A 54,945-nucleotide genomic window follows, 5' to 3' on the forward strand; every position below is an offset into this window, starting at 1 on the left:
TTGGCGTCATCATTGCACCATTGCAGGAAATAGCCGCCTAACACGGCGCAGCGCAGGTTCTGGCTGCCCTGCGCCAGCAACGCTTCGGTGCGGGAAATCGGCCGATCGCTCTGGAACGGATCCTCGGCGTCGATGCCCTGCATCGCATCATACACCGTCGCGAGATCGTGCACCCGGCGGGCGAACGGGCCGATGTGATCCAGGCTGTCGACAAACGGCTGGCTGCCGCTGCGCGAAAGACGGCCGAAGGTCGGTTTCAGACCATAAATGCCGCACAGCGAGGCGGGCACGCGTATTGAGCCATTGGTGTCGCTGCCGAGCGAAAAGGTCACCAGGCCGGCCGCCACCGCTGCGGCCGAGCCGCCCGAAGAGCCGCCGGCGATGCGCCCGAGGTCATGCGGGTTTCGGGTGGCGCCGTAATGGCTGTTCTCGGTGGTGAAACCGTAGGCGTAGGCGTCCATGTTCAACATGCCGCAAAGCAACGCGCCTTGATCCGCCAGCCGGGAGACGCCCCAGGCGTCGCGGCCGGCCGGTGGCCGATCGCTGAACAGGCGGGCGCCGGCCAGCGTGGTTTCACCGGCGACGTCGAACAGATTTTTTACCGCATAGGGAATGCCGGCCAAAGCGGGCAGCGTTTGCCCAAGCGCGCGCGAACGGTCAAGGCGATCGGCTTCTTTTTGCATGCGTTCCCGGGTGATGTGCGTAAAGGCGTTCAGCGCGGGATTCTGACGGTCGATGTGATCGAGCGTATGCCGGACGATCTCGCGCGCCGAGAGCGCGCCGCGTTCAAGGGCCGTACGGATCTCGGCGAGCGACAGGGCGCTTAAGGGATTCATGGGCGATATACCCCCGCGATTTCCTGGCGCGGATCCAGCGGGAAGGCCATCAGCGGTTCGGCCAGCGCGGCGATGCGTTCGATCTGTTTCAACAGTTCCCGGCGGCGGACATCGTCCAGTTCCACGGCCAGCACGGTTTCCATCTGGTGGATATAGGCCGCCCAATCGGCGGCGTGTTGATTGTTCATAAACGATCCCGATAAATAAGAGAGTCAGAAGCCGGCGGCGCTGCCGTTGCTTCGCGGATCGAAAGCGCCTTCGAACATGCCGTTGGTGTGGCGTACGACGGCGCCGGCATGGCCGACCGTTTCGCTGAACGCCGGCAGCAGTTCAACGGCGTGGCCGCGCTGTCGCAGATAGTCGAGGGTCCCCGCGTTAAAGCGCCCCTCAAGCTTCAACGAGTCCGAACTTTCGCCCCAGGTTCGCCCCAGCAGCCAGCGCGGCGCGCTGATCGCCTGCTGCAGCGGCAACCCTTGCACCACATGCCGCACGAATAACGCCGCTTGAGTCTGCGGCTGGCCGTCACCGCCCATCGAGCCGTAGATCAGCGTGCGTCCGTCATACAGCCGGGCGGCGGCCGGGTTCAGCGTATGGAACGGCTGCTTGCCCGGCGCCAGCGCCAGCAGATGATCGGCGTCCAGGCTGAAAGAGGCGCCGCGGTTTTGCCACAGGACGCCGCTGTTCGGCAGAACCACGCCGCTGCCGAATTCGTGGTAGATGCTCTGAATGAAGGAGACCGCCAGCCCGCTGCTGTCCATCACCCCCATCCAGACCGTATCGCCGGGTCCTTTGCCCTGGCCCCAGTCGGCCGCTTTTTGGCCGTCGATGCGCCCGGCCAGCCTATCCAAATGGTCGGCCGCCAGCAGCGCCTGCGGATCCTGCGTCATGTGGCGCGGATCGGTGATGAAACGGTCGCGCAGATCGAACGCCAGCTTGGTGGCCTCGACCACGGCGTGCACCACGGCGCCTTCGCTCTGTCCGACCAGCGGCAGACGGTCGGTCAGCCCGAGGATGGCAAGCGACACCAGCCCTTGGGTCGGGGGAGCCAGATTGAATATTTCACCTTTTTGGTGTTCCAGGCGCAGCGGAGGACGGCGGCATGGCCGATAACTCGCCAGATCCTGAGCGGTAAGCGGCATGCCCAACATCGCCATGTCCGCCGCCATGCTTTCAGCCAGCGGGCCGCGATAAAAACTGTCGAGCCCGTCCTCACTCAGTGCGATCAGCGTATCGGCCAGCTGCGGTTGGCAGAATCGTTGGCCGGCAAGTGGGATCTTTCCCTGCGGCAGGTAAATGCGGGCGAAGGGGGCGAACTCCTCCAGCTCGTGGCGTTTGCTGCGCGTCGCCGCCTCTTGGGAGGCGGTGACCGGAATGCCGTCGGCGGCGTAGCGTATGGCGTCGGCGAGCAACCGCGACAGCGGCAGCGGCGTTTCGCCCAGTTCGGCCGAATAGGCCAACGCCTCCTGCCAACCGCCGACGGTGCCGGCCACGGTCAACGCTGCTTTTGGGCCGCGCTGCGGGATGCGGCTTTCTCCGGCGTACAGCGCCGGCGTCGCCAGCGAGCCGGCGGCGCCGCTGGCGTCGATGGTCAGCGGCTCGCCCTGCGGCGGCACGATCAGCCAGAAACCGTCACCGCCGATGCCGTTCATGTGCGGATAGACCACGGCGATGGTCGCGGCGGCGGCCACCATCGCCTCAATGGCGTTGCCGCCTTCGCGCAGCACCGCCAGCGCGCTTTCGCTGGCGAGATGGTGTGGCGTGACCGCCATGCCCTGTGGCGCGGTATTGCTGTTAATCATATTTCTGCCCTTGTCTGAGGTGAGCGTTTGGGTAACAGAAGCAAGAGGCGTTCCACTTTTAATCAGGACGATTAATTGCTTGTCAGAGAGGGGACGGGGCGTGCTATGTTCCGGTGAAACAAAAGTTACAGCGAGAGTGATGATGCAGCCCTTCGATGAACGCCTGCGCAACGAATATCCGCAATTGGCGCCGCAGGAACAGCGCGTCGCCGACTTTATCCTCGATCATTTCGATGACCTGATCAGTTACAACAGCGCCGAGCTGGCGCGCTTGAGCGGGGTTTCTAAAGCCACGGTCAGCAGGCTGTTCAAGCGGTTGGGGTATCGCAGCTACAAGGACATGCGCGCTGAGCTGCGCACCCTGCGCCAGAGCGGCATGCCGGTGACCGACGAGAGGCATGCGGTGCAGGGCAATACGCTGCTGGCGCGGCATTACAAGCAGGAAATGGCTAACCTCTCGCACTGGGTGAGCCATCTCGATGTGGAGCAATTCGGCGCGGTGATCGCCGCACTGGCGCGGGCGCGGCGGGTCGCGCTGCTGGGATTTCGCAACAGCTATCCGATAGCCATGCATCTGCGTCAGCAGCTGATGCAGGTGCGGGAGCGGGTGATGCTGATGCCGCAGCCCGGCCAGACGCTGGCGGAGGAGCTGGTCGATCTCGCGCCGCAGGATATGGCGGTGGTGGTGGCGTTTCGGCGCCGGCCGCGTCAGCTCAAGGCGATACTGACGCAGCTGCAAACTCGCCGGGTGCCGACGCTGTTGATCTGCGAACCGCAGGCGCAGTCGCTGATCCCGCTGGCGGACTGGCATTTGGCCGCTTCGCTGGACAGCGTCTCCGCCTTCGACAGCTATTCAGCCGCCATGAGCTTATGTAACCTGCTCAGTAACGCCCTGCTGCATGAGATGTTGGAGCAGGGGCGATCGCGTATTCATCACATTGCCGGTCTGTATCAGGATTTGGACGAACTGGAACCGCGCTAACCGGCGCTTTTTTGGTGCTGATGCACATTTTTGGTGCGTATTTGGCCTGCCTGCTTTCCCTTTCTCCGTCGCCGGCCCGCTGAGGCCGGTAGGTTTTTTCTCGTTAATCAGCGCCAGTTAAGGCATGGGTTCGACGTATTTTCGATTGGCACATTAGTTGCAGAGTCTGTGGTGTAAGAATCTTTTGTTTCATCTTTTCACCATCGGGGATACGCTATGAACATCAAAAAAACGCTGTGGACGGTTTTCACTGGGATCGCCTTGCTGGCGCAGGCCGCGCCGACCATGGCGGATCAATTGCAAGAGATCCGGCAGCGCGGCGTCCTGCGCGTGGCGGTGCCGCAGGATTTCCCGCCATTCGGCTCGGTGGGCACCGATCTGCAGCCTCAGGGTTATGACATCGATATGGCGCGTTATCTGGCCGATAAGATGAAACTTAAGTTGCAGTTGGTGCCGGTCACCAGCGCCAACCGGGTGCCTTATCTGCAGACCAATAAAGTGGATCTGGTGATCTCCAGCCTGGGCAAAAATCCGGAGCGTGAAAAGACCATCGCCTTCAGCCGCGCCTATGCGCCTTTCTTCCTGGGGGTCTTTGGTCCTAAAGACGGCGCGTTGGCGGACATGGCGCAGCTCGATGGCAAGACCGTCGGCGTCACGCGCGGTGCGGTGGAGGATATGGTGCTGAGCGACGGCGCGCCTAAAGGGGCGCAGATCAAGCGTTATGAGGATAACAACACGACGCTGTCGGCCTATCTCTCCGGGCAGGTGCAGTACATCGCCACCGGTAACATGGTGGTGAGCGCCCTGGCGCGCCAGAATCCGGACAAGGCGCCGGCCGCCAAGTTTATGTTGAAAGATTCGCCGTGCTTCGTGGGGTTGCGCCAGGGAGAACCGGCCCTGAAAGCGGCGGTGGATGCGCTGATTGGACAGGCGCTGGCGGACAAGACGCTGAATGGCCTGTCGGAGAAATGGTTGAAAGCACCGCTGCCCGATGGTTTTGGCGCATAACGGGAGCGGCGGATGACCTATCAGCTGAATTTCTCCGCGCTCTGGCCCTACATGCCTGAGCTGTTGGCGGGGTTACTGACGACGATGGCGCTGACGGCGCTGGCGACGTTGATGGGGGTTGCGCTGGGCATTTGCGGCGCGGCGATCCGCAGCGGCCGGGCCGGCGCGCTGAGCCGCCTTTGGGGCATTTACGTCGAAGTGGTGCGCAACACGCCGTTCGTCGTGCAGTTGTTCTTCATCGTGTTCGGCCTGCCGAGCCTGGGCTGGAAACTGACGGCCGGGCAGGCGGCGCTTCTGGCGATGGTGATCAACCTTGGCGCCTACAGCACCGAAATTATTCGCGCCGGCATTCAGGTCACGCCGAAGGGGCAGTGGGAAGCGGGGCGCGTGTTGGGGCTCAGCCGCAGCCAGACCTTTTTACGCATCGTACTGCCGCCGTCGCTGCAGCGTATTTATCCGGCGTTGGTGAGCCAGTGCATCATCGTGATGCTGGGTTCCTCGGTGGTGTCGCAGATCTCGTTCGAAGAGCTGACCTTCGCCGCCAACCTGATCCAGTCGCGCACCTTCCTCAGCTTTGAAGTCTATCTGGTGACGGCGCTGCTTTATCTGTTGTTGTCGTTGTTGATTCGTCAACTGTTGCTGGCCGCCGGGCGGCGTTTTTTAGGGAGCAGGAACTGATGCTGACGTTTACCGATTGGGACATCGTGCGCAATCTGCTGTTGGCGGCTCGCTGGACGCTGCTGCTGTCGTTGACGGCATTTTTCGGCGGCACGCTGGTGGCGCTGCCGCTGGTGTTGATGCGCCTGAGCAAGCGCCGCTGGGCAATGCGTTTTGTCCGCGTTTACGCTGAACTGTTTCAGGGCACGCCGCTGCTGATGCAGCTGTTTTTGGCGTTTTTCGGTCTGGCGCTGTTCGGCGTCGACGTCAGCCCATGGACCGCGGCCGCACTGGCGCTGACGCTATTCACCAGCGCTTTTCTGGTGGATATCTGGTCCGGCAGCATCGCCGCCTTGCCGAAAGGTCAGTGGGAGGCAGCCCGTTGTCTCGGGCTGAGTTTCACGCAGACGCTGATGCGCGTCATCACGCCGCAGGCGGTGCGTATCGCCATTGCGCCGACCGTTGGTTTCTCGGTTCAGGTGATCAAGGGCACCGCCTTGGCGTCGATCATTGGCTTCGTCGAGCTGACCAAGGCCGGCACCATGCTGAACAATGTGACTTATCAGCCCTTCAAAGTGTTTGGTCTGGTCGCGTTGGGCTATTTCCTGATGTGCTATCCCTTGTCGCGTTACAGCCATTATCTGGAGAAGAAATGCCATGCCGATCATCACCATTAATCAGGTTCAAAAATATTACGGTCAGAATCATGTGTTGAAGGGCGTGGATCTGGATATCGACATGGGGCAGGTGGTCTCGATCATCGGCCGCAGCGGGTCTGGTAAAAGCACGCTATTGCGCTGCATCAACGGGCTGGAAGGGTATCAGGAAGGGAGCATCAAACTGGGCGGCATGACCATCACCGATCGCGATTCGCAGGCGCGTGAAATCAGCCGCTCGATTGGCATGGTGTTTCAGAACTTCAACCTGTTCCCGCATATGACGGCGCTGGAAAACGTGATGCTGGCGCCGCGCCGGGTGCTGAAAAAAAGCGCTGCCGAGTGCCGCGAGTTGGCCGAACAGATGCTGAACAAGGTGGGGTTGGGTGAGCGCATGCATTACGCGCCGGCCAACCTTTCCGGCGGGCAACAGCAGCGGGTGGCGATCGCCCGGGCGCTGGCGATGAAACCGAAGGTGTTGCTGTGCGATGAGATCACCTCGGCGCTGGATCCCGAGCTGGTGGGTGAAGTCCTGAAGGTGCTGGAACAGTTGGCGCGAGAGGGCATGACGCTGATTCTGGTCACTCATGAAATGAGCTTCGCCCGCGAGGTGGGCGACCGGGTGGTATTTATGCACCAGGGCAAGGTGTGGGAGCAGGGAAATAGCCGCACGCTGTTCGCCAATCCGCAAACCCAGGAATTGAAACAGTTTATCGCTTCTGTGCGCGGGTTGTCAGAAGCCTGATTTCGGCAAATAAAATGACAAGTTATTAAGCTGGTAAGGAAATAACATGCTAACTACTCCGCAGTTCGAACAGATTAACCCGCCGGCGCGCCTGCTGATGGGGCCGGGGCCGATCAACGCCGATCCGCGCGTGCTGCGCGCCATGTCGAGCCAACTGATCGGCCAGTACGATCCGGCAATGACCGGTTACATGAATCAGGTCATGGCGCTGTATCGCGCGCTGTTCCGCACCGAAAACCGCTGGACGATGCTGGTGGACGGCACCTCGCGCGCCGGCATCGAGGCGCTGCTGGTTTCCGCCATTCGTCCGGGCGATAAGGTGCTGGTGCCGGTATTCGGCCGCTTCGGACATCTGCTGTGCGAAATTGCCCGCCGTTGTCGCGCCGAGGTACACACGATCGACGCGCCGTGGGGCGAGGTGTTCAGCGCCGATCGCATCGAAGACGCGATTAAGCGGGTGCGCCCGCGCCTGCTGCTGACGGTGCAGGGCGACACGTCCACCACCATGCTGCAGCCGCTGCATGAGCTGGGCGATATCTGCCGCCGCCACGGCGTGCTGTTCTATACCGATGCGACGGCGTCCTTTGGCGGCAACCCGCTGGAGACCGACGCCTGGGGGCTGGATGCGGTCTCCGCCGGGCTGCAGAAGTGCCTGGGCGGCCCTTCCGGCAGTTCGCCGGTCACCCTCAGCCCGCAGTTTGAAGAGATCGTGCGCCGTCGCAAATGCGTGGAGGAGGGGATCCGCACCGCCGAACATGCCGACGGCGACGACGAGATGATCTACTCCAACTATTTCGACCTCGGCATGATCATGGATTATTGGGGGCCGGAACGCCTGAATCACCATACCGAAGCCACCAGCATGTTGTTCGCGGCGCGAGAATGCGCGCGGGTGATCCTCGAGGAAGGGCTGGATCAGGCCATTGCCCGCCACCGGCTGCACGGCGCGGCGATGCTGGCGGGCATCCAAGGCATGGGGCTGGCGGTGTTCGGCGATCTCGAGCACCGCATGAATAACGTGCTCGGCGTGATGATCCCGCCGCAGGTGCACGGCGAGCAGGTGCGGCAGATGATGCTGAACGATTTCGCTATCGAAATCGGCACCTCGTTCGGCCCGCTGCAGGGCAAGATCTGGCGCATCGGCACCATGGGCTACAACGCGCGCAAAGATTGCGTGCTGCAAACGCTGGCGGCGCTGGAGGCGGTGTTGAACCGGTTGGGCTTCGCCACGCAACAGGGGGAGGCCCTCCAGGCGGCCTGGAACCTGTACGATGCAGGACGGCCAGAATGACGCCGCAGGAGGCGCAGCAGGCCGCCGCGCGGGTGATGGCGCGCTGTGACGAGCTGGCGGCGATCAGCGCGGAGCCCGGTAAACTGACGCGTCTTTATCTGTCTGCGGAACATCGGCGCGCCAACGTTCTGGTGGGCGAATGGATGCGCGAGAGCGGCATGCGGGTGTGGCAAGACAGCGTCGGCAATATCTGTGGCCGTTATGAAGGGCTAACGCCCGGCGCCCCCGCGCTGCTGCTCGGTTCGCATCTGGACACGGTGCGCAACGCCGGGCGCTATGACGGCATGCTCGGCGTGCTCACGGCGCTGGAAACGGTGGCGCAATACCATCGCCAGGGGCGCCGTTTGCCGCTGGCGCTGGAGGTGATCGGCTTTGCCGACGAAGAGGGCGCTCGCTTTGGCGTGACGTTGCTGGGCAGCCGCGGCTTGACCGGCCAATGGCCGCAGGAATGGCTGGCGCAGACTGACGCGGACGGGGTGAGCATCGCGCAGGCCATGCGCGACTTCGGACTGGAGCCGACGGCGATCGCGCAGGCGCGCCGCGCGCCGCAGGAAATCCGCGCTTATCTGGAATTGCATATCGAACAGGGCCCATGTCTGGAGGCGGCCGACCTGGCGCTGGGGGTGGTGACGGCGATCAACGGCGCGCGTCGGCTTAACTGCGTCTTTAGCGGAGAAGCGGGCCATGCTGGTACGGTGCCGATGGGGCAGCGCAAAGACGCGCTGGCGGCCGCGGCGGAATGGATAACGGCGGTTGAAACGTTGACCCGCGCCGCCGATCCGCATCTGGTGGCCACCGTCGGCTGCATCGAGAGCCTGCCGGGCGCGGCCAACGTGATCCCGGGCGAAGTGCGATTGACGCTCGACGTGCGCGGCCCGCAGGATGCGCCACTGGCGGCGCTGTTGGCGACGTTGCTGGCGCAGGCGCAGACGATCTGCGCACGCCGTGGAGCGCGCTTCGCCAGCGAGGAGTTTTACCGCATTGACGCCACCGCCTGCGATAGCGATCTGCAGCGCCGCTGGCAGGCAGCCGTCGAGCAGGTACAGGGGCAGAGTCTGGCGCTGCCGAGCGGCGCCGGTCATGACGCCATCGCCGTGGCGGCGCAATGGCCGGTCGGCATGCTGTTCGTGCGTTGCGCCGGCGGCGTCAGCCATCATCCGGCTGAAGCGGTGCGGCAGGCTGACGTAGCGCTGGCGATCCAGGCCTATTGCCTGACGATCGCCGGCTGGGAGCTAAGATGAGGGTATGAGACTTCCTAAGATGACGCGTTACGACGATAGAAGCTCAGGGCGATGGCCAATCCGGCCAGCAGTCCGGCGCAGGTGCGGTTTAGCCAGCGCAGAGTGCGGCCGGAAAATATACGCATAGCATGGTGGCCGCCAAGCGCGTAGAGACTCATCAGAGCGATATCGATCAGGGCGGTCACCAAAGCGAGAATCACGTATTGCAGCGCTACGTCGCCCGCTGGCTGGATGAACTGCGGCAGAAAGGCGGAAAAGAACAGCAGTCCTTTGGGATTGGAGAGTGCGACCAGCAGCGAGCGCATAAACGCGGCGCGGCCGTTGCGGGCGCCGGGCATCGCGTTCTGTGCTGCCTGCGGGGTGCCAAGCGGCGCGCGCCACAGTTGGCAGGCTAGATAGAACAAATAAGCGGCGCCGGCCCATTTGACCAGCGTGAAAAGCAGTTCGGAAGCTTGCAGTATTGCCCCTAAGCCGCAGCCGACGGCACCGATCAACAGCAGGTCGGACAGCGCCGCACCGGCAATGCCGCAGGCGGCGACGCGTTTGCCTTTGGTTGCGCCGTTATTGAGCGCCAACAGCATGGTTGGGCCCGGCGTAATGGTGACCGCCGCGACGGCCACGATATAGAGCAAGAGTGTCGTCATATCCATATCACTTCTCCTTGCGTTATCGGCTAAGGTGCCGGGAATTCAGTCAAGACGCAGAAAGCTGTCGGCATCGCGCCAGGCCGGGAAGGCGCTGCGGTAACTCTGCAGGGTTTCCAGCGACAGCTCGGCGTCCAGCCGCGCGGCTGCGCCGGGCTCGGCATCCGCCAGGATCTCGCCCTGCGGGCTGATGATCAGGCTGTCTCCGCTGTAGTTCAGGCCGTTCGGATCATCGCCCACCCGGTTGCAGCCCGCCACATACACCTGATTTTCAATCGCCCGCGCCGCCAGCAGCGTTTGCCAATGGCGGCTGCGCGGCGCCGGCCAGTTGGCGACGTACAGCGCCAGATCGTAATCCTGCTGATAGCGCGCCCAGACCGGGAAACGCAGGTCGTAGCAGATCTGCGGCAGAATGCGCCAGCCGCGCCACTCGACGATTTCGCGCCGGTTGCCGGCCTGATAGTGCAGGTGTTCGCCGGCCATGCGGAACAGATGGCGTTTATCATAGGCATGCACCTGGCCGCCCGGCTCCACCAGCAGGAAGCGATTGACCGCGCCTTCGGCGGTTTTCAGCGCCACGCTGCCGCCGATCAACGCGTGGCTTTTCACCGCCCAGCCGTGCAGCCAGTCGATCACCTGCTGTTCGGGCAGGGCGCTCTCGCCGGCATCCATGGCAAAACCGGTGGTGAACATTTCCGGCAAGACGATGAGATCGCGCCCGACGATCGGCGCCAGCAACGCGTCGAAGGCGGCCAGGTTAGCGAGGCCGTCGCGCCAGACCAGCGGTTGCTGCAACAGGGTAATTTTTAAAGTCGACATAACCGCTCCGCAGCTGCATCCAGCGTGGCGTCCTGTTTAGCGAAGCACAGCCGGATCAATTTATGGGGGAAAGGATCGGTACAGAAGACCGACAGCGGAATGGCCGCCACGCCCACGTGCTCGGTTAACCAATGGCAGAACGCCACATCGTCCAGATCGGAGATGGCGCTGTAGTCCGCCAGCAAGAAGTATGTACCGGCGCAGGGTAAAATTTCCAGTCGGCTGCTCGCCAGCGCTTGCACGAAGCGGTCGCGCTTGGCGCGGTAGAATGCCGGCAACTGTCGCCAGTGCTCCGGCTCGGCGCGCAGGCTATCCGCCAGCGCCAGCTGCGCCGGGGTGTTGACCGAGAAGGTCAGGTATTGATGCACCTTGCGCACCTCGGCGCTCAGCGCGGCGGGCGCCACGCAGTAACCCACTTTCCAGCCGGTCATGTGGAAGGTTTTACCGAAGGAGGACACTGCGATCGCCCGTTGGCGCAATTGTGGGTGGGCCAACACGCTGGCGTGCCCGCCTTTGGCGAAGCAGATGTGTTCGTAGACTTCGTCGCTGAGCACGTAGATCTCGCGCTCGGCGATGGCGTGCCACAGCTGCTGCATGTCTTCCGCCTGCCAGGCGGTGGCGGACGGGTTGTGCGGCGTATTGACGATCACCAGACGGGTGCGCGGCGACAGCGCGGCGGCGAACCGTTGCCAATCCACGGCAAATGCGGGCGGCTGCAGGGCGAGGCGTTTGAGTACGCCGCCGGCCAGCGTCACCGCCGGCGCGTAGCTGTCGTAGCTCGGATCGAAACAGACCACCTCATCGCCGGGGCGCACCAGCGCGGTGATGGCGGCGAACAGCGCTTCGGTGGCACCGGCGGTGACGGTCACTTCGCTGCCGGCATCCGGCTGCCAGCCATACAGCTCGGCGGTTTTGTCGGCGATGGCTTCGCGCAGCGCCGCCACGCCGGTCATTGGCGCATATTGGTTGGCGCCCTGGGCGACGTGCCAGGCCAGGCGTGCTTTCAGGTAGTCCGGCCCGTCAAAATCAGGGAAGCCCTGCGACAGGTTGATCGCCTGATGCTGCTGCGCCAGCGCGCTCATCTGGGTGAAGATGGTGGTGCCCAGGGCAGGCAGTTTACTGTCGGGAATCAATGCGGAAGTGCTCATAGCAGGTGAATACTCCAGGCGCTTATATTGCCGTCAATATAACACGATGCTAGTATTTGGCAATCAAGACGCTTAGATGGCTAAATGCGAAAAAGTGCTTAGCCTGTCGCGCAGCCGGCTAAGCCTCACCTGCTGACCGCTATACCGAACGGGAAACGATAACAATGACGGAGAATCCGCAACTTACCGCATTACTGGCGGCCTGCCACTGGATTGGCGACAAAGGCTGGTGTCCGGCGACCGGCGGCAACATGTCGCTGCGCCTCGACGAACGCCAGTGCCTGGTCACCGAGTCCGGCAAAGACAAAGGGAGTCTGAGCGCCGCCGATTTTCTGCGGGTGGATATCGCTGACAATCACGTGCCGAGCGGCCGTACGCCATCGGCGGAAACCGGGCTGCATACGCTGCTCTATCGCTTGTACCCGCACCTTGGCGCGGTGTTGCATACCCATTCCGTCAACGCCACCGTGTTGTCGCGGGTGGAACGCGGCGATGCGTTGGTGCTGCAGGGGTACGAAATGCAAAAGTCGCTCGCCGGTCAGCGCAGCCACCTGGACAGCGTGGCGATCCCTATTTTCGATAACGATCAGGACATTCCCCGGCTGGCGTCGCGCGTCGCGGCCTATGCCGAGGTCACGCCGCTGCAGTACGGTTTTCTGGTGCGCGGCCACGGTCTCTATTGCTGGGGAAGCCAGGTGGCGGAAGCCCGCCGCCATCTCGAAGGGCTGGAATTCCTGTTCCAGTGTGAACTGCAACGTCGCTTGCTGGAGGCGAAATGATCCGCGCTATCGTAACCGATATTGAAGGCACCACCAGCGATATTCGCTTCGTGCATCAGGTGCTGTTTCCCTATGCCCGCGAGCGGCTGGCGGAATTTGTACGCCGTCACGCCACGGAGAGCGAAGTCGCCGCGCCGTTGGCGGCGCTGCGCGCTGAAATAGACCAGCCGCAGGCGGATCTCGATGCGCTGATCGCCGCGCTGTATCGCTTTATGGATGAAGATCGCAAATCCACCGCGCTCAAGGCGCTGCAGGGCATCATCTGGCGCAGCGGCTATCGCGAGGGCGACTTCCGCGGACATCTTTATCCGGAGGTCGCCGGGCAGTTGGCTGCCTGGCAGCGCCAGGGGCTGAAGCTTTACGTTTATTCTTCCGGTTCGGTGGAGGCGCAAAAGCTGCTGTTCGGCCACAGCGACGCCGGCGATCTGCAGCCGCTGTTCAGCGGCTATTTCGACACCCGCGTCGGCGCCAAGCGTGAAACCGCGTCGTACCGCAACATCGCGCAGGCTATCGGCATCGCGCCCGACGAACTGCTGTTCCTGTCCGATATTCACCAGGAGCTGGACGCCGCGCAGGCCGCCGGCTGGCATACCTGCCAGCTGATCCGCGATGAGGCGGACGCACAGAGCCGGCATCCGCAGGTCAGCCGTTTTGATCACATCGATTTAGGGGAGTTTGTCTCATGAGTGGATTGACCATTTTCAGTGATACAGCACCGCAGCAGCCGCTGTGGCAGAGCCGCGACGCGCAGGAAATCCAGCGCCAGCTGGCGCAGATCGGCGTGCGCTTTGAGCGTTGGCAGGCGGATCGCGAGTTGGGCGACAACCCGCAGCCGGAGGCGGTGATCGCCGCCTACCAGCATGAGATCGACCGGCTGGTGGCGGAAAAGGGCTACCAGAGTTGGGACGTGATCAGCATGCGGCCGGACCACGAGCAGCGTCAGGCGCTGCGCGAAAAATTCCTGTCCGAACATACGCACGGCGAGGATGAAGTGCGCTTTTTCGTTGAAGGGGCGGGGCTGTTTTGCCTGCATCTGGACGGCAAGATCTTCCAGATCCTGTGCGAAAAGAACGATCTGATCTCGGTGCCGGCTAACACCCGTCACTGGTTCGATATGGGCTCGGCGCCGCACTTTACCGCGATCCGGGTATTTGACAACCCGGAAGGCTGGGTGGCGCATTTCACCGGCGACACGATCGCCGATGCCTATCCGCGTCTGGACTGATCGTCAACCGGCGGGCGTTAACCCAGCGCCCGCTGGAAAATCCCCGCTTCAACCTGCTGCGGCGTGATCACGCCGCTGTCGAACACCCACCCGCTGATAAGCTTGGCCGGCGTGACGTCGAACGCCGGATTGCAGACCGGCGCATCGGCCGGCGCCCACTGGCAGGCGCCGAAGCTGCCTGAAACGCCGGTGACTTCGGCCGCCGCGCGTTGCTCGATCGGGATGGCGGCGCCGTCCGGACAGTGCGGATCGTGGGTGGTATGCGGGGCAGCCACATAGAATGGAATGCCATGGTAGTGCGCCAGCACCGCCAGGCTGTAGGTGCCAATCTTGTTGGCGACGTCGCCGTTGGCGGCGATGCGATCCGCGCCGACCCACACCGCATCGACCTGGCCCTGCGCCATCAGGCTGGCGGCCATCGAATCGCAGATCAGACGATAGGGAATGCCCAGCTCGCCCAGTTCCCAGGCGGTCAGACGGCCGCCCTGCAGCAGCGGCCGGGTTTCATCAACCCATACCTGTTGCACTTTGCCCTGCTGGTGGGCGCGCAGCAGCACGCCGATGGCGGTGCCGACGCCGGCGGTGGCCAACCCGCCGGTATTGCAGTGGGTCAGCAGGCGGCTGCCGGGCTTGATCAGACCAGCGCCGTGATCGGCGATGCGATCGCACAGCCGGCGATCTTCCTCCACCAGCCGCAGCGCTTCGTTCACCATCGCCGGCGCCCAGTCCGGCTCCGCCAGCGCCAGCTTCATGCGATCCAGATTGTTCATCAGGTTAACCGCCGTCGGGCGGGCGGCGCGTAGCGTGTGCAGCGCCTGTTCCAGCTCGGCGCGCGGCACACCGCGTTCCGCCAGCAGCGCCAACAGCAGGCTGGCGGACAGCCCGATCAGCGGCGCGCCGCGCACCCGCAGGCTGTGAATGTGCCCGACCAACTCCTCCACGCTGTCGCAGGCGCGCCACCGCTTTTCCTGCGGCAGGGCTTGCTGATCGAGGATCCAAAGGCGGTTGTCCCGCAGGGTCAAACTGGTGGTGTTAAGCGCTTGCATCGGCGGTTAATTCCTTGTTGCGAGGTTATTGCATCTGAAACGCTATTCTGCCAACATGACTTCCAGATGTATAGACGTCCAAATGCTTTTACGTCTAAATAAACAGAATCGCTGGGGGCAGCGAGAGAGAACAGAGGGGTTGGGGAATGTCGCTTTATCGTACGTTTACGGCTGCCGATGCCGTTGAATACGCCCGCCAATACGGGCAGGTGGCCGATCCGCAAGCGCTGGTGAGCGCCGACGAGATCGGCGACGGCAACCTGAACCTGGTGTTCAAGATCCGCGATCGCGAAGGCGTGAGCCGGGTGATCGTCAAACAGGCGTTGCCGTACGTGCGCTGCGTGGGCGAATCCTGGCCGCTGACGCTGGATCGGGCGCGCATCGAAGCGGAAACGCTGTTGATCCACGGCGGTTTCTGCCCGCGACATACGGTAAAAATCCTGCACCACGATCCCGAGTTGGCGGTGATGGTGCAAGAAGATCTCTCCGATCATCGCATCTGGCGCAGCGAACTGGTGCAGGGGAACTATCATCCGCTGGCGGCCGGTCAGCTGGCGGAATACCTGGCGCAGACGCTGTTCCACACCTCCGATTTTTATCAGTCGGCGCAGCAGAAAAAAGCGGAAGTCAGCCGCTTCACCAACCCCGAGCTGTGCCAGATCACCGAAGATCTGTTCTTTACCGATCCCTATATCGACCATGAGCGCAATCAGTTCGAGGCGGCGCTGTTGCCGCAGGTGCAGGCGCTGCGTGAGGATGCGCCGCTGAAGCTGGCGGTCGCCGGCCTGAAACACCGCTTTCTCAGCAAGGCGGAGGCGTTGTTGCACGGGGATATCCACAGCGGTTCAATTTTCGTGGCGGAAGGGCGATTGAAAGCGATCGACGCTGAATTCGGTTTCTACGGCCCGATCGGTTTCGATGTCGGCACTGCGTTAGGCAATCTGCTGCTCAACTATTGCGGCCAGCCTGGGCTGTTCGGGCCGCGCGACGCCGCCGCCGGGCGCGAGCAGCGTCTGCAGGATGTGCGCGAGCTGTGGCTGATCTTTGCCGATCGTTTCCTGGCGCTGTGCCATCAGCAAAGCCGTGATGCGGCGCTGGCGACGCCGGGTTACGCCGAGCAGTTCCTGCAGCAGGTCTGGACTGATGCGGTAGGGTACTGCGGCACAGAGCTGATTCGGCGCACTATCGGCCTGGCGCACGTCGCCGATCTGGACAGCATCGCCGACGCCGACATGCGCCTCGACTGTCAGCGTCATGCGCTGGGTTTGGGGCGCACGCTGATCGTCAATGCGCCGCAGATCGAGCATATCGACGCGCTGTTGGCGCGCATTCGTCAGCAAGGCTGAAGAGCCCGACAGTAATGAGGCAAACCCGGCTGCGGTCCGGGTTTTTTTTTAATAACTTATTGGCATCAGTAACAGAATAGATTAAATTTTTTTTAACTAAAAAGGTATTTTCACTCGCTTCTTATTTGTAAATTTAATTATATTTTATGACCGTTGGTTACATGTCTTTAATATTAACGCCATCCATAAGGACAGTGCTTATTTATCTGGATTTCATGACGGTAATTAAAATAAAAAAACGCCATCCGTTCTTTTTTTGATCGTTTTATTGTGGGAGTGGGAAGATGAAAAAAGACTTTTTATCGATAAAAACTATCACGTCGCCGTTACTTTTTTAGGAAATGGGATAGCTCATGCTTGGGTTTGAATAAAGCAGCGGGTTGATTATCTCAATATTACCCCCTAGATTATTCGAGTGTCGGGCAATCGTAAATAAATAACGCAAGGTTATTAACTATAAGTAACCTTTGGCCTCACTTTGTCTGATTATTTCTATCGAGATCGGAGTGCTCCATGCAATTAACGCCAAGAGAAATCGAAAAACTGATGGTCTATACCCTGGCTGACGTCGCATTAAAACGAAAATCCAGAGGGATAAAGCTTAATTATCCCGAGGCGGTGGCCATTATTACCACCGCGGCGCTGGAGGGCGCCCGCGAGGGAAAAACGCTGGAAGAAGTCATGAACGACACGCGGCAGGTTTTGAGCCGCGATGACGTCATGGACGGCGTGGCGGACTTGATCCCGCATGTGCAGGTCGAGGCGATATTCAGCGACGGCAGCCGCCTGGTGACGGTGCACGATCCTATTCAATAAACGCCGATGGCCTTCCTGAATCCCATGGACGAATCTTATCAGCACAGGTATTCCGATGAAAAAGCATGACAAAGAAAAGCACGTGCCGCCAGGCGGCTATATCCTGTCCGAAAGTCCCATCACCTTCAATGAAGATCGCGAGACGGTTATTTTAACGGTGCGCAACACCGGCGACAGGCCTATTCAGGTCGGCTCACACTTTCATTTCTTCGAAGCCAACAAAGCGCTGCAGTTCGATCGCGCCGCCGCCTTTGGCAAACGGTTAAATATCACCGCCACGACGGCGATCCGTTTTGAACCCGGCGATGAAATCGAGGTGGCGCTTATTGCCATCGGCGGCAAGCAAACGGTTTATGGTTTTAATAATCTGGTGGACGGTTGGGCGGGCGACAGCCCGGTAGCCGCCGGTGAAAGAGTAAAGAAAACTATAGATGTAAAGCGAGCTATTGAGCTGGGTTATAAAAACCGCGATCAGGCGCCCATCAAGACGGACGAGGAATAAAGCATGCCAACGATCTCCAGGCAGGAATATGCCGGGCTGTTCGGCCCGACCACCGGCGATAAAATTCGCTTGGGCGATACGCAACTGTTTATTGAAATAGAAAAAGATCTGCGCGGTTACGGTGAGGAATCGGTCTACGGCGGCGGTAAGTCGCTGCGCGACGGCATGGGCGCCGATAACCGATTAACCAGCGACAATGTGTTGGATCTGGTCATTACCAATGTGACCATTCTGGACGCCCGGCAAGGGGTGATCAAGGCGGACGTCGGCATTAAAAACGGCCTGATCGCCGGCATTGGCAAAAGCGGCAACCCGGCGATGATGAACGGCGTCACGCCCGGCATGGTGGTGGGCGTCAGCACCGACGCCATCTCGGGCGAACACCTGATCCTGACCGCCGCCGGCATCGATACGCACATTCATTTCATTTCGCCGCAGCAGGCCGCACATGCGCTCTCCAACGGCGTGACGACCTTCTTCGGCGGCGGCGTCGGGCCGACCGACGGTTCCAACGGCACCACGGTGACCGCCGGGCCCTGGCATATCCACCGCATGCTGCGCGCCTTCGAGAACATGCCGGTCAACGTGGGAATGCTCGGCAAGGGGCACGCTTCGCACGCTGCGCCGCTGGTCGAACAAATCGCCGCCGGCGTGGCCGGGCTGAAGGTGCATGAGGACTGGGGCGCCACCAACTCCGCGCTGCGCCACGCGCTGAGGGTGGCCGACGACATGGATATTCAGGTGGCGGTGCATACCGACAGCCTGAACGAGGGCGGCTACGTCGAGGACACCATCGACGCCTTCGAAGGGCGCACTATCCACACCTTCCACACCGAAGGCGCCGGCGGCGGGCACTCGCCGGATATCATCAAGGTTGCCGCGCAGATGAACGTCTTGCCGAGCTCCACCAACCCCACGCTGCCGTTCGGCATCAACAGTCAGGCCGAACTGTTCGACATGATCATGGTGTGCCACAACCTCAACCCCAATGTGCCGGCCGACGTGGCGTTTTCCGAAAGCCGGGTGCGGCCGGAAACCATCGCCGCGGAAAACGTGCTGCACGACATGGGCGTGCTGTCGATGTTTTCCAGCGACTCCCAGGCGATGGGGCGGGTTGGCGAAAACTGGCTGCGGGTGATGCAGACGGCGCACGCGATGAAAGCCGCGCGCGGCAAGCTGCCGGAAGATGCGGCGGAACACGATAACTTCCGCGTGCTGCGCTACGTGGCGAAGATCACCATCAACCCGGCGATCGCGCAGGGCATCAGCCACGTGCTGGGTTCGGTCGAGGTCGGCAAGATGGCCGATCTGGTGCTGTGGGAGCCGCGCTTCTTCGGCGCCAAGCCGAAGCTGGTGATCAAGGGCGGGATGATTAACTGGGCGGTGATGGGCGATCCCAACGCGTCGTTGCCGACGCCGCAGCCCACGTTCTACCGACCGATGTTCGGCGCCATGGGCAAATCGCTGCAGGAAACCTGCGTCACCTTCGTCTCCGGCGCGGCGTTGCATGACGGCATCAAAGAGAAACTGGGGCTGGAGCGGCAGGTGATGGCAGTGCATAACTGCCGCGCGATCTCCAAGCAGGACATGGTGCGCAACGCGGAAACGCCGCATATCGAGGTGGACCCCGAAACCTTCGCCGTCAAGGTCAACGGCGAACACGCCACGGTGAAACCGATCGCCACCGCCGTGCTTAATCAACGCTACTTTTTCAGCTAGGAACCGCCGCTCATGATCGTGATTGAAAAGATACTCGGCAATATCAAACGGGATGCCGACTGGCGTGAGCGCTTGCAACACGCCTCGCTGGACGTGCTGGCGCTCTCGCAGTGGGAGGCGCAGAAAAGCCGCTGCCGCAAAACCACCCGCGACGGCCAGGACCTCGGTATTTCCCTCGATCGTCACCAGGTGCTGGCCGACGGCGATGTGCTGCTCTGGGACGAAGCGAACCGTAGCGCGGTGCTGGTGCAGATGAACCTGCGCGATGTGATGGTAATCCATCTTGAGTCGCTGCTGGCGACCGATATAGCGACGGTGCTGAAGACCGCGTTCGAACTGGGGCATGCGCTGGGCAATCAGCACTGGAAATCGGTCATCAAAGGGAATCGCATCTTTATTCCGCTGACGGTGGCGACCAAGGTGATGGATTCGGTGATGAAAACCCACGGCTTTCATGCGCTGCCTTATTCGTTCGTGAAGGGCGAAAGCATTTTGCCGCATCTGACCCAGCCCGAAGCGCGCCTGCTGTTCGGCGGCGCGGAGGATTCCGCGACCCATGTGCATGTTGACAGCCCATTCCTCGGTCAGCATGTGATCAAATTGAAATGAACGCTGTTCAGCTGATTCGTATCCTGCAGTTTGCCGACTCGGTGCTGCCGGTGGGGGCGTTTGCCTTTTCCAATGGCGTCGAGTCGGCGATCCAGGCCGGCATCGTGCGCGATGTCGACACGCTGAAATCGTTCACCCGCACCGCTTTGCAACAGGCGGCGGGCGGCGACGGCCGGGCGGTCGCGGCGGCCTGCCGGGCGCTGCAGGGGGGCGATCGCGAGGCGGTTATCGGGCACGACTGGGCGCTGTTCAACCGCAAGCTGAATGAAGAAGGCCGCAGCATGGTGGTGAGGATGGGAAAGAAGCTGGCGGAAATGACGGCGGCCATCTGTGATGAGCCCCAGGTGGTCTGGTGGCTTGAGCAGATCAAAACCGGCCGCGCCGCCGGCACCTATCCGGTGACGCAGGCGGTAGTGATGACGGCGCTGGGCGCGGGGCCGCGCGAGGTGGCGGTGATGCATCAGTACGGCGTGGCGATGACCATTCTCAGCGCCGCCATGCGCCTGATGCGCGTCACCCATATCGACACCCAACGCATCCTGTTTCAACTCAACCGGGACATCGACGTTTTTTGTGACGAAGCCGAACGCGGCGGCGTTGAACAAATGGCCTCTTACGCGCCGGTGACCGACGTCCTGGCCGCGCTGCACGTCGGCGCATTTACCCGACTGTTCAGCAACTAATGATAAAGGAACGAGCAGAGTGAAGAAAATTACCCGCATTGGCATCGGCGGCCCGGTAGGCTCGGGCAAGACCGCGATTATCGAAGTCATTACGCCGCGTCTGATCGAACGGGGCATCAGCCCGTTAATCATCACCAACGACATCGTCACTACCGAAGACGCCAAACAGGTCAAGCGCACGCTCAAGGGGATCCTCGACGAGGAGAAAATTCTGGGCGTGGAAACCGGCGCCTGCCCGCATACCGCGGTGCGCGAGGATCCGAGCATGAATATCGCCGCGGTGGAGGAGATGGAGGCCCGTTTCCCGGACAGCGACGTGGTGATGATCGAGAGCGGCGGCGATAACCTGACGTTGACCTTCAGCCCGGCGCTGGCGGACTTTTACATCTACGTTATCGACGTCGCCGAAGGGGAAAAGATCCCGCGCAAAAACGGCCCGGGCCTGGTTCAGGCCGACATCCTGGTGATCAACAAAATCGATTTGGCGCCGTACGTCGGCGCCAGCCTGGCGGTGATGGAACACGATACGCGCGTGGTGCGCGGCGAGCGGCCTTATATCCTCACCAACTGCAAAACCGGCGAAGGCATCGACGAACTGGTGGACATGATCATGCGTGATTTCCTGTTCACCCACGCGCCGTCGGCGGCGTTATGACGGCCGTCAGCGAAGCGGCGAGGCGCGTGGCGCAACTCGGCGCCGACGCGCCGGAGTTGGCCGCCTACCAGGACGAACCGCCGCAGATGGCCAGCGGCGGCGTGGGCAAAACCGGCTATCTGCGGCTGGGGTTCGCGCTGAACGGGCATCGCAGCGTGCTGCGGCAAATGGAGCGGCGCGTGCCATTTCTGGTGCAGCGGGCGCTGTATTGGGACGAGGCGCTGCCGCAGATGCCGTGCGTATTCGTCATCTCCACCTCGGGCTGCATCTTGCAGGGCGATCGCCTGACGCTCGAGGTGCAGGTCGCCCCCCGGGCCTGCGGGCATGTCACCACTCAATCGGCGACCAAGATCCACGCCATGGAAAATAACTACGCGGCGCAGATGCAGACGCTGACGCTCGAAGAGGGCAGCTATCTGGAGATGATGCCCGATCCGGTGATCCCTCACTGCGGCTCGCGCTTCATTACCGATACCCGCATTACGCTGCACCCCACGGCGACGCTGCTCTATGGCGAGATCCTGATGTCGGGGCGCAAGCACCATCAGGCGGATCGCGGTTTCAGATTCGACGTTTACTCTTCGCGCATCAGCGCCTGTCGCCCCGAGGGCAACATGCTGTTTGTCGAGCGCTATGTGCTGGAACCGCATAAACACCCGCTGAACGGGGTCGGCGTGATGGGGCCGTTCGATGTGTTCGGCAATGTGATCCTGCTGACGCCGCCCGAGCATCATCAGCGGATCCTCGATCGCATCGCGCCCCGCTATGACGAGGCTGAGGGGATCGCCAGCGGCGTCAGCCGGTTGCCCAATGAGTGCGGGCTGATCTTTAAGGCTTTGGGCAAAGAGGCGCGCCAGGTGAAGGCGGCGATTCGCGCTTTCTGGCGCGTCGCCCGGGAGGAAATCCTGGGCGTGACGCTGCCCGAGCCTTTTATCTGGCGCTAGTCTGCAGCGGGAAGCGGTCATGACGACAAAGTGGAATTGGGCGGCGTTGTGCGCCCGCAGCCGAATAGCGGCGGTGACGGATGCGGTGCTGCGCGGCTGTTCGCAGGTGATGTTTCAAAATAACCCTTTGACCGGATTATTGTTTTTCATCGCCATTTTCGTGGGCGCCTGGGAAGAGGGGCTGCCGCAGGTGGCCTTCGGCTGCCTGCTGGGTACGGCGGCGGCGACGCTCAGCGCGGCGTGGTTGGTGGACGATCGCGCAGCGTTGCGCACCGGTCTCTATGGCTACAACGGCTGCCTGGTCGGCGCCGCGCTGCCGACCTTTTTGCTGCCCTCTGTCTGGCTGTGGATCGGCGTGATCTTCAGCAGCGCGATCTCGGTGATCGTCACCGTCGGCCTCAATCGGCTGCTGCGTACCTGGAAGATCGCGGCGCTGACCGCGCCTTTCGTGCTGACCACCTGGACGGTGCTGCTGGCCAGCTACCCGTTCAGCCATCTGCGGCATGTGCGGTTGCCGCCGGCGGCCATCCCGGCCGACGGCGCGGTGTTCAACCCGCACCCCGACCTGGCGGAGGTGTTGAGCGGTGCGTTGCACGGCGTCTCCCAGGTCTTTTTGTGCAGCAGCGTGAGCGGCGGTGTGCTGCTGTTGCTCGGGCTGGCGGTTTCGTCGCCGCGCGCGATGGCGCTGGGTTTTTTCGGCGCCTTGCTGGCGGTGATCACCGCGCTGGCGATCGGCGCCGATCCGCAGGCGGTCTTCGCCGGGCTGTATGCTTTCAGCGCGGTGCTGACGGCGGTGGCGCTGGGTTCCGTCTTCAACCCGCCCGGCCGGCGGGTGCTTATCTATACGCTGCTCGGCGTGATTTTCACGGTGCTGGTGCAGGGGGCTTTCAATACCTTGCTGGCTCCGCTGGGGATGCCGTCGCTGACCATGCCGTTCGTGATCGCGTCCTGGCTGTTTTTGAGCGCCAATCCGGCGGTGATCGCGGCGCGGCGCTAATCCATTGATTTCAACATAACGAGAAAACGGGAGTGTGGGTATGGCGGTAATTTCCGAAGGATTGCATGGCGCAGCCCGGCGGCGGGCGGTATCCCTGCTGCTGGGGCTGGTGGCGGTCAACGTCGTTGTCTGGCTGCTGGCGCTGGCGGTGTTCAAAGACAATGCGGCGCTGATGGGCACCGCCTTGCTGGCCTACAGTTTTGGTCTGCGCCATGCGGTGGATGCCGATCACATCGCCGCGATCGACAACGTGACCCGCAAGCTGATGCAACAGGGCAAAACGCCGGTGGCGGTCGGCACCTTCTTCTCGCTCGGCCACTCGACCATCGTGGTGCTGGCCTCGGCCGCCATTGCCGCCACGGCGATGATGTTCAGCCGACAGATGGGCTGGTTTCACGAAACCGGCGGTTTGATCGGCACGCTGGTGTCCGCGCTGTTTCTGCTGACGGTGGCCTTTATCAACCTGCTGGTGCTGATCTCCGTGTGGCGCGCTTTCCGGCAGGTGAAGGCGGGCGAGCTGCCTGCGCATCAATCGCTGGATCTGTTGATGAGCGGCGGCGGTGCGCTGGCGCGCTGCTTCCGCCCGCTGTTCAGGCTGGTGAATCAGAGCTGGCACATGTACCTGGTAGGCTTCTTGTTTGGCCTGGGCTTCGACACCGCCACCGAGGTCGGGTTGCTGGGGATTTCGGCTGCCGGCGCCGGCCACGGCATGAACCTGTGGAGCATCATGCTGTTCCCGGCGCTGTTCGCCGCCGGCATGGCGCTGATCGACTCCATCGACAACTTCGTGATGATAGGCGCTTACGGCTGGGCGTTCTCCAAACCGATCCGCAAACTGTACTACAACATGACCATCACGGCGGCGTCGGTGATCATCGCGGTGTTTATCGGCGGTATCGAAGCGCTCGGACTTATCGCCGACAAGCTGGCGCTGTCCGGCCCGCTGTGGGACGCCGTGGCGCGGCTCAACGATCATCTGGGGGAGATGGGTTATTGGGTGATCGCCGTGTTCATTTTCTGCTGGCTGGTGTCGGTGGTGAATTACCACCTGCGTGGCTATGACAAGCTGACGGTCAGCGGCTGAAAAGGCGGGTGCTCGTGGATCCTGCCTGACACCATCCGCCAACGGGCGGGGCGAACCCCGCCGTTGGGTTGCCTTACCGTTCGGATTCGTAAGCCAAAGTGGCCGCAACCTCCGAGTCTCCCAACCTGATGCGCAGTTCGCACAGCGAACCGCGGGTTAGCCAGATGAACGCGATCAGCGTCATACAGACGATCACCAGCTTAAGCACGACCCGTTTTTGCTGCATTTTTGACCTCCCTATCCTTGCCTTGCGGCGGGTAAGAGGCTAACCTGATGTTGCTTGGCATCAGAGTGGCCTCGGGTTGATAATATCGACTCGGGGCCTTTCTCTTTCTCTCCTTTGCCAAGGCTCCGGACAGAAAGATCCAGAGCACCCGCTGCGCAGTCTACCTGAACTTCCTTCCCGTGAAATCCGCCGTTGCGCCAACCTGCGGCGCGGTGCGCAGTTCGTGATGCAAGAAAAGAAAAAGGGGCGATGATGATCGCCCCTTGGATGCGTGGAGTAGGAATTGGCGTTAAGCCGCTTCGGTCTGCTGTTGGCGTTTAGACTGCGCCGCCGGCTTTTCCGGCTTGGCGGCCGCCAGCGCATCCGGCGCAAAGTCGTCCACGTTTATGGAGCGCAGACGGCTCTCTTCGGCTTTCACCAGGATCTTCGCTTCGTCGGCGCTGATCTTGCCTTCTTCCAGAGCGCGTTCCGCCAAACGATCCAGACGGGTGAACGGCAGGTTTTTGCCGGCGGCCTTGCACAGACGTTCGTGAATCGGCTCGGCGGCCATCACGTCGGCCAGCGCCGCTTCCAGCAGGCCGATTGGGTTATGCTCGCTCGGCGTCAGGTACTGGCCGCGCCCCAGACGGCTGCGGGTGGCGGAAGGCACCTGCAGGATCTTGGCCAGCTGATGATCCAGGCGATCGGACGGTGCGGTATGCACGCGGCCGAACGGGAAGACCACGAAGCGCAGCGCGCCGGCGATAAAGCGGTTCGGGAAGTTGCGCAGCAGATCATCCAGCGCCTGTTCGGCTTTATGCAGGCTGTCTTGCACGCCCCAATGCACCAGCGGCAGATCTTCTTTCTGACGGCCTTCGTCGTCAAAGCGTTTCAGCACGGCGGAAGCCAGGTACATCTGGCTGAGGATATCCCCCAGGCGAGCGGAGATGCGCTCGCGGCGCTTCAGGCTGCCGCCCAGCACGCCCATGGAAACGTCCGACAGCAACGCCAGGTTGGCGCTCAGGCGGTTCAACTGCTGATAGTAACGACGGGTCGCGTCCTTGGTCGGCGTGGCGCTGGTGCGGCCATTGGTCAGGCCCAGCCAGAAGCTGCGTACCTTGTTGCTGCCGACGTGGCCCAGGTGGCCGAACAGCGATTTATCGAAGGCGTTCAGATCGTTGTTCTGCGCCGCCGCCATTTCATCCAGCACATAAGGATGGCAGCGGATCGCGCCCTGACCGAAGATCATCATGGTGCGGGTCAGGATGTTCGCGCCTTCCACCGTGATGGCGATCGGTGCGCCCTGATAAGCGCGAGCCAGGAAGTTGGATTCGCCCAGCATAATGCCTTTACCGCCGGCGATGTCCATGGCGTCAACGATCGACTGCTGGCCGCGGTGCGTACAGTGGTATTTGACGATGGCCGACAGCACGGCCGGTTTCTCGCCCTGCACCAGCGCGTAGGTGATCAGCGAAGCGGCGGCGTCCATCACATAGGTGTTGCCGGCGATGCGCGCCAACGGCTCTTCGATCCCTTCCATCTTGCCGATGGAGATCTTGAACTGACGGCGAATGTGCGCGTAGGCGCCGGTCGCCAGGGCGATGGATTTCAGGCTGCCGGTGGAGTTGGACGGCAGGGTGATGCCGCGACCGACCGACAGGCATTCAACCAGCATGCGCCAGCCCTGGCCGGCCATTTTCGGGCCGCCGATGATGTAATCGATCGGCACGAACACGTCGGTGCCGCGGGTAGGGCCGTTCTGGAACGGCACGTTCAGCGGGAAGTGGCGGTTGCCGATTTCCACGCCCGGCGTGCTGGTCGGGATCAGCGCACAGGTGATGCCCGGGGATTCGTTGTCGCTCAGCAGGCGGTTCGGGTCATGCAGTTTGAATGCCAAACCCAGTACGGTGGCGACCGGCGCCAGCGTGATGTAGCGCTTGTTCCAGGTCAGGCGCATGCCCAGCACCTGCTTGCCTTGCCATTCACCCATGCACACGGTGCCGACGTCTGGAATGGCACCGGCATCGGAGCCCGCTTCCGGGCTGGTCAGCGCGAAGCAAGGGATCTCGTCGCCGCGCGCCAGGCCCGGCAGATAGTGGTTTTTCTGTTCTTCGGTACCGTAATGCTGCAGCAGTTCGCCTGGGCCGAGGGAGTTCGGCACGCCGACGGTGATCGCCAGGATGCCGGAAACGCCGGCCAGTTTTTGCAGCACCATCGCCTGAGCGTATGGGGAGAATTCCAGACCGCCGTACTCTTTCTTGATGATCATCGCGAAGAAACGGTGTTCTTTCAGGTACGCCCAGAGTTCAGGCGGCAGATCGGCCAGTTCGTGAGTGATCTGGAAGTCGTTGGCCATGCGGCAGGCTTCTTCCACCGGGCCGTCGATAAACGCCTGCTCTTCTTCCGTCAGGCGCGGTTTCGGGTAGCTGTGCAGCTTGTTCCAGTCCGGCGCGCCGCGGAACAGATCGCCTTCCCACCAGGTGGTGCCCGCGTCGATCGCTTCCTTCTCGGTGGTGGACATCGGCGGCATCACCTTGCGGAAGGCGCGCAGCGCCGGCGCGGAGAGCAGAGAGCGACGCACAGAGGAAAGGTTCAGCGGCAGCAGCACGATCGCCAGCGGCAGCAACAGCCAGAAGCTCCACAGGCCGATCGCGCCCATGGCGGCGGTGTACGCTACCAGGATCAGGCTGCTGAGGGTAAGGTTCACTCGGTGGTAGAACACCACGCCGAGGAGAGCCAGTAAAACGACAATACTAAGAACCATCATAAGAAGCTCCGAAGTAGTAAGAGGTCTGACCTGTTGTGTGTATGTAATAGGTTTTAGTACAAGGCAGAATTTTTATCAATGCGTTTACAGTTTAATTACAACTCAGGTCACAAACTGACAGCACCAATCATCAAAAACCTCTCCGCTTCCTTAACCGGCGCGCTGTTTGGCTGAGAATGCTTCTCGCTGTTTCCGCGATCCGGTACACTGCGGAGCGGAAGATTTGACGATAACAAGAGGTTCCTCATGTACCACGACCTTATTCGCAGTGAACTGAACGAAGCGGCTGATACCCTGGCGAAATTTATCAATGACGACGCCAACATCGACGCCATCCAACGCGCGGCGGTGCTGCTGGCGGACTCCTTCAAAGCCGGCGGTAAAGTGATCTCCTGCGGCAACGGCGGTTCCCATTGCGACGCGATGCACTTCGCCGAAGAGCTGACCGGCCGCTACCGTGAAAACCGCCCGGGCTACCCGGCGATTGCCATCTCGGACGTGAGCCATCTGTCCTGCGTCAGCAACGACTTCGGCTATGAGTATGTGTTCTCCCGCTATGTGGAAGCGGTGGGCCGCGAAGGCGACGTGCTGCTGGGCATTTCCACCTCCGGCAACTCCGGCAACATCATCAAGGCCATCGACGCGGCGCGCGCCAAGGGGATGAAAGTGATCACCCTGACCGGCAAGGACGGCGGCAAAATGGCGGGTTCCGCCGATGTGGAAATCCGTGTGCCGCACTTCGGCTACGCCGATCGCATTCAGGAAATCCACATCAAAGCGATTCACATCTTGATTCAGCTGATCGAAAAAGAGATGGTTAAGGCTTGATAGCCTTCGGGGGGCTCCGGCTCCCCCAGGAATAAGACAGCGGGCGCCGCATGCATGCCGCGCCCGCACAGCGTATGTCAGTGTGGTTAAGGAGTGCTGGCGATGTGTGAACTGCTCGGGATGAGCGCAAACGTACCGACCGATATCTGCTTCAGCTTTACCGGCCTGGTACAGCGCGGCGGCCGCACCGGGCCGCATAAGGATGGCTGGGGCATTACCTTCTATGAAGGGAACGGCTGCCGCACATTCAAGGATCCGCAGCCGAGCTTCAACTCGCCGATCGCCCGCCTGGTGCAGGACTATCCGATCAAGTCTTGCGCGGTGGTGTCCCATATTCGCCAGGCCAACCGCGGCGAAGTGGCGCTGGAAAACACCCATCCGTTCACCCGCGAACTGTGGGGCCGCAACTGGACCTACGCGCACAACGGCCAATTGAAAGGCTATCGCCAGCTGGATACCGGCACGTTTCGCCCGGTCGGCCAGACCGACAGCGAATACGCGTTTTGCTGGCTGCTGCATCAGCTGGCGTTGAAATACCCGCGCACCCCGAGCCAGTGGCCGGCGGTGTTCCGCTATATCGGCCTGTTGGCGAGCCAGCTGCGCAAGAAAGGGGTGTTCAACATGCTGTTGTCGGACGGGCGCTTCGTGATGGCCTATTGCTCCACCAACCTGTATTGGATCACGCGCCGCGCGCCGTTCGGCAAGGCGACGCTACTGGATCAGGACGTAGAGATCGATTTTCAGCAGCAGACCACACCGAACGATGTGGTCACGGTGATCGCCACCCAACCGCTGACCGCCAACGAAACCTGGCACAAGATTGAGCCAGGCGAGTTCGCGTTATTTCACTTCGGTGAGCGGCTTGTTCTGAGCGAAGGGATTGGTGTTGGGCGTCGGGCTGGTTGACGCGTACTGCGTCATCTGGCCGCTGCTCATCAACGGTTGACCCAGCACATACTGGCCGTTGTCCACGGTCATCATCGGCGGCTGGTGGTTCTTCGCGAAGTAATCATAGCCCGGCTTCAGCTGGCGCCAGAAGGCGATATAGCTGGATGACGCATGGCGCTTCAGGTTCTGTTCGGTCATGCGGAACGGGTAGATGCTGATGTCTACGCGGCTTTGGCCATAGGCGAAGGCGGCTTCGACGTAGCGATAGATCTCATCCATATAGGTGTTGGTCATCGCGTAACAGCCGATCGATTTACATTCGCCGTGGATCATCAGATAAGCGCCGGAATAGCCCTGCGACTTATCGTAATCATTAGGGAAACCGATATTGATCGCCCGATAATACTTGCTGTCGGGTTTCAGATGGCGCGCGTCAACGCTATAAAAGCCTTCCGGACTTTTAAAGTCGCCTTCACGACGTTTAGGACCCAGCCCGCCGGAGAAATTACAGATCGGGAACGTATTGACCAAGCGGAATTCATTGCCCATTTTGGCATACAATTCCAGCTTACGTTCCTCTTTGAAGATCTGAATATAGACCGGCGACCCCAATAATTGCTGTTTAACTACCGGCGCTTCGGGTACCTGCTCGCTGGCGCTGCAGGCCGTGATCATCGGCATAGAAACAAGCATCGCAAACAACAGCGCGATTTTGCTCATTATTATTCCTGCTTATATTTATCTGCCGGCGCAATGAGATTGGCCAGCGTGCCACTGATTATTGTTTTTACTGCTGCAAAACACCGTCAGATTACCAGCGCGTTTATTTTTAGCAATACGTGATATGTATAAAAAAACGACAAAGCTCGATAAAAGTGAAATGACCGGCAGATTTTAACGATAAGTAGTGAAAAACAGGCGAAATTTAATTGCGTTTGCTTGACACAAGTCACGACGGAACGCAGAACAATGTTGCGAACAATGTTAATATTCTCTCTTCAATTTAACGCGCTGTGGCGATTGAAGCGGCAAGAGTTATTGCATATAACCCGGCCGTTTTGATGGTTATTTGGCTACATGCCGTTAACACATCGACTGTCGCGCAAACAACGGAAGGGGGATTCAAGGGAATGCGCGTTACCCCAGTTTTTCACTGCGAGAAAGTTCATGTTGGGCGTGCCGTTGTGCGCACTGCCCGGCAATCCTGGCATCGTCAGCACCCGCCTCTGGGGCCGGTCAGACGTGTAAACCAAACTACATCGTATAAATCCTATGATTAAGATCAGAAAAGGGTTAGATCTGCCGATAGCCGGAGCCCCGGTTCAGGCGATCCAAGATGGCCCGAACATTCAGCATGTCGCCCTGCTTGGGGAAGAGTATGTCGGAATGCGTCCCTCCATGCTGGTGCAGGAAGGCGATACCGTTAAGAAAGGCCAGGCGTTGTTCGAAGATAAGAAAAACCCCGGGGTTTTCTTCACGGCTCCCGCCAGCGGCCGCATCGTCGCGATTAACCGCGGCGAGCGGCGCGTCTTGCAATCGGTGGTGATTGCGCTGGAAAACGGCGGCGACGATCAGCTCGAGTTTGCGCATTATCCGTTGGGTGAACTCAGCCAACTGCCGCGCGAACAGGTCGAAAGCGAACTGATCGCCAGCGGCCTGTGGACCGCGCTGCGCACCCGCCCGTTCAGCAAAACGCCAAGCCCCGGCAGCGAACCGCGCGCCATTTTCGTCACCGCGATGGATACCCAACCGTTGGCCGCCGATCCGCAGGTGATCATCGCCGAACAGCAGGCGGCGTTCAACGCCGGGCTGGTGGTCTTGGCGCGTCTGACGGCGGGTAAGGTACACGTATGCCACGCCGCCGGCGCCTCGGTTGGCCAGCAGAGCGGCCCGCAGATCGCCTACAGCGAATTTGCCGGCCCGCATCCCGCCGGGCTGGTGGGCACCCACATTCACTTCCTTGAACCGGTCAGCCTGAAGAAAACCGTTTGGCACATCGGTTACCAGGACGCGATCGCCATCGGCACCCTGTTCACCACCGGTAAGCTCGATACCCGCCGGGTCGTGGCGCTGGCCGGGCCGCAGGTGGCGCAGCCGACGCTGCTGCGCACCCGCCTGGGAGCCAGCCTCGATGAACTGACCGCCGGCCGCCTGAAAGAGGGCGAGAACCGGGTGATCTCCGGTTCGGTGCTGAACGGTATGCAGGCCGCCGGGCCGAACGCCTGGCTGGGCCGTTTCCACTCGCAGGTGTCGGTGCTGGAAGAAGGGCGCGACAAAGAGCTGTTCGGCTGGATCGTGCCGTCGCCGAACAAGTTCTCCATTACCCGCACCACGCTGGGCCACTTTCTGAAAAACAAACTGTTCGCCTTCTCGACCACCACTAACGGCGGCGAACGCGCCATGGTGCCGATCGGCAACTATGAGCGGGTGATGCCGCTGGATATTTTGCCGACGCTGCTGCTGCGCGATTTGCTGGCGGGCGACAGCGACAGTGCGCAGGCGCTGGGCTGCCTGGAGCTGGACGAGGAAGATCTGGCGTTGTGCACCTTCGTTTGCCCCGGCAAGTATGAGTACGCGCCGGTGCTGCGCGAGGTGCTGACCAAGATTGAGCAGGAAGGATAACCGATGGGCCTGAAGAATTATTTTGAGAAGATAGAGCATCACTTCACGCCGGGCGGCAAACTGGAAAAGTGGTACCCGCTGTATGAAGCGACCACCACGGTGTTTTATACCCCGGCACGGTGACGCGCGGCGCTTCGCACGTGCGCGACGCCATCGATTTGAAACGCATGATGATCCTGGTGTGGCTGGCGGTGTTCCCGGCGATGTTCTGGGGCATGTACAACGTCGGCCAGCAGGCGATCCCGGCGCTGCACCATCTGTACAGCGGCGACGCGCTGCAACAGGTGCTGGCGGGCGACTGGCATTATCGCCTGGCGCAGTGGCTCGGCGCCTCGCTGGCGGCCGACGCCGGCTGGGTCAGCAAGATGGTGCTGGGCGCCTGTTACTTCCTGCCGATCTACGCCGTGGTGTTCGTCGTCGGCGGCTTCTGGGAAGTGCTGTTCGCCATTATCCGCAAACATGAGGTCAACGAAGGCTTCTTCGTCACTTCTATCCTGTTCGCGCTGATCGTGCCGCCGACCCTGCCGCTGTGGCAGGCCGCGCTGGGCATCACCTTCGGCGTGGTGGTGGCCAAAGAGATCTTCGGCGGCACCGGGCGCAACTTCCTCAACCCGGCGCTGGCCGGCCGCGCCTTCCTGTTCTTCGCCTATCCGGCGCAGATCTCCGGTGACTTGGTGTGGACCTCCGCGGACGGTTTCTCCGGCGCGACGCCGCTGGCGCAGTGGAGCGCGGGCGGGGCGCACAGCCTGAGCAACGTGGCCACCGGCCAGTCCATCAGTTGGCTGGACGCCTTCCTCGGCAACATTCCCGGCTCCATCGGTGAAGTCTCCACGCTGATGATCCTGATAGGCGGGGCGATTATCCTGTTCGGCCGCGTGGCCTCCTGGCGCATCGTCGCCGGCGTGATGCTCGGCATGGTGGCTTCCGCCCTGTTGTTCAACGCCATCGGTTCGGACACCAACCCGATGTTTGCCATGCCGTGGTACTGGCATCTGGTGCTGGGCGGCTTCGCCTTCGGCATGATCTTTATGGCGACCGACCCGGTTTCCGCCTCCTTCACCAATAAGGGGAAATGGTGGTACGGCATTCTGATCGGCGTGATGTGCGTGCTGATCCGGGTGGTCAACCCCGCCTATCCGGAAGGCATGATGCTGGCGATCCTGTTCGCCAACCTGTTCGCGCCGCTGTTCGATTATCTGGTGGTGCAGGCCAACATCAAGCGGAGAAAAGCCCGTGGCGAATGAAGCGAAAAACGACGGCATCGGTAAAACGCTGCTGGTAGTGCTGCTGCTGTGTCTGGTGTGTTCAGTGGTGGTGGCGGGCTCCGCCGTCGGCCTGAAGTCCAAACAGCAGGAGCAAAAGCTGCTCGACAAGCAGCGCAATATTCTCGACGTAGCCGGCCTGTTGCAGCCGAAAATGGAGAGCGAGCAGGTCAAGCGCCTGTATAGCGAGCGCATCGAACCGCGCCTGGTGGATCTGAACAGCGGCGAATTTGTCGCCGGCAAGGCGGCGGCGTTCGATCTGGGCGCCGCGCTGCGCGACGACGCCAAAAGCGTGGCGTTGCCCGCGGGCGACGATCCGGCCGGCATCAAGCGCCGCAGCAACCAGGCGGAAATCTACCTGGTGCGCGATGAAAGCGGCCAGGTGAACAAGATTGTGTTGCCGGTATACGGCACCGGTCTGTGGTCGATGATGTACGCCTTCGTGGCATTGGATAACGACGGCAACACGGTCAAGGGCATCACCTACTACGACCAGGGGGAAACGCCGGGGCTGGGCGGTGAGGTCGAGAACCCGTCCTGGCGCCAGCAGTGGGTCGGCAAGCAGCTGTTCGATGACAATGGCCAGCCGGCGATCCGCGTGGTGAAAGGCGGCGCGCGTCAGGGGGACGTACACGGGGTGGATGGCCTGTCCGGCGCCACGCTGACCTCCAACGGCGTGCAGCATACGTTTGATTTCTGGTTGGGCGAGCACGGCTTCGGCCCGTTCCTGAAAAAAGTTCGTGAAGGAGCGTTGAAAAATGGCTGATTCCAAAGAGATAAAGCGGGTCCTGCTGGGGCCGCTGTTCGACAATAACCCGATCGCCCTGCAGGTTCTGGGCGTCTGTTCGGCGCTGGCGGTGACCACCAAGCTGGAAACGGCGGTGGTGATGACCATTGCGGTGACGCTGGTGACCGCGTTCTCCAGCTTCTTCATCTCGCTGATCCGTCATCATATTCCCAACAGCGTGCGCATCATCGTGCAGATGGCGATCATCGCCTCGCTGGTGATCGTGGTCGATCAGCTGTTGCGCGCCTATGCGTTCGAGATCTCCAAGCAGCTGTCGGTGTTCGTCGGCCTTATCATCACCAACTGCATCGTGATGGGGCGCGCCGAGGCCTACGCCATGAAGTCGCCGCCGATCGAGAGCTTTATGGACGGCATCGGCAACGGGCTGGGTTACGGGGCGATCCTGGTGCTGGTCGGTTTCCTGCGCGAGCTGATTGGCTCCGGCAAGCTGTTCGGCGTTCCGGTGCTGGAAACGGTGCAGAACGGCGGCTGGTATCAGCCGAACGGCCTGTTCCTGCTGGCGCCGAGCGCGTTCTTCATCATCGGCCTGCTGATCTGGGTGCTGCGCACCCTGAAGCCGGCGCAGATCGAAAAGGAGTAAAGGCCGATGGAACACTATATCAGCCTGTTTGTGCGCGCGGTGTTCGTCGAGAACATGGCGCTGGCGTTCTTCCTCGGGATGTGTACTTTCCTGGCGGTGTCGAAGAAGGTGTCGACCGCCTTTGGCCTGGGCATCGCGGTGACCATCGTGCTCGGCATTTCGGTGCCGGTGAATAACCTGGTCTACAACCTGATCCTGCGCGACGGCGCGCTGGTGGAGGGCGTCGATCTGAGCTTCCTCAACTTCATCACCTTCATCGGCGTGATTGCGGCGCTGGTGCAGATTTTGGAGATGATCCTCGATCGCTTCTTCCCATCGCTGTATAACGCGCTCGGCATCTTCCTGCCGCTCATTACCGTGAACTGCGCCATCTTCGGCGGCGTGTCCTTCATGGTGCAGCGCGACTACAACTTCGCCGAATCGGTGGTGTACGGCTTTGGTTCCGGCACCGGCTGGATGCTGGCGATCGTCGCCATGGCGGGGATCCGCGAAAAACTCAAGTATGCCAACGTGCCGGCAGGGCTGCGCGGTCTGGGCATTACCTTTATCACCACCGGACTGATGGCGCTGGGCTTCATGTCCTTCTCCGGTGTTCAGTTGTAAAGGCGGGAAGAATTTATGGAAATTATTTTAGGCGTAGCGATGTTCACCGCCATCGTGATGGTGCTGGTGTTGCTGATCCTGTTCGCCAAATCGAAGCTGGTGAACACCGGCGACATCGCGGTGGAAATCAATGGCGATCTGGATAAAAGCTTCCATGCGCCGGCGGGCGACAAGCTGCTCAACGTGCTCTCCAGCCAGGGGATCTTCGTCTCCTCGGCCTGCGGCGGCGGCGGCTCCTGCGGCCAGTGCCGGGTGGTGATCAAAGAGGGCGGCGGCGATATCCTGCCGACCGAGCTCTCGCACATCAACAAGCGCGAAGCGAAAGAAGGGTGCCGCCTGGCGTGCCAGGTGAACGTGAAGCAGAACCTGAAGATCGAGCTGCCGGAAGAGATCTTCGGCGTGAAGAAATGGGAGTGCGAGGTTATCTCCAACGATAACAAAGCCACCTTTATCAAAGAGCTGAAGCTGAAGATCCCCGATGGCGAAGACGTGCCGTTCCGCGCGGGCGGTTTCATCCAGATCGAAGCGCCGGCGCACGACATCAGTTACGCCGACTTCGACGTGCCGCAGGAGTATCGCGGCGACTGGGACAAGTTCAACCTGTTCCGCTACCGTTCGACGGTGAACGACACCACGGTGCGCGCCTACTCGATGGCCAACTACCCGGAAGAGAAGGGCATCATCATGCTCAACGTGCGTATCGCCACGCCGCCGCCGAACAATCCGGACGTGCCGCCGGGCATCATGTCTTCCTATATCTGGTCGCTGAAGCCGGGCGACAAGGTGACCATCTCCGGGCCGTTCGGCGAGTTCTTCGCCAAGGACACCGACGCCGAAATGATCTTTATCGGCGGCGGCGCGGGCATGGCGCCGATGCGTTCGCACATCTTCGATCAGCTCAAGCGTTTGAACTCGAAACGCAAGATCACCTTCTGGTACGGCGCGCGTTCGCTGCGCGAGATGTTCTATGAAGACGACTTCAACCAGCTGCAGGCGGAGAACGAAAACTTCACCTGGCACGTGGCGCTGTCGGATCCGCAGCCGGAAGATAACTGGACCGGCTACACCGGCTTTATCCATAATGTTCTGCTGGAGAACTACCTGAAGAACCACCCGGCGCCGGAGGACTGCGAGTTTTACATGTGCGGGCCGCCGATGATGAACGCCGCGGTGATCAAGATGCTCAAAGATCTGGGCGTCGAAGACGAAAACATCATGCTGGATGACTTTGGTGGCTAAATGCGCGCATTGGCGATGAAGAACTGGCTGACGGGCGTGGCGCTGAGCGCCACCCTGCTGCTGACCGGCTGCGGGCCGGAACAGGTGGACCTGACGGGTAAAACCATGGGCACCTCGTATTCGATCCGTTACGTGACCGGCGAAGATACGCCGTCGGCGCGCGAGATGCAGGCGGAGATCGACAAACGGCTGGAGCAGGTGAACGATCAGATGTCCACCTACCGGCCGGATTCCGAGCTGAGCCGCTTCAACGCCAGCCGCGACATTGACCGGCCGTTCCCGGTTTCGCCGGCCACCGCCGAAGTGGTGCGCGAAGCGCTGCGCATCAACCGCGTCACCGATGGCGCGCTGGACGTGACCGTCGGGCCGCTGGTCAACCTGTGGGGCTTCGGCCCGGAAGGGCGGCCGGACAAAGTGCCGAGCGAGGCGGAGCTGGAGCATCGCCGCGCCTGGACCGGCGCCGACAAACTGTCGGTGCAGGGCAGCGCGCTGGTGAAAAGCATCCCTGAGCTGTACGTCGATCTGTCGTCGATCGCCAAAGGGTATGGCGTGGACGTGGTGGCGGAATATCTGCAGTCCCGGCATGTGAAGAACTACATGGTGGATATCGGCGGCGAGGTGCGCACGCGCGGGCATAACGGCGAACAAAAGCCGTGGCGCATCGCCATCGAGCGCCCGACCGCCGGTACGCAGCAGCAGGCGCAGCTGGTGATCCAACCCGGGGAGATGTCGATCGCCACCTCGGGTGACTATCGCAACTACTTCGAGCAAGACGGGGTGCGCTATTCGCACACCATCGATCCGATCACCGGGCGCCCAATCCATCATCGGTTGGTGTCGATCACCGTGCTGAGCCCGACCTGCATGACCGCCGACGGCCTGTCCACCGGCCTGAACGTGATGGGGCCGGAGCGCGGCATGGCGCTGGCCAACCTGCTCGGCATCCCGGTGTTCATGATCGTGAAAACCGCCGACGGCTTTGAGGAGCGTTATTCAGACGCGTTCAAGCCCTATCTGAAAAAGCGTTCGTGAGGTTGCTATGTTGACGGTATTCGCCGCTACCTTCGTGTTGTTTCTGCTGATCGTCGGCGGCATGTCGCTGGGCTATGTGTTCAAACGCAAAAGCCTGCAGGGCAGCTGCGGCGGCATCACCGCGCTGGGCATGGAGAAAGTCTGCGACTGCCCGGAGCCGTGCGATGCGCGCAAAAAGCGCGAAGCCAAAGCGGCGCAGCGGCGCGAGCAGTTGGAAAAGCACCGCATTCTGTAGCTGTAGCGAAAACCCGGCCTTGACCGGGTTTTTTATTTCGCCTTGCGGAAGCTTTTCGCCTCGGCCGGGGAGTTAACCATCACGCCGTCAGCGCCCAGCGCCAGCGCCTGCTGATATTCCTGCGGCGAGTTGACCCCGAACAGGATGATGTGCGCCGGGCCCTGCGAGCGGAAACAGTCCATCGACTCTTTATCCCAGGTCAGAAACGCCTTCGAACGCCCTTCGCCGAGGGTATATTTCTCTACCACTTCCACCTCGCGTTTCAGCTCCAGCCCGTACCAGCGCGGCTGCTGGTTGTCCGGTTTGGCGTCGCACTGGTGCGCCATGGTGACGTTGGCCAGCAGCGTGCGGGTCTCGTCGCGGCTTTCAAAGCGCGGAATGGCCGGCGGCAGCGCCTGCAGGTATTTGGCGTCGGTAGAGTAGACGCGGGTGCGGTTCAGGCTGTCGGTGCTTTGCAACGTCGCCAGCAGCGCCTGGCCAAACTGCGCCGGATCGGCGTCCGGGGATTTGATGTCCAGATAAAAGGTGACGTGCGGAAACGCCTTCAGCACGTCGTCGAGGCGCGGAATGCCGATGCCCTGGCCGCGGAACGGGTGGGCGTCACCCTTGGCGAAGGCCCAGCCGGCATCGGTCTCGGCCAGCTGCGCGGCGGTATAGGCAGAGACCGGGCCCTGCCGGTTGGTCAACGCTTTCAGATCCGAGGGGCGGTACAGCACGATGACGCCGTCTTTGGATTCTTGCAGGGTGATCCAAATGGCGTCGGCGCCGTTTTTCAATGCCGTTTCGATAGCGATGCGGGTGTTTTCCGGCGCATCGGCGGTGCCGCCGCGGTGGGCGACGATCGCCGGCGCATGACCGGCGGCGGCGCTGGCCGCCAGCGCGCTCAGCGACAGCGCGGAAGCCAGCAGCAAATGAGAAAATCTGATCATGTAGGATACCTTGTCGTTATCGTTGTGGAGAGCCGAACGGGATGGCGGAAATCATACTATTGAAAAATTAAGCTTTTTTAACAACGCGGAAATATCTGGCGGAAACGCCGCTTTCCTCGAGCTCCGCGGCCTTGAGCTTTCGGTATCTGACTGTATACTTATACAGTGTTACTGGAGGGTGCGATGCGTAAAATCATTCATGTCGATATGGACTGCTTCTTCGCGGCGGTGGAAATGCGCGACGATCCCAGCCTGCGCGATATTCCGCTGGCGATTGGCGGCAGCGCCGATCGGCGCGGGGTGATCAGCACCGCCAACTACCCGGCGCGGCGCTATGGCGTACACAGCGCCATGTCCACGGCGATGGCGCTCAAGCTGTGTCCGCATCTCACCCTGCTGCCGGGGCGCATGGCGGCCTATAAAGAGGCTTCGCTGCACATCCGCGAAATCTTCGCTCGCTATACCCCGCTGATCGAGCCGCTGTCGCTCGATGAAGCCTATCTCGACGTGACCGACAGCCCGCAATGCAACGGCTCGGCGACGCTGATCGCCCAGGAAATCCGTCAGGCGATCGCCGACGAACTGAACCTCACCGCGTCGGCCGGCGTCGCGCCGATCAAGTTTCTCGCCAAAATCGCCTCCGAGATGAATAAGCCGAACGGGCAATACGTGATCACGCCGGCGCAGGTGCCGGCGTTTTTGCAGCAGCTGCCGCTCAGCAAGATCCCCGGCGTCGGCAAGGTGACCGCCAAACGGCTGGAGGAAGTGGGGCTCATCACCTGCGCCGACGTGCAGCAATACGATTTGGCGCAGTTGCTCAAGCGGTTCGGCAAGTTTGGCCGGGTGTTGTGGGAGCGGTGTCAGGGCATCGATCGGCGCGAAATCTTAGCGGAGCGGCTGCGCAAATCGGTGGGGGTGGAGCGCACGCTGGCGGAAGACATTCACGACTGGGAAGACTGCGAAACGCTGATTATCGACAAACTCTATCCCGAGCTGGAGATGCGGCTGCGCAAGGTAAAGCCGGATCTGCACATCGCCCGGCAGGGCGTGAAGCTGAAGTTTCAGGATTTTCAGCAAACCACCCAGGAGCACGTCTTCCCGGTGTTGAACCGGCAGGATTTGCTGGAGGTGGCGCGGCAGGCGTGGCGCGAGCGGCGTGAAGGGCGCGGCGTGCGGCTGGTGGGGTTGCATGTGACGCTGCTCGATCCGCAGCTGGAGCGGCAGCTGGCGCTGCCTTGGGAATAAAAAAGCCGGCGAGTCGCCGGCTTTTTGCGTTAAGCGCGCAGATTACGCGCGCTCAGGGATCGCTTTCAGCAGCGAGGTCAGCAGCTTCCAGTACAGACCGACGCTTTCGATATGCACTTGCTCATCCGGCGAGTGCGGGCCGGTGATGGTTGGCCCGATCGATACCATATCCATGTTTGGATACGGCTTTTTGAACAGACCGCATTCCAGACCGGCGTGGATCACCATGATGTTCGGCGTCTTGTTGAACAGCTCCTGATACAGCTCGCGCACCAAGTGCATCACCGGCGAGTCGGCGTCCGGCTGCCAGCCCGGGTAGCCCCCCTTCGGCGCTACCTTGGCGCCGGCCAGCTGGCCCAGCGCGGTCAGCATCTCGACAACGTAATCTTTGCCGCTGTCGATCAGGGAGCGGATCAGGCAGATGATTTCCGCTTCGTTTTCGCTTGTGGTGACTACGCCGACGTTCAGCGAGGTTTCCACCACGCCTTTCACCGCGTCGCTCATGCGGATCACGCCGTTCGGTGTGCCGTTCAGTAGCGCCAGGAAGCGTTGCTGGCTGTCGGCGCTCAGCGCCTGCGAAGCGCTGGTGGTCGGCTCCAGCAGCACGGTGATGTTCTTCTCTTTGGCGGAGAGTTCGTTCTGCAGCACGGCCAGGAACTCTTGGCTCAGCGCTTTCAGCGCGTCGGCTTTTTCTGCCGGCACCGCTACCACCGCGGAGGCTTCACGCGGGATGGCGTTGCGCAGGGTGCCGCCGTTCAGGTCCAGCACGCGCAGGTTCAGCGCCTCCGCATGGGCGAACAGGAAGCGCGCCAGCAGTTTGTTGGCGTTGCCCAGCCCGACGTGGATCTCGGCGCCGGAATGGCCGCCTTTCAGGCCCTTGAGGGTCAGCTTCAGGGTTTGGTAACCGGCCGGCACCGCTTCGCGCTGCAGCGGCAGGGTAGTGATGAAGTCGATACCGCCGGCGCAACCCATGTAGATTTCGCCTTCTTCTTCGGAATCGGTATTGATCAGGATGTCCGCCTGCAGCCAGTTCGGCTGCAGCCCGAAGGCGCCGTCCATCCCCGCTTCTTCGGTCATGGTCAGCAGGACTTCCAGCGGGCCGTGCTCAACGCTGTCGTCGGCCAGCACCGCCAGGGCGGAGGCCATGCCGATGCCGTTATCGGCGCCCAGCGTGGTGCCGCGCGCTTTCACCCACTCGCCGGCGATATAAGGCTGGATCGGATCCTTGGCGAAGTCGTGCACGGTGTCGTTATTCTTTTGCGGCACCATGTCCAGGTGCGCTTGCAGCGCCACCGGCTTGCGATTTTCCATGCCTTTGGTGGCCGGTTTGCGCAGCAGGATATTGCCGACCTGATCGCGCTCGGCGTGCAGGTTCTTTTCTTTGGCCCAGGTGAGGATGTGCTGCGCCAGCGCTTCTTCATGATAAGAAGGGTGCGGGATAGAACAGATCTTGGCGAAAATATCCCACAGCGGCTGTGGCGAAAGCTGAGACAATTCAGACACTATAAGTCTCCTGTGACGGCAAGCTCCGACAGGACGGGCGTGCCGCGCGGTTAAGGTGAGCGGGTATCTGTGCGTCGTGGCACGATCGTCAGAGAATATCACTTTATTTCCGGCGGTGCGCGCCCCGTATTGTGTGGTTTAAGCGCTTGATCACACGGCTTCGCTGCGGGAACGCTCGTTTTTTCAGCATCAATCACCGAAAAGCCGCCCGGCGGAAATCGCGAGGATTTCCTCGGTACAGCTGGAATTCAACGCGGCCAGTCTCTATAATCTCGCGCAACCTTTTTTCCCCTGAACTATAAAGTAAGCCGCTTCACCAGCCGGCTGGGACACGATTCTATGAGCGAAAAATACGTTGTTACCTGGGATATGCTGCAAATACACGCACGCAAGCTGGCGCACCGCCTGCTGCCTGCCGACAAATGGACGGGCATCATTGCCGTCAGCCGCGGCGGCCTGGTGCCGGCGGGCCTGCTGGCGCGCGAGCTGGGCATCCGCTATGTGGATACCGTCTGCATTTCCAGCTATGACCATGACAACCAGCGCGAAATGAAAGTGCTCAAGCGCGCCGAAGGCGACGGTGAAGGCTTCATCGTGGTGGACGATCTGGTGGATACCGGCGGCACCGCGAAAGCGATCCGCGACATGTATCCGAAAGCGCATTTCGTCACCATCTTCGCCAAGCCGGCGGGCCGTCCGCTGGTGGACGACTACGAAGTCGACATCCCGCAGGATACCTGGATCGAACAGCCGTGGGACATGGGCGTCAGCTTCGTTCCCCCTATCGGCGGTCGCTAAGTCCAGCCAGTTCCAGCCCAACGCCCGGTTATGCCGGGCGTTTGTTTAATGATAAACGTGATGGCGTTGTCAGGCTTACCGAAGGCAAGATATAAAAAATAAGGAAAATCAATTTATTGATTTTCGGCCGTTGACCACAAAGGAGGAAAAACCACGCTTTTTCCTCCTTTGTCAGCCGCCTGACGCCCGGTTATGCCGGGCGTTTGCGTTATCTTGGTTTATCCCGCCAGAGTTAGGTACACTACCTCCAGTTAAGTAGGCCTTTTGCGGCCTATCGCCAGATTTACGGAGGCTGTTGTTACCATGGCACAGGCCAACCTTTCTGAAATTCTTTTCAAGCCCAAATTCAAACACCCTGAAACCTCGACGCTGGTGCTGCGCGCGCGCAACAAAGTGAGCGCCGCCATGCATTCCGCATTGGAAGGCGACACTACCGGCAGCTGGTATCGCATGCTGAACCCGCTGCTGTGGGCCTGGCGCGGCGTCAGCCCGATCGAAATCCACGAAGTGCTGGCGCGTATCGCCGCCTCGGACGCCGAGCGCAGCAATCCGCAGCGGCTGGATACCGTGGTGGGCTACCGCAATGGCAACTGGATCTACGAGTGGATCCATCAGGGCATGCAGTGGCAGCAGCGGGCGACGGAGCAGCAGGATCCGCTGGTCGGCGGCGAGTACTGGCTGAAGGCCGCGAGCCTGTACAGCATCGCCGGTTACCCGCACCTGAAGGGCGACGAGCTGGCTGAACAGGCGGAGATGCTCGCCAACCGCGCTTACGAAGAGGCGGCGCTGCTGTTGCCGTATCAGCTGAAAGAGCTGGAGTTCCGCATCGAAGGCGGCGGCTGCGTCACCGGTTTCCTGCACATGCCCGAGAAGGGCGAAGCGCCGTTCCCGACGGTGCTGATGTGCGGCAGCCTCGATACGCTGCAGACCGATTATCACCGTCTGTTCCGCGACTACCTGGCGCCGCACGGCATCGCCATGCTGACGCTCGACATGCCGTCGATCGGCTCCTCCTGCAAGTGGAAGCTGACGCAGGACTCCAGCTACCTGCACCAGCAGGTGCTGATCCAGCTGGCCTCGGTGCCGTGGGTGGATCATCAGCGGGTGAGCGCTTTCGGCTTCCGTTTCGGCGCCAACGTGGCGGTGCGATTGGCCTATCTGGAGCCGCAGCGGCTGCGCGGCGTGGCCTGCCTGGGGCCGGTGGTGCATCGCCTGCTGTGCGACAGCAGCACCCAGTTGAACGTGCCGGACATGTATATGGACGTGCTGGCCAGCCGCATGGGCATGGCCAATGCTTCAGACAACGTGCTGAAAGTGGAGCTGAACAGCTACTCGCTGAAAATGCAGGGGTTGCTGGGGCGCCGTTGCCCGACGCCGATGATCTCCGGCTACTGGGAGCGCGATACGCTCAGCCCGAAAGAAGAGTCGCAGCTGATCGTCACCTCTTCGGTGAGCGGCAAGCTGATCGCCATCCCGCGCACCCCGGTTTACGATAGCTTCCACCGGGCGTTGCTGCAGATGTCCGGTTGGCTGAAGGATAAAATGCGTTAATTAGTTGCTAAATTTTAACAATTTGTTAAAAAGAGTGGTCTACATTGAGGAGGTTAGAGAATGACGTTACCGAGTGGTCACCCTAAAAGCCGACTAATGAAACGTTTTGCCAGCTTGGGGCCGTACCTGCGTGAAGGGCAATGTGAGAACGACCGGTTTTTCTTTGATTGTTTGGCCGTCTGCGTCAATGTAAAGCCCGCTCCGGAGAAGCGTGAGTTCTGGGGCTGGTGGATGGAGCTGCAGGCGGAAGAGGCGCGCTTCACCTATTCGTACCAATTCGGCCTGTTCGACAAGGAAGGCAACTGGACGACGCAAAACATTAAGGATGATGAAGTGAACGCCAAACTGGAAGACACCCTGCGCGACTTCCATCGCCGCCTGGGCGAACTGCTGGCGACCATGGAACTGGGGCTGGAACCCGCCGATGATTTCAAAGAAAAACTGATCAAACTCTCCGCCTGACCCCGTTTGACCACGTATTGTGCTGATTTCGCGTTGTGCCTGTTGGCATAACGCGTCTCTCCTGTTACAAAGACCTTTGCACTCTTCTTCTCATCATTACACACGGCAGAAATACTATGAACGGCAGCCAGACATTGGTTGTGAAATTGGGCACCAGCGTGTTGACCGGCGGATCGCTGCGTCTGAACCGCGCCCACATCGTCGAATTGGTGCGCCAGTGCGCGCAGCAACACGCCGCGGGTCACCGCATCGTCATCGTCACCTCCGGCGCCATCGCCGCCGGGCGCGAGCACCTGGGCTATCCCGAGCTGCCCGCCACCATCGCCTCCAAGCAGCTGCTGGCGGCGGTGGGGCAGAGCCGGCTGATCCAGCTGTGGGAACAGCTGTTCTCCATTTACGGGATCCACGTCGGGCAGATGCTGCTGACGCGCGCCGATCTGGAAGACCGCGAGCGCTTCCTCAACGCGCGCGACACCATGACGGCGCTGCTGGACAACCGTATCGTGCCGGTAATCAATGAGAACGACGCCGTCGCCACTGCCGAAATCAAGGTGGGCGACAACGATAACCTGTCGGCGCTGGCGGCCATTCTGGCCGGGGCCGACAAACTGCTGCTGCTGACCGATCAGCAGGGCCTCTACACCGCCGATCCGCGCAACAACCCGCAGGCCGAACTGATCCGTGAAGTGCACGGCATCGACGACGCGCTGCGCGCCATCGCCGGCGACAGCGTCTCCGGTCTGGGCACCGGCGGCATGGGCACCAAGCTGCAGGCGGCCGACGTGGCCTGCCGCGCCGGCATCGACGTGGTGATCGCCGCGGGCAGCAAGCCGGGCGTGGTGGCGGACGTGATTGAAGGCAAACCGGTGGGCACTCGTTTCCACGCGCTGGAAACCCCGCTGGAAAACCGCAAGCGCTGGATCTTCGGCGCGCCGCCGGCCGGTGAGATCACCGTCGACGACGGTGCGGTGGAAGCGATGATGGCGCGCGGCAGCTCGCTGCTGCCGAAAGGCATCCGCGAAGTGAAGGGCGACTTCTCGCGCGGCGAAGTGATCCGCATCCGCAACCAGGCGGGGCGCGATCTGGCGCACGGCGTCAGCCGCTACAACAGCGACGCGATGCGCATGATCGCCGGGCACCACTCGCAGGAAATCAGCGAAATCCTCGGTTATGAATACGGTCCGGTAGCAGTGCACCGCGACGATATGATTGTCAGTTAAGGAGTGAGCATGCTGGAGCAGATGGGGAAGGCCGCCAAGCAGGCCTCCTGGCAGCTGGCGGTGCTGAGCACGGCGAAGAAGAATCAGGTGCTGTCGGTGATGGCCGACAGGTTGGAAGCCAACAGTGAAGCGATCCTGCTGGCGAACGAACAAGACATGGCGCAGGCGCGCGCCACCGGCATGAGCGAAGCGCTGCTCGATCGCCTGTTGCTGACCCCGGCGCGGCTGGCGGCGATCGCCAACGACGTGCGCCAGGTATGCCGCCTGAACGATCCGGTCGGCCACGTGCTGGACGGCAACCTGCTGGACAGCGGGCTGAAGCTGGAGCGCCGCCGGGTGCCGCTCGGCGTGATCGGCGTGATTTACGAGGCGCGGCCGAACGTCACCATCGACGTCGCCAGCCTGTGCCTGAAAACCGGCAACGCGGTGATCCTGCGCGGCGGTAAAGAGACGCACAACACCAACCAGGCGACGGTGAAAGTGATCCAGCAGGCGCTGGAACAGTGCGGCCTGCCGGCGGCGGCGGTGCAGGCGATCGACAGCCCGGATCGTGCGCTGGTGAACGAACTGCTGCGCCTGGATCGCTATGTCGACATGCTGATCCCGCGCGGCGGCGCCGGCCTGCACAAGCTGTGCCGCGAGCAATCGACCATCCCGGTGATCACCGGCGGCATCGGCGTGTGCCACACCTACGTGGATGCCGACGTTGATTTCGACAAGGCGATGACGGTGATTGAAAACGCCAAGATCCAGCGCCCGAGCGCCTGTAACTCGCTGGAGACGCTGCTGGTGAACCGCAGCATCGCCGCCGAGTTCCTGCCGGCGCTGAGCGCCAAAATGGCGGCGGCGGGCGTGACGCTGCACGCGGCGGAAAACGCACTGCCGCTGCTGCAGGGCGGCCCGGCGACGGTGGTGCCGGTGAACGCGGAGGATTACGACGACGAATGGCTGTCGCTGGATCTGAACGTGCTGCTGGTGGACGATATCGATCAGGCCATCGACCACATCCGCACCCACGGCACTAACCATTCCGACGCGATCCTCACCCGTTCGCTGAGCAGCGCCGAGCACTTCGTGCGCGCGGTGGACTCCTCGGCGGTGTACGTCAACGCCAGCACCCGCTTCACCGACGGCGGCCAGTTCGGCCTGGGCGCGGAAGTGGCGGTGAGCACCCAGAAACTGCACGCCCGCGGCCCGATGGGCCTGGATGCGCTGACCACCTACAAGTGGATTGGCTACGGCGACGATCTGGTGCGCAGCTAAGGCCGGATTGCGGTCATAAAGAGGTCAGGGCGCACCATGCTGCGCCCTGATTGTTTTTGGAAAAGGGGGACTGCACGACAGTCTGGTTGCTTGCAAAACAACCAAACGCCCCGGCGGGCTATTGACTCATTTCGCGCGCAGGTCTACCTTGTTCAACGCACTTCCGGCTTGCCCCGCAGGCCCGGCTCGATGCCGATATAGCTCAGTTGGTAGAGCAGCGCATTCGTAATGCGAAGGTCGTAGGTTCGACTCCTATTATCGGCACCATTTCAAGTTTCACTGCCTTCCTTGTAAAAATACGCAGCACTGGCGTCTGCAACGCTTGCGGTTGATATTTCTGCTTATCGCGACGTGGCAATGCGCTGCAAGGTATAATACAAACGTGTTTGTTTAATCATTCACACAACCAGCAAGCGTCGTAAGCAGAATAATACGTTGCTACGGTTGAACCTCACCGTCTTTTTTATCTGGGAAAAGACATTATCGCCAATGTTAAATCACTGGCTTATTTATAAAGTGAGGTTGTTATGTGTGGATGTTTGATTTCAAGAACGAAGGACTTTAACTTTAATGGTCAACGTTATAGGGTTTTTATTGCTCATGACAAGCAAGCGCATGGCGATTTAAACGCGCTTTACTTTCTCGATGCCAATACTCAATTCACCAAGCTGACCGAACGCCATCAGAGTAGAAACAACGACAATATTCTTTATGTGGGCATCGGCTATCAGGATGGGGTGGATATACTAAAAGCAAGAACCCGCGACTATACGGTTCCCTCTGATGATAAAGAGTTTATTGACGGTGGCGGAGCGCCGGCGTTTTATCAGTTTATCACCACATGCGTTAAGCCCTGGATTGAGTCACGCTACCCAATCAATACAGACAAACAAACGCTGGCAGGTCATTCACATGGCGGGCATTTTGTACTTTATACGCTGTTGAACCATCCTGACGCGTTTCAAAATTATCTGGCGGCCAGTCCATCGATCTGGTGGGGGAATGGGGCGTTGCTTCCTGATGGTAAGTTAACAATCGCTGAAAGCGTTAATAAAATAACCCTGATGATTGGCGAGTATGAAGAAAAGGTTCATCCGCAAAGTAATGAAACTGAAAGAGGGCGGGTGACCAGAATTAATGCAACACCCAAATTGCGAGTCAGGCATCTGGCAAAAAAACTGATCGAAGATGAGCAACGCTGTGATTTTATTTTCTGCTCAGGGCGTCGTCACCCGGGTGTCATCAAGGATTATGCACTGATGGCGAACGCGATCGCGGCGCATAATATTCAACGTGATGGGCTTTAGCGTCGTGATATAATCATTTTTCGAACACCTGCAAGTGAGCTGCTTTTAGCCGTCTGCAGGCATTCACCAGGGAAACTAAAAATTAGAACGGTATGCCAATATCAGGCAATGAAAATCTGTTTTAACCTTATCTCTTACAATGACCGCTATGCCGACGAGATCCCGGCTGCGTGCGTGTTTTTTTGAGCCGAAACCGAGTATTTGTAGCCTCGCTTCCCCTGCTTCCCGCAGCTTATCCTTTCGCCGGTTAAACAACCGTTTAATTAATCACTGTTATAATTACCCCTGTTGAGCCTTGATGGATGAATGTTTTCCTCCTCAAGCATTGCGATGCGGCGCTCTGTGGAGCGGCATCCGTTTTTGGACATGCCGGTGGTTCGGTGAGAAGTTAGGAGAAGTGAACTATGAGCAGAAAAGACAAGCTCGCGGCGGCCCTGTTGGCCATCTTCTTGGGCGGACTGGGCATTCACAAGTTTTACCTGGGGATGAAGTGGTGGGGGCTGTTCTACCTGCTGTTCTGCTGGACGGGGATCCCATCGATTGTCGGCTTTATCGAAGGCATTATTTATCTGTTCCAATCGGAAGAGAAGTTCAACCAGAAATACAATCCTGGTCTGATTTAAGGCTTTTCTGACGGCGCTTCCTGTTGCGGGAAGCGCCGTTTTTCATTCCGTTACTGTTTCTTCATCATCATCTTGCCGCGCATCTCTTTGCTCATCATTTTATTCGAGCTGGAGATCACGCAGTTATATTGCTTGCCTTGGTTAATGATCATAAAGGTGCTGACCGGATTTTTAAAATCCTTGTCGATGGTGAAATAAATATAGGCCTGCGGCAATGCGGCCGGTTTAAAGGCGCCGAAGGCATACACATCCGCTAGGCCCAGCGCGGAGAGATCGACCGTCAGCTCTATGGGTTTCATGGAATCCGGCGATGGGAACATCGACTTGGCCGACATCATCATGGTGCTGCTGTTGATGGTGTAATCGGTTTTGACCTTCATGCCGATATATTTCGATTCCGGCATGGAAAGTTCTTTTTGGCAGGCGGCGTCGTGCTGCGGCGCCGGGCTGCCGTTTTCCATCACGGCGTGCACGTGTTCCAGCATCACTTCCGCGTTGCCGTTGGTAGGTTGTGCATCGGCCGCGTAAGCCGCGCCGCTGAAGGCGGCTACAGAGGTAAGGATAATGCCCGTAACGATTTTCATTGTCGGTCTCCGGAATGCTAATAATGATATTAATTGCGGTGTGTAGCCTATTGGCCTGATAAAACGCAAAGTGACCCGTTCCGTGGAGATAAAATATCCTCGGAATATTGCTGGAAAAGAGTTTTTCTTCCTCGCGGTAAGCAAGGTTGTGTTAATTTTTTAAGCGCCTTTCTGATTTTTTATTCGGTATTTTTTCCTGCATATAAATAGTATGTCTAAACATAGTCAATGTTTAGAATATGTACAAATTATTGCGATTTTTTCTCTTTACGCTTTCTGTTTTTTTAATCGAACAATAAATATTTATTGAGATACAGAGAGTTATGTTTTTACGCTGGGACCACTCGGTGAAGCGTTATTTATGTGATCTTCATAGTCACAGAAATAACGCTGAAATTATTACCTTTCTATTTAACGGCTAATTATTCATGGCATAGGCTTCAACCCCACTAACCGCCTGAGCTAGAATCAGGCGGTTTTCTCTTCGAAAAGGATATCGCCATGGCCGCCTGGGCGCTTTTGATCGTCGGTTGGTTATTGATTTGGCAGGATCACCCGGTTTGGGGTGTGCTGTGCATCGCGCTGTTTGCCGCGCTGCAATGGGCGAAGTACGCCGCTAAAAGCGGGCAAGAACCCGAAGAAGCGGCAGAGTGGCGCAAGACCGACTGGCTTTCGCAGCCGATTGAGATGGCGCACGCCGGCGACAGCGACCGGCAGATTGGCGGCGTGGGGGAACTGGGCATGGGCGGCCCCAGCTTTTGGACGCTGCTGCTGCGCGACGGGGCGATTGTGCATGGCGCCTGCGCCGCGCCGCAGGACGTGGACGATGGCAAGCTGCGCCTGATACCGACCCGCAGCCGCGAGGGAGAGGAGCTGACGGTATACGAGCCCGCCGCCCGGGCGATGTATGCGCTGCCTGCGTTGACCGATCGCGAGCTGGGAGCCTTGGCCGCCGGTTCCGCTGAGGCGCTGGCGCGGCTGCGGGCGACGTGTCGGCAGGTGGAGGCCACGCCGTTGCACCTTGTGCGCGGTCTGTGGGTGCCGCAGTGGGTAGCGGATCCGGCGGATCGGCTGGAGATCACGTTGCCCAGCGGCCGCGTGCTGGCGGCGCGCGCGATGTTGCCGGCGGATCTGCGCCAGGCGGACGATCCTGCCGCGCTGCTGCACACGCCGCCTTATGAACTGTTGCTGGATAACAGGCCGACCGATCGCTTCGTGCGCGATCTCGAACGCGTGGCGGGATCCCCGTCGGGTGACGGTTTGAGCGTCGGCGGCTGCCAGTTCCGCGGCGAGCATATCGTCGATGGCCTATACCATCTCTACTTCGCCGGCGAGTGGTTCAGCCTGCTCTCGTATGCGCATAAACCGGCGGGCGGGCGCGGTTCGGACACCACCTTTTTCGTCGAGCGGGTCGAGCCGCAAGACGGCGGGGTGTTTGTGATTGAATGGGATGCCTACAGCGTGGGGCCAGGCGGGCGTGAGCCGCGCGTGCCGGCCCCGCCGGTATTGGTTATCGCGGTAAGTTGGCAGGAAACGCCGCTGCAGTTGCCAACGGCCAACAACCGCGTGACCGTGCGCTTGCCCAACGCCACGGCGTAAGGCTTAAGGCAGCACCCTGACTTCGCCGTTGTGCAATGTCAGCACCGCGATCGGGCTGCCGGAGAAGCACTCCCTAAAGATCCAGTCGCTGGGCCGAAACGCCGCCGCAGGCAGCCCGGCCTGCCACTCCTCCCACTGCGGGGTCGGCTTATCCGGCGGTAAAGAGAAAGAGACCAGCCAACCGGCTTCGCAGTGCACCGTTTGGCCGGTTGGACGGGTGAAGGTATGCGCACCTGCCAGCTCCATCACCGGCGGTAAAACCTCGAAGGCGATGATCGGCACGCCGGCCACGCTCTGCGGCTGAGGAAAGCGCACGGCGGTCACGCCGTTCATCGTGATGGGGCTGTCTTCGGTGCCGGGCTGGCGCGGCTCCTGCCGGTTTACCCAGCTGCCTTTCGGCAGGGTGATTTCACCGAACGGTTTTGCCGCCTCGAGCGTCAGGTAACTGCGCCGATTCCAGCGTTCTTCCGCCCGCTGGCTCTTGAGATCCTGAAGGGCAATGTCGATCAGCATCAGCGCGAACGCCACCGGGTAGATCGCCAGCGCCGAGGCCAACAGATAGCCGCCCCAGGAAAGCGGCGGGCGCGGGCGGCCGCAGCGGGCGGCGGCGTATCGCCAGCCCCACCAGGCGAGCAGGATGCCGGCGAGCAGCAGGGCCAATAACAGCGCCAGCAGGCCGGCGGCGCCGGCGCCATAGCCTAACAGCATGGCAAGTTCCTTATGTTCACGGCGTGGTGGAGTGATAGCGAACGAAGTAGGGCAGCGCCGGGGTCTCCCCGTCATCGCCATAGTGGCTTTCCGGTTCGATCACGGTTTGGCGCGTGTCGTCGCGCCCGTTGTAGCGGTACTCCAACGGCTGTCGGTAGCGCACTTCGGATGAGCGCAGATCGAAAATCAGCGAAAGACGCGCATCGCCGTTATCCGTTTGGGCGACCAGCTTGTCGTTGCCCGCCCACAGCTGATACAGCGATTTATCGCCGTTTTCCAACAGCACCGCCAACTGCCCGTCGGATTGATACCGCAGAAGCTGATACAGCCCTCTGTCCAGCGTTTGGGCGATCAGGTAGATGCCGCCATCCGGCGCCTGCGCGCTTTCCTTGACGCGCACCGTTAGCCAATGCAGTTCGGCCACCTCGCCGGTTTTGCCGTTAACGGCAATGTGCAAGGCGCCGGAACCGAGCACCGGGTTCATCCAAAACAGCACGCGATCGCCATCAACGGCGGTAAAGATCTCGGGCATGGATTTGCGCTTACCGGAGGCGTAAGCCGTCGGTGACTCCTCCTCGCCGCGCTCAAAGCCCAGCAGCTGTCGCTCATCCAACAGCGCCGGCAGATCCAGCGTCTGCCGCCAATGGGCGCCAAAGTCCGGGCTGTAGAATACGCCTTCGGTGCTGATGAAATACAGCGCGCGCTTTCCCGACAGCGCCACCAGTTTGCCGCCGATAAAGGAAGGCAGATTGTCGTCGCCCTCCGGCCAGGGGATCAGCGCCCCGATGGTGCCCCGTTGCACATCGACCAGCCGGCGCCCTTTGGACAGAAAAAGCACGCACTCCTGCTCGACGCAAACCGCATCGTAGATTGATTCGTCGAGTTGCCCCAGCATCTGCAACCCCTTCGGGCCGGTGAATAACACCTGGCTGAGGTAGTTGGCCGCCCAGCCGTAGAAGCTGTTGTAGGCGCTGGTCTCACTTCTTTTGCTGATGAGCAGCAGAGCGCCGTTCTGCGCCGGGTAGCTGTGGATGAGATCGTAACGGGCTATTGTCGGCAACGCCTCGTCGCTCTGGGTCCATTGCCACTGTGCATAGCGTTGTTCAGGGGCGAGGAAATAGACGCCCAGCGCGCTGGCCAAAAACAGCGTCAGGATAATAAGGGGTCTTTTATAAAGCGCTAGCGTCATCATTTCAGCTCCGTCACCTGTTCCTGCCGCCATAGCCTGCGGCGCAGATTGCGCAGGTATTTGAACGTCTTAAACGTGCGGTGCTGCTCAAAAGCGTAGAGGCGGCAGATCTGGGCGAAGCCCTCGATCAGCAGCGCCAGGCCGCTGACCATCAGCATCATCAGCAGCAGAATCGGCGGCAACTCACTGCCGAGGCGCTTCAGGGTCCAGGCATCCAGGTAAAAGCCCGCTGGGGTATCGGCGTTATCCCACACGATCAGACCGAGCATCAAACACATCATGATCGCGCCCAGGATGAAAACGACACGCGCGCTCAGGTTAAGGCCGGCTTCGGTGAAGTAGCGATTGCCGCCGATGAGATAGGTCTGGCGGTCGCGATGATTGATGATCCCACGCACCGTAGGCAACTCGGGGACGGTGTCGTTCTCGCAGTACAACACCTGCAGCGGATCGCCCTTAGCGATGAAAAGCGGATGCTGCCGACGAAATACCGGATGCAGTTTGGTCGTGGGGACGTTGAGCGCGCGGGTCGTCACCGCGAAGTGCGTCTCGTTCTGACGCCACGCGTAAGTGTCCAAATACTGCACCTGCCGCGGGATCTCATAGTGGCGAAGTTCGTAGCTCAGGGCGTTGACCGTCTCGATGCCGGAGGCCTCGACGCCGTCAGGAAGGGGAAGTGCGGTCTGCAGCGGTGCGGTCGTCGGCACGGCGTCTTTGCGGACGGCCCGGTATCTGATGCCGGGGATTTTCAGGCTGAGCGAATCGGGCGGCGTGACGTCTTGCCCCAGCAGCACGCGATCCAGCGCCCTGAGCAGGCGCCTGCGGCCGCGATGCCCGATCAGCAAGAGCTCTGAACCGACGAACAGCACCATGCCGATGCCGATGAGGCCGGCGATGATGGCGATAAAGAACAGGACGATGGTCAGCCAGGAGTCTTCCCGGTCCATGATGAAAAAGGCGGCCGGGAAGCCACCGGCCAGCGCCGCGCCCAGCACCAGCAGGGCGAAATATTTCAGCTTGTATTTAAGCGTTCTGTCGGGTTCCAGCCGGCCTTTCGTGCCGTGCAGCAGCCAGTGCAGCCAGTAGCTGCCGTCACGCAGGCGGTGAGCGCCAATCTTCACCCGATCGCCGGTGGCGAGCGTGGCCAGCAGATTTTCGCTGTCGCTGAAGTCGTCACGGTAAAAAAAGAACGTCTGGCCGGAGGCGATGATCCTCACCAGGTTGTCGGGCGCCGTCTGCTGGCAGGCGCATTGTTCGACGGTCACATTAAAAAATTGGGTTTGCATGTCATTCCCTGTCAGCGGGCGTGGCCCGAAAAGTCATCCCTGGCGCCGGGTATTCAGCGTTTTTTCATCAATGGCAGCATGCGCACCAGCGCATTGTCCTTGACGATGTAGTGATGGAACAGCGCGGCGGCGGCATGCAGGCCGATCAGCCAGTAGCCGAATGAGGCCAGCGTTTTATGCCAGCCGATAATCATCCGCGCCTGCGGCCGATCGGCCACGTCGGTGAACGGCATCGACAGGCCGAACAGATACCACTCCTTGCCGCCCAGATAGCGCGAATACACCCCCAGCACCGGCAGCGTCAGCAGCAGCAGATAAATCAGGGTATGCGTCAGGTGCGCCAGGCCGGTTTGCCACTTCGGCGGTTTGGGCGCGATGGCGGGCGAGGGGCGGCGCCAGCGCAGGAGCAGGCGGGCCAGCATCAGCGCAAACACCGTCACGCCGCTGCTGAAGTGGGTGATAACCAGCGCGTACCACGGTGCGCTGCCCGGTTCGGCAAAGCCCCGCAGCTCGATGGTGACGCAGGTGATGACCAGCAGGATCGCCACCAGCCAGTGCAGGCGAATTTGCCACGGCATATAGGTGTTCTGCACCGGGTTACCTTTTGATGTTAAAGGGTCTATGCGCCGATGGTAACGAAATGTTACATCGGAGGAAAGCGCGTGCGCGCAATTTAGGCAAAACGCCAGGCTCAACTCACTTATTAAGCGATTGGTTTAGTGGGGTATGCGCCAGGCGGTAGAGGGGCATCGTAAGTTGAGAAGCTAATGGACGACAGTTTCCGAGGCTGGCAGCTTATTAAGCGATGAAGCGGATTACGCCGCAGCCCTCGCTGCGGCGCCTGGGATCAGTTCAATTTGGCCTTGGCGAAATCGCTGCCGTTCACGTCCACCACGTAGCCGCTCAGGTTGCTGCGGGTGGCGTAGAATACTTTGCCGGTGGCCAGCGGCAGCCACGGCGCCTGTTTGGCGAAGATCACCTGCGCCTGTTGGTACAGCTTGGCGCGCGCCTGCGGCTGGTTCTCCTGGATCGCCTGCTGGATCAGGCTGTCATAATCCTTATCGCACCAGCGCGCCACGTTGGCGCCGCTCTGCACGCCGGCGCAGCCGAGCAGGGTGGCGAAGTTGTCCGGATCGCCGTTGTCCGAGACCCAGCCGTACAGTGCGCTCTGCTGCTCGCCTTTGCGCAGCCCGGCCAGATACTGGCCCCACTCCCAGGTGACAATCTTGGCCTTCACGCCCACCTTCGCCCAGTCGCTTTGGATCATCTCGGCGATGCGCTTCGAGTTCGGGTTGTAAGGGCGCTGTACCGGCATCGACCAGATGTCGGTCTCAAAGCCCTGCTCCAGCCCGGCTTGCTTCAGCAGCTCGCGCGCCTT

General features: G+C 60.8%; 56 protein-coding genes, 1 tRNA gene and 1 pseudogene (2 of these 58 running past the window's edge). 40 read left to right on the top strand and 18 right to left on the bottom strand.

From position 1 onward, the window contains the following. The 3 genes in view from SERRSCBI_RS04125 to SERRSCBI_RS04135 are tightly spaced (at most 24 nt apart) and all read right to left on the bottom strand, a layout consistent with a single transcriptional unit that may run on beyond the window. Positions 1-836, bottom strand: partial view of an AtzE family amidohydrolase gene (locus tag SERRSCBI_RS04125; RefSeq protein ID WP_042783722.1) — the 5' portion only. The gene continues 559 nt to the left of window position 1, outside the view; only the first 836 of its 1,395 coding nucleotides appear in the window; its start codon is at positions 834-836; its stop codon lies off the left edge, out of view. Continuing rightward, positions 833-1,024 (bottom strand): oxalurate catabolism protein HpxX, encoded by a 192-nt coding sequence (hpxX, locus tag SERRSCBI_RS04130; protein WP_033651000.1) that lies wholly within the window; start codon positions 1,022-1,024, stop codon positions 833-835. Before hpxX ends, SERRSCBI_RS04125 begins: the two co-directional genes overlap by 4 nt. Before the next feature lie 24 nt (positions 1,025-1,048). Continuing rightward, positions 1,049-2,635, bottom strand: a complete 1,587-nt coding sequence (locus SERRSCBI_RS04135; RefSeq protein ID WP_042783723.1) for a gamma-glutamyltransferase family protein — start codon at positions 2,633-2,635, stop codon at positions 1,049-1,051. Between the two features lie 142 nt (positions 2,636-2,777). On the opposite strand from SERRSCBI_RS04135, the gene SERRSCBI_RS04140 reads away from it, so the two are divergent. The 7 genes from SERRSCBI_RS04140 (at position 2,778) to hpxK (ending at position 9,215) form a co-directional block, all read left to right on the top strand. Further along, the gene (locus tag SERRSCBI_RS04140; RefSeq protein WP_042785644.1) at positions 2,778-3,617 is read left to right on the top strand and encodes a MurR/RpiR family transcriptional regulator; all 840 of its coding nucleotides are present in this window, start codon (positions 2,778-2,780) and stop codon (positions 3,615-3,617) included. Positions 3,618-3,833: 216 nt separating this feature from the next. Further along, positions 3,834-4,625, top strand: a complete 792-nt coding sequence (locus SERRSCBI_RS04145) for a transporter substrate-binding domain-containing protein (protein ID WP_042783724.1) — start codon at positions 3,834-3,836, stop codon at positions 4,623-4,625. A gap of 12 nt (positions 4,626-4,637) precedes the next feature. Next, on the top strand, positions 4,638-5,303 hold the full coding sequence (locus SERRSCBI_RS04150) for an amino acid ABC transporter permease (protein WP_042783725.1): 666 nt from the start codon (positions 4,638-4,640) through the stop codon (positions 5,301-5,303). Further along, a complete protein-coding gene (locus SERRSCBI_RS04155; protein ID WP_033641953.1) occupies positions 5,303-5,959 on the top strand; it encodes an amino acid ABC transporter permease in 657 nt (218 codons plus the stop codon). Before SERRSCBI_RS04150 ends, SERRSCBI_RS04155 begins: the two co-directional genes overlap by 1 nt. Continuing rightward, positions 5,940-6,683 (top strand): amino acid ABC transporter ATP-binding protein, encoded by a 744-nt coding sequence (locus SERRSCBI_RS04160; RefSeq protein WP_033641954.1) that lies wholly within the window; start codon positions 5,940-5,942, stop codon positions 6,681-6,683. The genes SERRSCBI_RS04155 and SERRSCBI_RS04160 overlap by 20 nt, the downstream gene beginning before the upstream one ends. Positions 6,684-6,729: 46 nt before the next feature. Beyond that, the gene (locus SERRSCBI_RS04165) at positions 6,730-7,974 is read left to right on the top strand and encodes an alanine--glyoxylate aminotransferase family protein (RefSeq protein WP_033641955.1); all 1,245 of its coding nucleotides are present in this window, start codon (positions 6,730-6,732) and stop codon (positions 7,972-7,974) included. Then, positions 7,971-9,215, top strand: coding sequence for an allantoate amidohydrolase (gene hpxK, locus SERRSCBI_RS04170; protein ID WP_042783726.1), 1,245 nt, complete (start codon positions 7,971-7,973; stop codon positions 9,213-9,215). The genes SERRSCBI_RS04165 and hpxK overlap by 4 nt, the downstream gene beginning before the upstream one ends. Before the next feature lie 14 nt (positions 9,216-9,229). Here hpxK and SERRSCBI_RS04175 read toward each other — a convergent pair whose 3' ends face one another. Genes SERRSCBI_RS04175 through SERRSCBI_RS04185 form a run of 3 tightly spaced genes read right to left on the bottom strand, consistent with a single transcriptional unit; the run spans position 9,230 to position 11,826 of the window. Then, positions 9,230-9,865, bottom strand: coding sequence for a LysE family translocator (locus SERRSCBI_RS04175; protein ID WP_042783727.1), 636 nt, complete (start codon positions 9,863-9,865; stop codon positions 9,230-9,232). Positions 9,866-9,904: 39 nt separating this feature from the next. Next, entirely contained in the window at positions 9,905-10,678 is a 774-nt protein-coding gene (locus tag SERRSCBI_RS04180; RefSeq protein WP_033641957.1) for an amidohydrolase, read from the bottom strand. Beyond that, positions 10,666-11,826, bottom strand: coding sequence for a pyridoxal phosphate-dependent aminotransferase (locus tag SERRSCBI_RS04185; protein ID WP_042783728.1), 1,161 nt, complete (start codon positions 11,824-11,826; stop codon positions 10,666-10,668). The genes SERRSCBI_RS04180 and SERRSCBI_RS04185 overlap by 13 nt, the downstream gene beginning before the upstream one ends. 164 nt (positions 11,827-11,990) lie before the next feature. On the opposite strand from SERRSCBI_RS04185, the gene SERRSCBI_RS04190 reads away from it, so the two are divergent. From SERRSCBI_RS04190 to SERRSCBI_RS04200, 3 genes are read left to right on the top strand one after another with little or no spacing between them, the layout of a single operon-like run. Continuing rightward, complete coding sequence (locus SERRSCBI_RS04190; RefSeq protein WP_015376724.1) at positions 11,991-12,605, top strand: methylthioribulose 1-phosphate dehydratase; 615 nt, start codon at positions 11,991-11,993, stop codon at positions 12,603-12,605. Continuing rightward, entirely contained in the window at positions 12,602-13,291 is a 690-nt protein-coding gene (gene mtnC / locus SERRSCBI_RS04195) for an acireductone synthase (RefSeq protein WP_042783729.1), read from the top strand. The genes SERRSCBI_RS04190 and mtnC overlap by 4 nt, the downstream gene beginning before the upstream one ends. Further along, complete coding sequence (locus SERRSCBI_RS04200) at positions 13,288-13,830, top strand: acireductone dioxygenase (protein WP_033641961.1); 543 nt, start codon at positions 13,288-13,290, stop codon at positions 13,828-13,830. The genes mtnC and SERRSCBI_RS04200 overlap by 4 nt, the downstream gene beginning before the upstream one ends. Positions 13,831-13,847: 17 nt before the next feature. Here SERRSCBI_RS04200 and mtnA read toward each other — a convergent pair whose 3' ends face one another. Next, positions 13,848-14,876 (bottom strand): S-methyl-5-thioribose-1-phosphate isomerase, encoded by a 1,029-nt coding sequence (gene mtnA, locus SERRSCBI_RS04205; RefSeq protein ID WP_042783730.1) that lies wholly within the window; start codon positions 14,874-14,876, stop codon positions 13,848-13,850. Between the two features lie 146 nt (positions 14,877-15,022). Between mtnA and mtnK the strand changes: the two genes are divergently transcribed. From mtnK to SERRSCBI_RS04255, 10 genes are all read left to right on the top strand, one after another. Continuing rightward, positions 15,023-16,222, top strand: coding sequence for an S-methyl-5-thioribose kinase (gene mtnK, locus SERRSCBI_RS04210; protein ID WP_042783731.1), 1,200 nt, complete (start codon positions 15,023-15,025; stop codon positions 16,220-16,222). Between the two features lie 513 nt (positions 16,223-16,735). Next, on the top strand, positions 16,736-17,038 hold the full coding sequence (locus tag SERRSCBI_RS04215; RefSeq protein ID WP_025160087.1) for an urease subunit gamma: 303 nt from the start codon (positions 16,736-16,738) through the stop codon (positions 17,036-17,038). A 55-nt stretch (positions 17,039-17,093) separates the two neighbouring features. After that, the gene (locus SERRSCBI_RS04220; protein WP_033641965.1) at positions 17,094-17,540 is read left to right on the top strand and encodes an urease subunit beta; all 447 of its coding nucleotides are present in this window, start codon (positions 17,094-17,096) and stop codon (positions 17,538-17,540) included. Between the two features lie 3 nt (positions 17,541-17,543). Next, positions 17,544-19,259: an urease subunit alpha gene (locus SERRSCBI_RS04225; protein ID WP_042783732.1), complete on the top strand. Its 1,716-nt coding sequence runs from the start codon at positions 17,544-17,546 to the stop codon at positions 19,257-19,259. Between the two features lie 12 nt (positions 19,260-19,271). Beyond that, entirely contained in the window at positions 19,272-19,868 is a 597-nt protein-coding gene (gene ureE, locus SERRSCBI_RS04230) for an urease accessory protein UreE (RefSeq protein ID WP_042783733.1), read from the top strand. After that, complete coding sequence (locus tag SERRSCBI_RS04235; RefSeq protein ID WP_042783734.1) at positions 19,865-20,551, top strand: urease accessory protein UreF; 687 nt, start codon at positions 19,865-19,867, stop codon at positions 20,549-20,551. Before ureE ends, SERRSCBI_RS04235 begins: the two co-directional genes overlap by 4 nt. A gap of 19 nt (positions 20,552-20,570) precedes the next feature. Beyond that, positions 20,571-21,206 (top strand): urease accessory protein UreG, encoded by a 636-nt coding sequence (gene ureG, locus SERRSCBI_RS04240; RefSeq protein ID WP_033651013.1) that lies wholly within the window; start codon positions 20,571-20,573, stop codon positions 21,204-21,206. Further along, positions 21,203-22,150 carry an urease accessory protein UreD gene (locus SERRSCBI_RS04245; RefSeq protein WP_042783735.1) on the top strand — a complete coding sequence of 316 codons (948 nt, stop codon included), beginning with the start codon at positions 21,203-21,205 and terminating at the stop codon, positions 22,148-22,150. Before ureG ends, SERRSCBI_RS04245 begins: the two co-directional genes overlap by 4 nt. Positions 22,151-22,169: 19 nt before the next feature. After that, positions 22,170-23,147 carry an urea transporter gene (gene yut / locus SERRSCBI_RS04250; RefSeq protein WP_042783736.1) on the top strand — a complete coding sequence of 326 codons (978 nt, stop codon included), beginning with the start codon at positions 22,170-22,172 and terminating at the stop codon, positions 23,145-23,147. A gap of 40 nt (positions 23,148-23,187) precedes the next feature. Next, the gene (locus tag SERRSCBI_RS04255) at positions 23,188-24,231 is read left to right on the top strand and encodes a HoxN/HupN/NixA family nickel/cobalt transporter (protein ID WP_049866647.1); all 1,044 of its coding nucleotides are present in this window, start codon (positions 23,188-23,190) and stop codon (positions 24,229-24,231) included. A gap of 73 nt (positions 24,232-24,304) precedes the next feature. Here SERRSCBI_RS04255 and SERRSCBI_RS04260 read toward each other — a convergent pair whose 3' ends face one another. Together SERRSCBI_RS04260 and fadE are read right to left on the bottom strand one after the other, a co-directional pair. Beyond that, positions 24,305-24,457, bottom strand: a complete 153-nt coding sequence (locus tag SERRSCBI_RS04260; RefSeq protein ID WP_004930217.1) for a Hok/Gef family protein — start codon at positions 24,455-24,457, stop codon at positions 24,305-24,307. A gap of 289 nt (positions 24,458-24,746) precedes the next feature. Beyond that, on the bottom strand, positions 24,747-27,203 hold the full coding sequence (gene fadE, locus SERRSCBI_RS04265; RefSeq protein WP_004930218.1) for an acyl-CoA dehydrogenase FadE: 2,457 nt from the start codon (positions 27,201-27,203) through the stop codon (positions 24,747-24,749). 246 nt (positions 27,204-27,449) lie between these two features. Between fadE and lpcA the strand changes: the two genes are divergently transcribed. Further along, positions 27,450-28,031 carry a D-sedoheptulose 7-phosphate isomerase gene (lpcA, locus tag SERRSCBI_RS04270; protein WP_004930220.1) on the top strand — a complete coding sequence of 194 codons (582 nt, stop codon included), beginning with the start codon at positions 27,450-27,452 and terminating at the stop codon, positions 28,029-28,031. Between the two features lie 102 nt (positions 28,032-28,133). Further along, complete coding sequence (locus tag SERRSCBI_RS04275) at positions 28,134-28,937, top strand: class II glutamine amidotransferase (protein WP_019454310.1); 804 nt, start codon at positions 28,134-28,136, stop codon at positions 28,935-28,937. Here the strand turns inward: SERRSCBI_RS04275 and dpaA are convergent. Beyond that, positions 28,872-29,639, bottom strand: coding sequence for a peptidoglycan meso-diaminopimelic acid protein amidase (dpaA, locus tag SERRSCBI_RS04280; protein ID WP_033641973.1), 768 nt, complete (start codon positions 29,637-29,639; stop codon positions 28,872-28,874). The two genes, SERRSCBI_RS04275 and dpaA, sit on opposite strands and share 66 nt — an antisense overlap. Before the next feature lie 552 nt (positions 29,640-30,191). Between dpaA and SERRSCBI_RS04285 the strand changes: the two genes are divergently transcribed. The 8 genes and pseudogenes from SERRSCBI_RS04285 (at position 30,192) to nqrM (ending at position 37,300) form a co-directional block, all read left to right on the top strand. Further along, positions 30,192-31,541 carry a Na(+)-translocating NADH-quinone reductase subunit A gene (locus SERRSCBI_RS04285; RefSeq protein WP_042783737.1) on the top strand — a complete coding sequence of 450 codons (1,350 nt, stop codon included), beginning with the start codon at positions 30,192-30,194 and terminating at the stop codon, positions 31,539-31,541. Positions 31,542-31,544: 3 nt separating this feature from the next. Next, positions 31,545-32,785, top strand: a pseudogene (locus SERRSCBI_RS04290) (NADH:ubiquinone reductase (Na(+)-transporting) subunit B). After that, a complete protein-coding gene (locus tag SERRSCBI_RS04295; protein WP_033641975.1) occupies positions 32,775-33,569 on the top strand; it encodes a Na(+)-translocating NADH-quinone reductase subunit C in 795 nt (264 codons plus the stop codon). Before SERRSCBI_RS04290 ends, SERRSCBI_RS04295 begins: the two are co-directional and overlap by 11 nt. Continuing rightward, a complete protein-coding gene (locus SERRSCBI_RS04300; protein WP_042783738.1) occupies positions 33,562-34,191 on the top strand; it encodes an NADH:ubiquinone reductase (Na(+)-transporting) subunit D in 630 nt (209 codons plus the stop codon). Before SERRSCBI_RS04295 ends, SERRSCBI_RS04300 begins: the two co-directional genes overlap by 8 nt. Positions 34,192-34,197: 6 nt before the next feature. Beyond that, the gene (gene nqrE / locus SERRSCBI_RS04305) at positions 34,198-34,794 is read left to right on the top strand and encodes an NADH:ubiquinone reductase (Na(+)-transporting) subunit E (RefSeq protein WP_004930235.1); all 597 of its coding nucleotides are present in this window, start codon (positions 34,198-34,200) and stop codon (positions 34,792-34,794) included. Positions 34,795-34,809: 15 nt separating this feature from the next. Then, the gene (gene nqrF / locus SERRSCBI_RS04310) at positions 34,810-36,033 is read left to right on the top strand and encodes an NADH:ubiquinone reductase (Na(+)-transporting) subunit F (RefSeq protein ID WP_033634097.1); all 1,224 of its coding nucleotides are present in this window, start codon (positions 34,810-34,812) and stop codon (positions 36,031-36,033) included. Next, entirely contained in the window at positions 36,034-37,065 is a 1,032-nt protein-coding gene (locus SERRSCBI_RS04315) for an FAD:protein FMN transferase (RefSeq protein ID WP_033651019.1), read from the top strand. A 7-nt stretch (positions 37,066-37,072) separates the two neighbouring features. Further along, a complete protein-coding gene (gene nqrM / locus SERRSCBI_RS04320; protein ID WP_016928987.1) occupies positions 37,073-37,300 on the top strand; it encodes a (Na+)-NQR maturation NqrM in 228 nt (75 codons plus the stop codon). A gap of 32 nt (positions 37,301-37,332) precedes the next feature. On the opposite strand, the gene SERRSCBI_RS04325 is transcribed toward nqrM, so the two are convergent. Further along, entirely contained in the window at positions 37,333-38,229 is an 897-nt protein-coding gene (locus SERRSCBI_RS04325; protein ID WP_042783739.1) for a glycerophosphodiester phosphodiesterase family protein, read from the bottom strand. A 183-nt stretch (positions 38,230-38,412) separates the two neighbouring features. Here SERRSCBI_RS04325 and dinB point away from each other — a divergent pair, with 183 nt between their 5' ends. Further along, positions 38,413-39,474 carry a DNA polymerase IV gene (dinB, locus tag SERRSCBI_RS04330; RefSeq protein ID WP_042783740.1) on the top strand — a complete coding sequence of 354 codons (1,062 nt, stop codon included), beginning with the start codon at positions 38,413-38,415 and terminating at the stop codon, positions 39,472-39,474. 42 nt (positions 39,475-39,516) lie between these two features. Here dinB and pepD read toward each other — a convergent pair whose 3' ends face one another. Then, a complete protein-coding gene (pepD, locus tag SERRSCBI_RS04335) occupies positions 39,517-40,977 on the bottom strand; it encodes a beta-Ala-His dipeptidase (protein ID WP_042783741.1) in 1,461 nt (486 codons plus the stop codon). 339 nt (positions 40,978-41,316) lie between these two features. On the opposite strand from pepD, the gene gpt reads away from it, so the two are divergent. From gpt to SERRSCBI_RS04375, 8 genes are all read left to right on the top strand, one after another. Next, positions 41,317-41,775: a xanthine phosphoribosyltransferase gene (gene gpt / locus SERRSCBI_RS04340; RefSeq protein WP_033651025.1), complete on the top strand. Its 459-nt coding sequence runs from the start codon at positions 41,317-41,319 to the stop codon at positions 41,773-41,775. Between the two features lie 303 nt (positions 41,776-42,078). Beyond that, positions 42,079-43,326, top strand: coding sequence for an esterase FrsA (frsA, locus tag SERRSCBI_RS04345; RefSeq protein ID WP_033651026.1), 1,248 nt, complete (start codon positions 42,079-42,081; stop codon positions 43,324-43,326). A gap of 60 nt (positions 43,327-43,386) precedes the next feature. Then, positions 43,387-43,788: a sigma factor-binding protein Crl gene (crl, locus tag SERRSCBI_RS04350; RefSeq protein WP_033651027.1), complete on the top strand. Its 402-nt coding sequence runs from the start codon at positions 43,387-43,389 to the stop codon at positions 43,786-43,788. 116 nt (positions 43,789-43,904) lie between these two features. Continuing rightward, positions 43,905-45,008, top strand: coding sequence for a glutamate 5-kinase (proB, locus tag SERRSCBI_RS04355; RefSeq protein ID WP_033651028.1), 1,104 nt, complete (start codon positions 43,905-43,907; stop codon positions 45,006-45,008). A gap of 9 nt (positions 45,009-45,017) precedes the next feature. Next, positions 45,018-46,271, top strand: a complete 1,254-nt coding sequence (proA, locus tag SERRSCBI_RS04360) for a glutamate-5-semialdehyde dehydrogenase (protein ID WP_042783742.1) — start codon at positions 45,018-45,020, stop codon at positions 46,269-46,271. Between the two features lie 191 nt (positions 46,272-46,462). Beyond that, a tRNA-Thr gene (locus SERRSCBI_RS04365) sits at positions 46,463-46,538 on the top strand. A 272-nt stretch (positions 46,539-46,810) separates the two neighbouring features. Further along, positions 46,811-47,578 (top strand): alpha/beta hydrolase, encoded by a 768-nt coding sequence (locus tag SERRSCBI_RS04370; RefSeq protein WP_232091341.1) that lies wholly within the window; start codon positions 46,811-46,813, stop codon positions 47,576-47,578. A 404-nt stretch (positions 47,579-47,982) separates the two neighbouring features. After that, positions 47,983-48,201, top strand: a complete 219-nt coding sequence (locus SERRSCBI_RS04375; protein ID WP_033641985.1) for a TM2 domain-containing protein — start codon at positions 47,983-47,985, stop codon at positions 48,199-48,201. A gap of 50 nt (positions 48,202-48,251) precedes the next feature. Here the strand turns inward: SERRSCBI_RS04375 and SERRSCBI_RS04380 are convergent, their stop codons facing one another. Next, positions 48,252-48,785: a hypothetical protein gene (locus tag SERRSCBI_RS04380; protein WP_042783744.1), complete on the bottom strand. Its 534-nt coding sequence runs from the start codon at positions 48,783-48,785 to the stop codon at positions 48,252-48,254. A gap of 501 nt (positions 48,786-49,286) precedes the next feature. On the opposite strand from SERRSCBI_RS04380, the gene SERRSCBI_RS04385 reads away from it, so the two are divergent. Further along, positions 49,287-50,384 carry a hypothetical protein gene (locus SERRSCBI_RS04385; RefSeq protein WP_042783745.1) on the top strand — a complete coding sequence of 366 codons (1,098 nt, stop codon included), beginning with the start codon at positions 49,287-49,289 and terminating at the stop codon, positions 50,382-50,384. Between the two features lie 3 nt (positions 50,385-50,387). Here the strand turns inward: SERRSCBI_RS04385 and SERRSCBI_RS04390 are convergent, their stop codons facing one another. The 5 genes from SERRSCBI_RS04390 to SERRSCBI_RS04410 form a co-directional block, all read right to left on the bottom strand. Next, the gene (locus SERRSCBI_RS04390) at positions 50,388-51,092 is read right to left on the bottom strand and encodes a hypothetical protein (protein WP_042783746.1); all 705 of its coding nucleotides are present in this window, start codon (positions 51,090-51,092) and stop codon (positions 50,388-50,390) included. 16 nt (positions 51,093-51,108) lie between these two features. Then, on the bottom strand, positions 51,109-52,284 hold the full coding sequence (locus SERRSCBI_RS04395) for a hypothetical protein (protein ID WP_042783747.1): 1,176 nt from the start codon (positions 52,282-52,284) through the stop codon (positions 51,109-51,111). Beyond that, the gene (locus tag SERRSCBI_RS04400) at positions 52,281-53,567 is read right to left on the bottom strand and encodes a hypothetical protein (RefSeq protein ID WP_042783748.1); all 1,287 of its coding nucleotides are present in this window, start codon (positions 53,565-53,567) and stop codon (positions 52,281-52,283) included. The genes SERRSCBI_RS04395 and SERRSCBI_RS04400 overlap by 4 nt, the downstream gene beginning before the upstream one ends. A gap of 53 nt (positions 53,568-53,620) precedes the next feature. Further along, the gene (cybB, locus tag SERRSCBI_RS04405; RefSeq protein ID WP_042785646.1) at positions 53,621-54,145 is read right to left on the bottom strand and encodes a cytochrome b561; all 525 of its coding nucleotides are present in this window, start codon (positions 54,143-54,145) and stop codon (positions 53,621-53,623) included. Between the two features lie 269 nt (positions 54,146-54,414). Further along, positions 54,415-54,945 carry the final stretch of an ABC transporter substrate-binding protein gene (locus SERRSCBI_RS04410; RefSeq protein ID WP_042783749.1) on the bottom strand. Its footprint extends 1,071 nt past the window's final position, so the window shows 531 of its 1,602 coding nt (coding positions 1,072-1,602); its start codon lies beyond the right edge, outside the window — the gene reads right to left on this strand; its stop codon occupies positions 54,415-54,417.

Source organism: Serratia sp. SCBI, assembly GCF_000747565.1.
GTDB classification, from domain to species: Bacteria; Pseudomonadota; Gammaproteobacteria; order Enterobacterales; family Enterobacteriaceae; genus Serratia; species Serratia ureilytica.

Bases quoted from the DNA above. Each gene is read 5' to 3' on its own strand.
- cybB (WP_042785646.1), bottom strand. From the start codon at position 54,145: ATGCCGTGGCAAATTCGCCTGCACTGGCTGGTGGCGATCCTGCTGGTC.
- SERRSCBI_RS04390 (WP_042783746.1), bottom strand. From the start codon at position 51,092: ATGCTGTTAGGCTATGGCGCCGGCGCCGCCGGCCTGCTGGCGCTGTTA.
- SERRSCBI_RS04245 (WP_042783735.1), top strand. From the start codon at position 21,203: ATGACGGCCGTCAGCGAAGCGGCGAGGCGCGTGGCGCAACTCGGCGCC.
- proB (WP_033651028.1), top strand. From the start codon at position 43,905: ATGAACGGCAGCCAGACATTGGTTGTGAAATTGGGCACCAGCGTGTTG.
- SERRSCBI_RS04150 (WP_042783725.1), top strand. From the start codon at position 4,638: ATGACCTATCAGCTGAATTTCTCCGCGCTCTGGCCCTACATGCCTGAG.
- SERRSCBI_RS04385 (WP_042783745.1), top strand. From the start codon at position 49,287: ATGGCCGCCTGGGCGCTTTTGATCGTCGGTTGGTTATTGATTTGGCAG.
- ureE (WP_042783733.1), top strand. From the start codon at position 19,272: ATGATCGTGATTGAAAAGATACTCGGCAATATCAAACGGGATGCCGAC.
- SERRSCBI_RS04200 (WP_033641961.1), top strand. From the start codon at position 13,288: ATGAGTGGATTGACCATTTTCAGTGATACAGCACCGCAGCAGCCGCTG.
- nqrE (WP_004930235.1), top strand. From the start codon at position 34,198: ATGGAACACTATATCAGCCTGTTTGTGCGCGCGGTGTTCGTCGAGAAC.
- frsA (WP_033651026.1), top strand. From the start codon at position 42,079: ATGGCACAGGCCAACCTTTCTGAAATTCTTTTCAAGCCCAAATTCAAA.
- SERRSCBI_RS04400 (WP_042783748.1), bottom strand. From the start codon at position 53,567: ATGCAAACCCAATTTTTTAATGTGACCGTCGAACAATGCGCCTGCCAG.
- SERRSCBI_RS04190 (WP_015376724.1), top strand. From the start codon at position 11,991: ATGACGGAGAATCCGCAACTTACCGCATTACTGGCGGCCTGCCACTGG.
- SERRSCBI_RS04325 (WP_042783739.1), bottom strand. From the start codon at position 38,229: ATGATCAGATTTTCTCATTTGCTGCTGGCTTCCGCGCTGTCGCTGAGC.
- SERRSCBI_RS04300 (WP_042783738.1), top strand. From the start codon at position 33,562: ATGGCTGATTCCAAAGAGATAAAGCGGGTCCTGCTGGGGCCGCTGTTC.
- SERRSCBI_RS04175 (WP_042783727.1), bottom strand. From the start codon at position 9,865: ATGGATATGACGACACTCTTGCTCTATATCGTGGCCGTCGCGGCGGTC.
- SERRSCBI_RS04235 (WP_042783734.1), top strand. From the start codon at position 19,865: ATGAACGCTGTTCAGCTGATTCGTATCCTGCAGTTTGCCGACTCGGTG.
- SERRSCBI_RS04380 (WP_042783744.1), bottom strand. From the start codon at position 48,785: ATGAAAATCGTTACGGGCATTATCCTTACCTCTGTAGCCGCCTTCAGC.
- SERRSCBI_RS04160 (WP_033641954.1), top strand. From the start codon at position 5,940: ATGCCGATCATCACCATTAATCAGGTTCAAAAATATTACGGTCAGAAT.
- lpcA (WP_004930220.1), top strand. From the start codon at position 27,450: ATGTACCACGACCTTATTCGCAGTGAACTGAACGAAGCGGCTGATACC.
- SERRSCBI_RS04155 (WP_033641953.1), top strand. From the start codon at position 5,303: ATGCTGACGTTTACCGATTGGGACATCGTGCGCAATCTGCTGTTGGCG.
- SERRSCBI_RS04180 (WP_033641957.1), bottom strand. From the start codon at position 10,678: ATGTCGACTTTAAAAATTACCCTGTTGCAGCAACCGCTGGTCTGGCGC.
- SERRSCBI_RS04275 (WP_019454310.1), top strand. From the start codon at position 28,134: ATGTGTGAACTGCTCGGGATGAGCGCAAACGTACCGACCGATATCTGC.
- SERRSCBI_RS04165 (WP_033641955.1), top strand. From the start codon at position 6,730: ATGCTAACTACTCCGCAGTTCGAACAGATTAACCCGCCGGCGCGCCTG.
- SERRSCBI_RS04395 (WP_042783747.1), bottom strand. From the start codon at position 52,284: ATGATGACGCTAGCGCTTTATAAAAGACCCCTTATTATCCTGACGCTG.
- fadE (WP_004930218.1), bottom strand. From the start codon at position 27,203: ATGATGGTTCTTAGTATTGTCGTTTTACTGGCTCTCCTCGGCGTGGTG.
- yut (WP_042783736.1), top strand. From the start codon at position 22,170: ATGACGACAAAGTGGAATTGGGCGGCGTTGTGCGCCCGCAGCCGAATA.
- SERRSCBI_RS04260 (WP_004930217.1), bottom strand. From the start codon at position 24,457: ATGCAGCAAAAACGGGTCGTGCTTAAGCTGGTGATCGTCTGTATGACG.
- crl (WP_033651027.1), top strand. From the start codon at position 43,387: ATGACGTTACCGAGTGGTCACCCTAAAAGCCGACTAATGAAACGTTTT.
- SERRSCBI_RS04375 (WP_033641985.1), top strand. From the start codon at position 47,983: ATGAGCAGAAAAGACAAGCTCGCGGCGGCCCTGTTGGCCATCTTCTTG.
- nqrM (WP_016928987.1), top strand. From the start codon at position 37,073: ATGTTGACGGTATTCGCCGCTACCTTCGTGTTGTTTCTGCTGATCGTC.
- dpaA (WP_033641973.1), bottom strand. From the start codon at position 29,639: ATGAGCAAAATCGCGCTGTTGTTTGCGATGCTTGTTTCTATGCCGATG.
- SERRSCBI_RS04215 (WP_025160087.1), top strand. From the start codon at position 16,736: ATGCAATTAACGCCAAGAGAAATCGAAAAACTGATGGTCTATACCCTG.
- SERRSCBI_RS04140 (WP_042785644.1), top strand. From the start codon at position 2,778: ATGCAGCCCTTCGATGAACGCCTGCGCAACGAATATCCGCAATTGGCG.
- dinB (WP_042783740.1), top strand. From the start codon at position 38,413: ATGCGTAAAATCATTCATGTCGATATGGACTGCTTCTTCGCGGCGGTG.
- proA (WP_042783742.1), top strand. From the start codon at position 45,018: ATGCTGGAGCAGATGGGGAAGGCCGCCAAGCAGGCCTCCTGGCAGCTG.
- gpt (WP_033651025.1), top strand. From the start codon at position 41,317: ATGAGCGAAAAATACGTTGTTACCTGGGATATGCTGCAAATACACGCA.
- SERRSCBI_RS04220 (WP_033641965.1), top strand. From the start codon at position 17,094: ATGAAAAAGCATGACAAAGAAAAGCACGTGCCGCCAGGCGGCTATATC.
- SERRSCBI_RS04185 (WP_042783728.1), bottom strand. From the start codon at position 11,826: ATGAGCACTTCCGCATTGATTCCCGACAGTAAACTGCCTGCCCTGGGC.
- mtnA (WP_042783730.1), bottom strand. From the start codon at position 14,876: ATGCAAGCGCTTAACACCACCAGTTTGACCCTGCGGGACAACCGCCTT.
- mtnK (WP_042783731.1), top strand. From the start codon at position 15,023: ATGTCGCTTTATCGTACGTTTACGGCTGCCGATGCCGTTGAATACGCC.
- mtnC (WP_042783729.1), top strand. From the start codon at position 12,602: ATGATCCGCGCTATCGTAACCGATATTGAAGGCACCACCAGCGATATT.
- SERRSCBI_RS04145 (WP_042783724.1), top strand. From the start codon at position 3,834: ATGAACATCAAAAAAACGCTGTGGACGGTTTTCACTGGGATCGCCTTG.
- SERRSCBI_RS04225 (WP_042783732.1), top strand. From the start codon at position 17,544: ATGCCAACGATCTCCAGGCAGGAATATGCCGGGCTGTTCGGCCCGACC.
- SERRSCBI_RS04135 (WP_042783723.1), bottom strand. From the start codon at position 2,635: ATGATTAACAGCAATACCGCGCCACAGGGCATGGCGGTCACGCCACAC.
- hpxK (WP_042783726.1), top strand. From the start codon at position 7,971: ATGACGCCGCAGGAGGCGCAGCAGGCCGCCGCGCGGGTGATGGCGCGC.
- nqrF (WP_033634097.1), top strand. From the start codon at position 34,810: ATGGAAATTATTTTAGGCGTAGCGATGTTCACCGCCATCGTGATGGTG.
- SERRSCBI_RS04315 (WP_033651019.1), top strand. From the start codon at position 36,034: ATGCGCGCATTGGCGATGAAGAACTGGCTGACGGGCGTGGCGCTGAGC.
- hpxX (WP_033651000.1), bottom strand. From the start codon at position 1,024: ATGAACAATCAACACGCCGCCGATTGGGCGGCCTATATCCACCAGATG.
- SERRSCBI_RS04255 (WP_049866647.1), top strand. From the start codon at position 23,188: ATGGCGGTAATTTCCGAAGGATTGCATGGCGCAGCCCGGCGGCGGGCG.
- SERRSCBI_RS04285 (WP_042783737.1), top strand. From the start codon at position 30,192: ATGATTAAGATCAGAAAAGGGTTAGATCTGCCGATAGCCGGAGCCCCG.